This is a genomic window from Anaerolentibacter hominis, assembly GCF_032380675.1.
Taxonomy (GTDB): Bacteria; Bacillota; Clostridia; order Lachnospirales; family Lachnospiraceae; genus Anaerolentibacter; species Anaerolentibacter hominis.
Window position 1 is genome coordinate 1,095,760 of the sequence record NZ_JAWDIX010000001.1, and the last position, 57,671, is coordinate 1,153,430.

Annotated in this window: 50 protein-coding genes, 7 tRNA genes and 1 pseudogene (2 of these 58 only partly in view); 50 read left to right on the forward strand and 8 right to left on the reverse strand. The window is 47.6% G+C overall.

Annotated features, from left to right (window positions below; translation table 11 throughout):
- The 7 genes from ABCW47_RS05085 to ABCW47_RS05115 all read left to right on the forward strand — a co-directional run.
- Window positions 1–320: the end of an aspartate/glutamate racemase family protein gene (locus ABCW47_RS05085; protein ID WP_343208776.1), read on the forward strand. It extends 370 nt beyond the left edge of the window; only the last 320 of its 690 coding nucleotides appear in the window; its start codon lies beyond the left edge, outside the window; the stop codon is at window positions 318–320.
- A gap of 307 nt (window positions 321–627) precedes the next feature.
- A complete protein-coding gene (locus ABCW47_RS05090) occupies window positions 628–1,560 on the forward strand; it encodes a sugar phosphate isomerase/epimerase family protein (protein ID WP_343208777.1) in 933 nt (310 codons plus the stop codon).
- Window position 1,561: 1 nt separating this feature from the next.
- Window positions 1,562–2,491, forward strand: a complete 930-nt coding sequence (locus ABCW47_RS05095; protein WP_343208778.1) for a ribokinase — start codon at window positions 1,562–1,564, stop codon at window positions 2,489–2,491.
- Window positions 2,492–2,494: 3 nt separating this feature from the next.
- Window positions 2,495–3,190: a DeoR/GlpR family DNA-binding transcription regulator gene (locus ABCW47_RS05100; protein WP_343208779.1), complete on the forward strand. Its 696-nt coding sequence runs from the start codon at window positions 2,495–2,497 to the stop codon at window positions 3,188–3,190.
- 122 nt (window positions 3,191–3,312) lie between these two features.
- Window positions 3,313–4,095 (forward strand): polysaccharide deacetylase family protein, encoded by a 783-nt coding sequence (locus ABCW47_RS05105; protein ID WP_343208780.1) that lies wholly within the window; start codon window positions 3,313–3,315, stop codon window positions 4,093–4,095.
- 70 nt (window positions 4,096–4,165) lie between these two features.
- Window positions 4,166–4,555, forward strand: coding sequence for a hypothetical protein (locus tag ABCW47_RS05110; RefSeq protein WP_343208781.1), 390 nt, complete (start codon window positions 4,166–4,168; stop codon window positions 4,553–4,555).
- Between the two features lie 247 nt (window positions 4,556–4,802).
- Window positions 4,803–5,993 carry a DUF5050 domain-containing protein gene (locus ABCW47_RS05115; RefSeq protein WP_343208782.1) on the forward strand — a complete coding sequence of 397 codons (1,191 nt, stop codon included), beginning with the start codon at window positions 4,803–4,805 and terminating at the stop codon, window positions 5,991–5,993.
- Between the two features lie 97 nt (window positions 5,994–6,090).
- On the opposite strand, the gene putP is transcribed toward ABCW47_RS05115, so the two are convergent.
- On the reverse strand, window positions 6,091–7,644 hold the full coding sequence (gene putP, locus ABCW47_RS05120) for a sodium/proline symporter PutP (protein ID WP_343208783.1): 1,554 nt from the start codon (window positions 7,642–7,644) through the stop codon (window positions 6,091–6,093).
- A gap of 227 nt (window positions 7,645–7,871) precedes the next feature.
- Between putP and ABCW47_RS05125 the strand changes: the two genes are divergently transcribed.
- Both ABCW47_RS05125 and ABCW47_RS05130 read left to right on the forward strand, forming a co-directional pair.
- Window positions 7,872–8,342 (forward strand): DUF1700 domain-containing protein, encoded by a 471-nt coding sequence (locus ABCW47_RS05125; RefSeq protein ID WP_343208784.1) that lies wholly within the window; start codon window positions 7,872–7,874, stop codon window positions 8,340–8,342.
- Between the two features lie 734 nt (window positions 8,343–9,076).
- Window positions 9,077–10,249: a THUMP domain-containing class I SAM-dependent RNA methyltransferase gene (locus ABCW47_RS05130; RefSeq protein ID WP_343208785.1), complete on the forward strand. Its 1,173-nt coding sequence runs from the start codon at window positions 9,077–9,079 to the stop codon at window positions 10,247–10,249.
- Here the strand turns inward: ABCW47_RS05130 and ABCW47_RS05135 are convergent.
- Window positions 10,233–11,150, reverse strand: a complete 918-nt coding sequence (locus ABCW47_RS05135) for an alpha/beta fold hydrolase (protein WP_343208786.1) — start codon at window positions 11,148–11,150, stop codon at window positions 10,233–10,235. The two genes, ABCW47_RS05130 and ABCW47_RS05135, sit on opposite strands and share 17 nt — an antisense overlap.
- Before the next feature lie 188 nt (window positions 11,151–11,338).
- Here ABCW47_RS05135 and ABCW47_RS05140 point away from each other — a divergent pair, with 188 nt between their 5' ends.
- The 14 genes and pseudogenes from ABCW47_RS05140 to ABCW47_RS05205 form a co-directional block, all read left to right on the forward strand.
- Complete coding sequence (locus ABCW47_RS05140) at window positions 11,339–11,773, forward strand: cupin domain-containing protein (protein WP_343208787.1); 435 nt, start codon at window positions 11,339–11,341, stop codon at window positions 11,771–11,773.
- 317 nt (window positions 11,774–12,090) lie between these two features.
- A complete protein-coding gene (locus ABCW47_RS05145; RefSeq protein ID WP_343208788.1) occupies window positions 12,091–13,383 on the forward strand; it encodes an MFS transporter in 1,293 nt (430 codons plus the stop codon).
- Window positions 13,384–13,924: 541 nt separating this feature from the next.
- Entirely contained in the window at window positions 13,925–14,527 is a 603-nt protein-coding gene (locus tag ABCW47_RS05150) for an XTP/dITP diphosphatase (RefSeq protein ID WP_343208789.1), read from the forward strand.
- 13 nt (window positions 14,528–14,540) lie between these two features.
- Window positions 14,541–15,032: a metallophosphoesterase family protein gene (locus ABCW47_RS05155; RefSeq protein WP_425516055.1), complete on the forward strand. Its 492-nt coding sequence runs from the start codon at window positions 14,541–14,543 to the stop codon at window positions 15,030–15,032.
- Between the two features lie 130 nt (window positions 15,033–15,162).
- Window positions 15,163–15,237: transfer RNA gene (locus ABCW47_RS05160), tRNA-Pro, on the forward strand.
- A gap of 6 nt (window positions 15,238–15,243) precedes the next feature.
- Window positions 15,244–15,314: transfer RNA gene (locus ABCW47_RS05165), tRNA-Gly, on the forward strand.
- Between the two features lie 29 nt (window positions 15,315–15,343).
- Window positions 15,344–15,417 (forward strand) — tRNA-Arg (locus tag ABCW47_RS05170).
- Between the two features lie 113 nt (window positions 15,418–15,530).
- Window positions 15,531–15,604 (forward strand) — tRNA-His (locus tag ABCW47_RS05175).
- A gap of 24 nt (window positions 15,605–15,628) precedes the next feature.
- Window positions 15,629–15,700: transfer RNA gene (locus ABCW47_RS05180), tRNA-Gln, on the forward strand.
- Between the two features lie 68 nt (window positions 15,701–15,768).
- Window positions 15,769–15,841: transfer RNA gene (locus ABCW47_RS05185), tRNA-Lys, on the forward strand.
- 133 nt (window positions 15,842–15,974) lie between these two features.
- A tRNA-Leu gene (locus tag ABCW47_RS05190) sits at window positions 15,975–16,054 on the forward strand.
- Between the two features lie 124 nt (window positions 16,055–16,178).
- Window positions 16,179–17,081 carry a hypothetical protein gene (locus tag ABCW47_RS05195; RefSeq protein ID WP_343208791.1) on the forward strand — a complete coding sequence of 301 codons (903 nt, stop codon included), beginning with the start codon at window positions 16,179–16,181 and terminating at the stop codon, window positions 17,079–17,081.
- A 192-nt stretch (window positions 17,082–17,273) separates the two neighbouring features.
- Complete coding sequence (locus ABCW47_RS05200) at window positions 17,274–17,444, forward strand: helix-turn-helix domain-containing protein (protein WP_343208792.1); 171 nt, start codon at window positions 17,274–17,276, stop codon at window positions 17,442–17,444.
- A 344-nt stretch (window positions 17,445–17,788) separates the two neighbouring features.
- Window positions 17,789–18,838: pseudogene (locus tag ABCW47_RS05205) on the forward strand (M56 family metallopeptidase); the annotation flags it as partial.
- 490 nt (window positions 18,839–19,328) lie between these two features.
- On the opposite strand, the gene ABCW47_RS05210 reads toward ABCW47_RS05205, so the two are convergent.
- Window positions 19,329–19,805 carry a hypothetical protein gene (locus ABCW47_RS05210; protein ID WP_343208793.1) on the reverse strand — a complete coding sequence of 159 codons (477 nt, stop codon included), beginning with the start codon at window positions 19,803–19,805 and terminating at the stop codon, window positions 19,329–19,331.
- A 215-nt stretch (window positions 19,806–20,020) separates the two neighbouring features.
- Here ABCW47_RS05210 and ABCW47_RS05215 point away from each other — a divergent pair, with 215 nt between their 5' ends.
- The 12 genes from ABCW47_RS05215 to ABCW47_RS05270 all read left to right on the forward strand — a co-directional run bounded on the left by ABCW47_RS05215 (window position 20,021) and on the right by ABCW47_RS05270 (window position 32,168).
- Window positions 20,021–20,581 carry a PadR family transcriptional regulator gene (locus ABCW47_RS05215; RefSeq protein ID WP_343208794.1) on the forward strand — a complete coding sequence of 187 codons (561 nt, stop codon included), beginning with the start codon at window positions 20,021–20,023 and terminating at the stop codon, window positions 20,579–20,581.
- Window positions 20,559–21,209 carry a class I SAM-dependent methyltransferase gene (locus ABCW47_RS05220; RefSeq protein WP_343208795.1) on the forward strand — a complete coding sequence of 217 codons (651 nt, stop codon included), beginning with the start codon at window positions 20,559–20,561 and terminating at the stop codon, window positions 21,207–21,209. Before ABCW47_RS05215 ends, ABCW47_RS05220 begins: the two co-directional genes overlap by 23 nt.
- A gap of 44 nt (window positions 21,210–21,253) precedes the next feature.
- Window positions 21,254–21,748, forward strand: a complete 495-nt coding sequence (locus ABCW47_RS05225) for a pyridoxamine 5'-phosphate oxidase family protein (RefSeq protein WP_343208796.1) — start codon at window positions 21,254–21,256, stop codon at window positions 21,746–21,748.
- Window positions 21,749–21,900: 152 nt separating this feature from the next.
- A complete protein-coding gene (locus ABCW47_RS05230; protein ID WP_343208797.1) occupies window positions 21,901–22,758 on the forward strand; it encodes an SIR2 family NAD-dependent protein deacylase in 858 nt (285 codons plus the stop codon).
- A 174-nt stretch (window positions 22,759–22,932) separates the two neighbouring features.
- Complete coding sequence (locus ABCW47_RS05235; RefSeq protein WP_343208798.1) at window positions 22,933–23,919, forward strand: helix-turn-helix transcriptional regulator; 987 nt, start codon at window positions 22,933–22,935, stop codon at window positions 23,917–23,919.
- Window positions 23,920–24,066: 147 nt separating this feature from the next.
- Window positions 24,067–24,648 carry an MptD family putative ECF transporter S component gene (locus ABCW47_RS05240; RefSeq protein WP_343208799.1) on the forward strand — a complete coding sequence of 194 codons (582 nt, stop codon included), beginning with the start codon at window positions 24,067–24,069 and terminating at the stop codon, window positions 24,646–24,648.
- Entirely contained in the window at window positions 24,648–25,385 is a 738-nt protein-coding gene (locus tag ABCW47_RS05245) for an energy-coupling factor transporter transmembrane component T (RefSeq protein WP_343208800.1), read from the forward strand. The genes ABCW47_RS05240 and ABCW47_RS05245 overlap by 1 nt, the downstream gene beginning before the upstream one ends.
- A gap of 8 nt (window positions 25,386–25,393) precedes the next feature.
- Window positions 25,394–26,932: an ABC transporter ATP-binding protein gene (locus tag ABCW47_RS05250; RefSeq protein WP_343208801.1), complete on the forward strand. Its 1,539-nt coding sequence runs from the start codon at window positions 25,394–25,396 to the stop codon at window positions 26,930–26,932.
- Window positions 26,933–26,955: 23 nt separating this feature from the next.
- Complete coding sequence (locus tag ABCW47_RS05255; RefSeq protein ID WP_343208802.1) at window positions 26,956–28,731, forward strand: ABC transporter ATP-binding protein; 1,776 nt, start codon at window positions 26,956–26,958, stop codon at window positions 28,729–28,731.
- Window positions 28,724–30,457 (forward strand): ABC transporter ATP-binding protein, encoded by a 1,734-nt coding sequence (locus ABCW47_RS05260; protein ID WP_343208803.1) that lies wholly within the window; start codon window positions 28,724–28,726, stop codon window positions 30,455–30,457. The genes ABCW47_RS05255 and ABCW47_RS05260 overlap by 8 nt, the downstream gene beginning before the upstream one ends.
- 78 nt (window positions 30,458–30,535) lie before the next feature.
- Window positions 30,536–31,363 carry a DUF1835 domain-containing protein gene (locus ABCW47_RS05265; RefSeq protein WP_343208804.1) on the forward strand — a complete coding sequence of 276 codons (828 nt, stop codon included), beginning with the start codon at window positions 30,536–30,538 and terminating at the stop codon, window positions 31,361–31,363.
- Window positions 31,350–32,168 (forward strand): DNA-3-methyladenine glycosylase family protein, encoded by an 819-nt coding sequence (locus tag ABCW47_RS05270; RefSeq protein WP_343208805.1) that lies wholly within the window; start codon window positions 31,350–31,352, stop codon window positions 32,166–32,168. Before ABCW47_RS05265 ends, ABCW47_RS05270 begins: the two co-directional genes overlap by 14 nt.
- 191 nt (window positions 32,169–32,359) lie before the next feature.
- Here the strand turns inward: ABCW47_RS05270 and ABCW47_RS05275 are convergent, their stop codons facing one another.
- Window positions 32,360–35,626, reverse strand: coding sequence for a UvrD-helicase domain-containing protein (locus ABCW47_RS05275; RefSeq protein WP_343208806.1), 3,267 nt, complete (start codon window positions 35,624–35,626; stop codon window positions 32,360–32,362).
- Window positions 35,627–35,881: 255 nt separating this feature from the next.
- Between ABCW47_RS05275 and ABCW47_RS05280 the strand changes: the two genes are divergently transcribed.
- From ABCW47_RS05280 to ABCW47_RS05290, 3 genes are read left to right on the forward strand one after another with little or no spacing between them, the layout of a single operon-like run.
- Complete coding sequence (locus ABCW47_RS05280; RefSeq protein ID WP_343208807.1) at window positions 35,882–36,751, forward strand: ABC transporter ATP-binding protein; 870 nt, start codon at window positions 35,882–35,884, stop codon at window positions 36,749–36,751.
- Window positions 36,726–37,451, forward strand: coding sequence for a hypothetical protein (locus tag ABCW47_RS05285; RefSeq protein ID WP_343208808.1), 726 nt, complete (start codon window positions 36,726–36,728; stop codon window positions 37,449–37,451). The genes ABCW47_RS05280 and ABCW47_RS05285 overlap by 26 nt, the downstream gene beginning before the upstream one ends.
- Before the next feature lie 14 nt (window positions 37,452–37,465).
- The gene (locus ABCW47_RS05290; RefSeq protein WP_343208809.1) at window positions 37,466–37,957 is read left to right on the forward strand and encodes a flavodoxin family protein; all 492 of its coding nucleotides are present in this window, start codon (window positions 37,466–37,468) and stop codon (window positions 37,955–37,957) included.
- 36 nt (window positions 37,958–37,993) lie between these two features.
- On the opposite strand, the gene yeiL is transcribed toward ABCW47_RS05290, so the two are convergent.
- Window positions 37,994–38,653, reverse strand: coding sequence for a transcriptional regulator YeiL (yeiL, locus tag ABCW47_RS05295; protein ID WP_343208810.1), 660 nt, complete (start codon window positions 38,651–38,653; stop codon window positions 37,994–37,996).
- 97 nt (window positions 38,654–38,750) lie between these two features.
- On the opposite strand from yeiL, the gene ABCW47_RS05300 reads away from it, so the two are divergent.
- Window positions 38,751–39,386, forward strand: a complete 636-nt coding sequence (locus ABCW47_RS05300; RefSeq protein WP_343208811.1) for a class I SAM-dependent methyltransferase — start codon at window positions 38,751–38,753, stop codon at window positions 39,384–39,386.
- A 38-nt stretch (window positions 39,387–39,424) separates the two neighbouring features.
- Here the strand turns inward: ABCW47_RS05300 and ABCW47_RS05305 are convergent, their stop codons facing one another.
- Together ABCW47_RS05305 and ABCW47_RS05310 are read right to left on the reverse strand one after the other, a co-directional pair.
- Window positions 39,425–40,303 carry a methionyl aminopeptidase gene (locus ABCW47_RS05305; RefSeq protein WP_343208812.1) on the reverse strand — a complete coding sequence of 293 codons (879 nt, stop codon included), beginning with the start codon at window positions 40,301–40,303 and terminating at the stop codon, window positions 39,425–39,427.
- 196 nt (window positions 40,304–40,499) lie between these two features.
- A complete protein-coding gene (locus ABCW47_RS05310) occupies window positions 40,500–41,261 on the reverse strand; it encodes a LytR/AlgR family response regulator transcription factor (protein ID WP_343208813.1) in 762 nt (253 codons plus the stop codon).
- Window positions 41,262–41,504: 243 nt separating this feature from the next.
- Between ABCW47_RS05310 and ABCW47_RS05315 the strand changes: the two genes are divergently transcribed.
- The 11 genes from ABCW47_RS05315 (at window position 41,505) to ABCW47_RS05365 (ending at window position 56,621) form a co-directional block, all read left to right on the forward strand.
- Window positions 41,505–43,751, forward strand: coding sequence for a diguanylate cyclase domain-containing protein (locus ABCW47_RS05315; protein WP_425516056.1), 2,247 nt, complete (start codon window positions 41,505–41,507; stop codon window positions 43,749–43,751).
- Between the two features lie 178 nt (window positions 43,752–43,929).
- Complete coding sequence (locus ABCW47_RS05320) at window positions 43,930–46,017, forward strand: PTS sugar transporter subunit IIC/EAL domain-containing protein (RefSeq protein WP_343208815.1); 2,088 nt, start codon at window positions 43,930–43,932, stop codon at window positions 46,015–46,017.
- 16 nt (window positions 46,018–46,033) lie between these two features.
- A complete protein-coding gene (locus ABCW47_RS05325) occupies window positions 46,034–46,963 on the forward strand; it encodes an MORN repeat-containing protein (RefSeq protein ID WP_343208816.1) in 930 nt (309 codons plus the stop codon).
- 41 nt (window positions 46,964–47,004) lie between these two features.
- Entirely contained in the window at window positions 47,005–48,309 is a 1,305-nt protein-coding gene (locus ABCW47_RS05330; RefSeq protein ID WP_343208817.1) for an alpha-amylase family glycosyl hydrolase, read from the forward strand.
- A gap of 125 nt (window positions 48,310–48,434) precedes the next feature.
- Complete coding sequence (locus ABCW47_RS05335; protein WP_343208818.1) at window positions 48,435–49,136, forward strand: response regulator transcription factor; 702 nt, start codon at window positions 48,435–48,437, stop codon at window positions 49,134–49,136.
- Entirely contained in the window at window positions 49,129–50,493 is a 1,365-nt protein-coding gene (locus ABCW47_RS05340; protein ID WP_343208819.1) for a sensor histidine kinase, read from the forward strand. Before ABCW47_RS05335 ends, ABCW47_RS05340 begins: the two co-directional genes overlap by 8 nt.
- A gap of 192 nt (window positions 50,494–50,685) precedes the next feature.
- Window positions 50,686–51,573 (forward strand): helix-turn-helix domain-containing protein, encoded by an 888-nt coding sequence (locus tag ABCW47_RS05345; RefSeq protein WP_343208820.1) that lies wholly within the window; start codon window positions 50,686–50,688, stop codon window positions 51,571–51,573.
- A 225-nt stretch (window positions 51,574–51,798) separates the two neighbouring features.
- A complete protein-coding gene (locus ABCW47_RS05350) occupies window positions 51,799–51,960 on the forward strand; it encodes a hypothetical protein (protein WP_343208821.1) in 162 nt (53 codons plus the stop codon).
- Window positions 51,947–53,362, forward strand: a complete 1,416-nt coding sequence (locus ABCW47_RS05355; RefSeq protein WP_343208822.1) for an ABC transporter permease — start codon at window positions 51,947–51,949, stop codon at window positions 53,360–53,362. The genes ABCW47_RS05350 and ABCW47_RS05355 overlap by 14 nt, the downstream gene beginning before the upstream one ends.
- Before the next feature lie 192 nt (window positions 53,363–53,554).
- A complete protein-coding gene (locus tag ABCW47_RS05360; RefSeq protein WP_343208823.1) occupies window positions 53,555–54,265 on the forward strand; it encodes a response regulator transcription factor in 711 nt (236 codons plus the stop codon).
- Window positions 54,228–56,621: a sensor histidine kinase gene (locus ABCW47_RS05365; RefSeq protein WP_343208824.1), complete on the forward strand. Its 2,394-nt coding sequence runs from the start codon at window positions 54,228–54,230 to the stop codon at window positions 56,619–56,621. The genes ABCW47_RS05360 and ABCW47_RS05365 overlap by 38 nt, the downstream gene beginning before the upstream one ends.
- 99 nt (window positions 56,622–56,720) lie before the next feature.
- On the opposite strand, the gene thrS is transcribed toward ABCW47_RS05365, so the two are convergent.
- Window positions 56,721–57,671: the 3' end of a threonine--tRNA ligase gene (thrS, locus tag ABCW47_RS05370; RefSeq protein WP_343208825.1), read on the reverse strand. It continues 951 nt past the right edge of the window; the window shows 951 of its 1,902 coding nt (coding positions 952–1,902); its start codon lies off the right edge, out of view — the gene reads right to left on this strand; it ends in the stop codon at window positions 56,721–56,723.

Consider the following 57,671-nt stretch of genomic DNA (forward strand, 5'->3'; position numbering starts at 1 on the left):
GTACGAAGTATACGATGGAGCAGGATTTTTATAAGGAAAAACTCATTGAACGGGGCATTGAAGTGGTTGTGCCGGAGGAAGCAGACCGGACGATTGTAAACGATACGATATATCAGGAACTGTGCCTGGGAATTATTAAGGAAGAGTCCAGAGAGAAATTTCTGGCCATCATAGAGAAGCTTAAGAAAAACGGAGCCCAGGGAGTGATCCTTGGCTGTACCGAAATCGGCATGCTGGTAAAGCAGGAAGATACCGATACGCCGCTGTTTGACACGACATTGATTCATGCCAGAAGAGCGGCGCTCTATGCGATAGACTAAAATCAGGAAAATATAATAGCTGCAGGCTTATCCATTTATTTGAGATGGGTAAGCCTGTTTTTTTATCATGGAAGTAGATAGCGTCGGCTAAGATGACTACGCTCGCGCAAAGTGTGAAATATCCTGAAAAATATTGAAAAGTTTTTTCATCTGCTCTATAATAATAGCATTAGACTTACATAAAACAGTTGTTCCGGACCAACGCCGCGAATCCGCCCGGCAGACATCCGGTTAAGATGTCTTTAAGGTCAGGGCGGTTCTTACTTATGCGCGGGAAGCCTGTGAACGGGAAAGGCAGGGCAGAGCAGTGAAATACGCAACCAGAATAAATTCCTTTTTAGGTGCTGGAGATACGATATCCGGGGCGCTGGAAAAGATCGGCAGAATTTCCGGAATTGAGTATGTGGACTTAAATTATCCGGAACATTTTCAGGAATTGCCGAAGGAGCAGATGAAAGAAAAACTGGCGGAAAATAACCTGAAAGTCAGTGCGGTCAATCTCCGGTTCCGGAAGAAATTCAGAGACGGTGAATTTGGTAATATTGATGAAGAAATTTCAAGAGATGCTGTCAAATTGTGCCGGGAGGCAATCCAGGTCTGTGAGTATCTGGAGGGGACTCAGATTATTATATGGCTGGGATACGACGGCTACGATTACTCCTTCCAGATTCAATATGAAGAGGTGTGGGATAAGCTGGTTGCAGCATTCCGGGAGATCTGTGCGGCAACCAGTCTGCCTGTCAGCATTGAATACAAACCATACGAAGAACGTGTCCATGCCTATCTGGACAGCTATGGCACTACCCGGCTGATGGTACAGGAGGTGGGCAAACAGAACCTGGGGATGACGCTTGATTTCTGCCATATGCTGATGAAGGGAGAGAACCCGGCGTTTGCCGCCGCGATGCTGCTGCGGGACGGGAAGCTCTTTACTGTTCATTTGAACGACGGCGAGGGAAATACCGACGACGGGCTGATCGTGGGCAGCGTTCACCTCTGGAAGACGGTGGAGCTGTTCTATTACCTGAAAAAATATGAGTATGACGGAATTATTTATTTTGATACTTTTCCTAAAATTCAGCATACGGAGGAAGAGTGCAGGGCCAATGTGGACATGTGCAGGAGAATCGAGGAAATGATCGGCCGTGTGGGACTGGATTATATCGCTGATGTGATCAGGCAGAACAGCGTGCCGGCGATTGCAGCCATGATGAGCCGTATGCTGGCCGGGGAGGTATAGGATGGAGAGAACTAAAGTGACTGTGATCGGCAGTCTGAACTTTGATATTATTTTTAAGCAGAAGCGGCTGCCCGTGACAGGCGAGACCTTTCCTGCCGATTCAGTCAGTTTCTGCAGCGGAGGAAAAGGCGCCAACCAGGCGGTGCAGTGCGCGAAGCTGGGGCTTCCTGTCTATATGGCCGGCCGCGTGGGAGAAGATACCTTTGGCGATACCCTGCTGGCTGCGATGAAAAAATACGGGGTGGATACGGCAAATGTCCGGCGAAGCCGCAGCAATACCGGGATTGCCGGTGTGAATTCACTGGAAGACGGAACCCTCCACTCCACCCTTGCCGTGGGCGCGAATATGGATGTTACCTGCGGGGAAATAGATCAGCTGGAACCGTTAATTCTAGGAAGCCGTATTCTGATTCTTCAGCTGGAGATCCCCGTTCCTGTGGTGGAGTATGCGATCGAGCTGGCTGCGCGAAGCGGAGTGTACGTTATTCTCAATGCGGCGCCTGCACGTGACATAAGCGCAGAGGCATTAAAGAAGGTGAACTGCCTGGTGGTCAATGAGGCGGAGGCTTCATTCTATGCGGGAAGGACCATTGAATCGGTAGAAGAGGCCATGCAATACGGGCCGGAACTGCTGGCACGGATCGGAGAAACATTGATTATTACACTGGGAGCGCAGGGCGCCGTCCTGTTTAACCGGAATGGCGCAAGGCACTATCCCCCGGTTAACACAGATATCGTGGTGGAGACGACAGGGGCCGGAGACAGCTTCGTGGGAGGCTTCGCCTATGGAAAGTACCATGGGCAGCCGGATGAGGAAGCGTGTATTCTGGCGGGTAAGGCATCGGCCGTAACGATCCGGTCAATCGGGGCACAGGATGCCATGCCAGAGCTTAAAGAGCTCCTTACAGATGAAGAGAAGGGGGACGAATAAAGGATGATTCCATATGTGAGACGGGAACAGATTCTGTCGCTGATTGATAACAGAGAGGTTGTTTATATGGAGGAACTGGCGGAGAAGCTGAATGTTTCAGTATCTACCGTCCGACGGGATCTGCTGCTGATGGCGGAGGAGGGGCAGGTGGTGGTGCTCCGGGGCGGTGCCGTCAGGAGGCTTACCGAGAATCAGGATATGCCGGTGATCCATAAGAAGAAAATACAGGTGGATGCCAAGCGCAGGATAGCGGAGAAGGCGGCATCTCTGGTAAAAGATGGTGAAGTCATTTATCTGGATTCCGGTACCACTACAGTAGAGATGTTTAACTATTTGCAGGATAAAAAGGTGATGGTAGTGACATCGGCGGTGCCGGACTGTAAGAAAATGGCCCAGTACGAGCAGATGAAGGTGATATTTCTGGGCGGTGAGCTGATTGCAGGGCTGGAGTCGGTGGTGGGTTCCATCACGGAGAAACTGATCACCAGCATGTATTTTGACAAGGCATTTTTGGGCTGCAGCGGCTATGGAAGAGAGATCGGCATCTGCACCTATGATACAAGGGAGGCCAGGAAGAAAGAACTGGTGAATAAACAGGCCAAAGAGGTATTCATACTGGCCGATACTTCCAAGGAGAATAAGAAGTGCTTCTGCAAGGTGTTTGAGTGGGAGGACTGTAAGATTATTAATGAAAGGTAGCAAGGGGATATCCCCTGTTCGCCTGCACCGATCAGGCCTGCCTGCCGGCTGTCTTGTTTTGAGAGGGGTATTTCCCTGTGCTTCTGCATATATATGAATTAATATTTCATGCGGAGCTTTCTATGGATGTGAAAAGAGAAAAGGAAAAGATACTCTCCTTTGTGAAGACCGGCCTTCTGGTATTGTCCCTCATCGCGGTTGCTGGGATAGGTATGAAGGTGGTACCGGCCGCGGTAACCGTAACAAACCAGAGCAATGGCAAAGAGCTGCCAATCTACTGTGTGGACACGGAAGAAAAGAAGGTGGCCTTGTCTTTTGATGCGGCCTGGGGAGATGAGGACACAGAAGCCATTTTAAAAATTCTGGACGATTTTGATATAAAGGTAACCTTTTTTATGACCGGCGGCTGGGTAGAAAAATATCCGGATGACGTGAAAGCGATCGCGGCGGCCGGGCATGATCTGGGCAATCACAGTGAAACACATAAGCAGATGTCCGCCCTGTCAAAGGAAGAGTGCCTGGAGGAAATAAAGAAACCCCATGAGAAGGTAAAGGCGCTGACCGGTATCGAGATGAATCTGTTCCGGCCGCCCTACGGGGATTACAATAATACGCTGGTAAACAGCGTAAAAGAAAGCGGCTATCATTGTATCCAGTGGTCTGTGGACAGTCTGGACTGGAAGGATTATGGAACCGACAATATCATTAGCACGGTTCTGGATCATAAGGCTCTGGATAACGGGGCGATCATTCTGATGCACAATGGGGCAAGATATACAAGGGAAGCGCTTCCGGCCATCATCAAGGGGCTGCAGGATAAAGGCTATGAGATTGTACCGATTTCCCAGCTTATCCATACAGGCGACTATTATATGGATAATACCGGAAAACAATTTGCCAAATAGCAAAGTACTGTGATAAAATAGTATCTGTTGGATTTGTGACTTATACGATTTTACGAAATGAGGAAGGTTCATGAGAGAACGTTTTAGAGCGTGGATTGCCCGCGCAATGGATGGAAGAAATGGGATTGACCCCCTGGGGTGGTTTCTGGTTGCACTCTATGTCATTCTCCTGTTTGTGGCGAACTTTACAATATCCTGGACTCCCCTGATCCTCTGTCTGGGTGTTATAGTACTGAGCTTTTACCGGGCGTTTTCAAAAAACCTGAAAAGACGTCAGGCAGAAAATGAATTTTTTGTGGGTATCTTCCGGCCGATTGGAAGACTGTTCGGCAAAGCGTCCGGAAAAAAGAAAGAAAAGAAATTCCGGAATGTGAAGTGTTCCAACTGCGGTACGAGATACAAAGTGCCGAACCGGCCCGGCTATCGGGGCGAGTGTCCGAATTGTCACCGGAGAGAGTAGCTGTGGTATACGGAAATAAATAGAGTCAGAAATAGATACTGTAAAAGGCACAGTCCGAAGGGGCTGTGCCTTTTTGCCATATAGGAAACATGAACCTTCAACTCCTTATATGCAGGTTCCGATCCGCCTGACGGGAGGAAAATACTGGATTGGCACTTAAGCGCATCTTAAGATTTATAACATATTTTTGACCTGAGAAAGAGATACTTTTAGGATGTAACCATACATAGGGAAGAGAGGAATGAAAATGAAAAATAATAGGAGAAGAAAGGCCGGGCTGATGACCGCCGTCCTGCTTTTTGCCATTGTGGGAAGCTCACTTCCCGCCGGCGGAACGGAAACAGGAGCGCCAATTCCTGCTTTTGGTGTTATGACGGCCGAGGCGGCAAGCAAATCGGAACGGGTTCTTAAGGCACAGACGCAGGTTAAGTCCGGAAAATATACTTATTATTATGATGGAAACGGCATCATGCGGGAGAAGACCGGTAAGAAAGCCCAAAAATTGAGCAAAAAAATACAGGGTAACTTCTACATATCCGGCGATTATATTTATTTTGTGTCCGCCGCCAATTCAAATTGCCTCTATCGGATGAAAAAAGACGGCAGCGGCAAGAAGCTTCTTAGAAAATATGCCAGGTCGATTGTCAGGATAGAGGATAACTATATCTATTATCGGAACACATCCCAGGCTATTGCCAGAGTAAAAACAAATGGCGAGAACTACAAGAAAATATTAAGTCCCTACAAGACGTATGAATATGCTTTTTACAGCGGGCGTCTGTACTATGGAGGGAGTATTTCAACCTCAGAAGGATTTACGACCCATTATACGGTGGAAAGCGTGAAGATGGACGGTACGGATAAGAAGACCCACCAGAAGGATACGGTAGAGAATGGCAGCTTTGCCTTGATGAACGGCAGCAGCGGAGTCGTCAGTATGAACCAGCAGGGAATCAACCGCATTACTTCATCGGGAGGGAAAATCTCAGTTAGCCTGATCAAAGATCTGAGCGGCAAAGGGGATTCTGAATACGCGGAGCTGCTCTGTGTGGATCAGGATTTGATTTATTATTTTATCACGGAAAGAGGCAGCTCTTATGACAGCGGTATGATCTACAGGATGGACGGTGCGGGTGAGGTGTCCGAATACCTGCCGCTGAACAGAATACCATTCCGAAATCCCAACTTTTTTACGATGTACAGAAGCGGAGACTATATGGTTTTAGATGTGGCAGGTGACGATGCGCCGGGGCAGGTGTTTGTATTTAATCTGGACGGAACGCAGGGTATGGAGATTTCACAGGATAACTTAAAGGGTATGAATCCGGATGCCAGCCGTGTCGTGATCCGCGGTCATACGGGCTATATCAGATACAGCGACGAAAACGGCTATGATGAATACAAAATTATAAACGTCATACTAAGAGAGTTATATTAATAGAAAAATACGAACAAAACGGGTTGATCCGCGCATAAGAAAAGGAGCCACATATGTGGCTCCTTTTCTTAAGTTAAATGGTACACTGTTTTGGATTTTAATCTCTCATGGCTAAAGCGTCCTGGAACTCCTGCTCCATCGCTGAATCCGGTTTTTTGGTAGCAAGGCTGACAACAATCATGAGTACCAGACCCACGGCAAAGCCAACCACCAGGGAATATAATCCAGTAGCCGCAGCAGGCGTCTGCCCGCCGATAATCGGAATATAGTCCCAGAGAATGACAGTGAGGCCGCCGCCCAGCATACCAGCTACGGCACCCGGAAGATTACTGCGCTTCCAGTAGAGGGAGAGCAGAACGACCGGCCCGAATGTGGCGCCGAAACCGGCCCATGCATTGGATACCAGTCCCATGATACTATTATTTGGATTCAGGGCGATAATATAGGCAATAGCAGCCACAATCACAACTGTGATTTTGCTGACCAGCAATGTCTTCTTTTCGCTGCTGTCTTTTTTGATAATTCCCTTGTACAGATCCTGGGAAACAGAGGATGCGGTGACCAGCAGCTGGGAATCAGCCGTGGACATAATCGCGGCCAGGATACCGCAGAGGAAAATACCTCCGATAAATGGTATCGCAATATCTGTTGTAAACAGTTTGGTAATTAACTGAATAAATACATTTTCAGTAGAGCCGGCCCCTTCTGCGCCCAGAACGGTCGGAAAGAGGTAAGCACGGCCGATTACGCCTACAAAACAAGCAAAACCTAAAGAAAGAGCACACCAGATAATTCCTACATAACGGGACTTTTTCAGCTCTTTTTCATTCTTTATCGCCATGAAACGGGTCAGGATATGGGGCATTCCGCAGTAACCAAGACCCCATCCAAGCTGAGAGATAATACTGACAGCGCTTAGATTCTGTCCGTCACTCTGCATCAGGTTCAGGAAGGATGGCGTACCTCCTGCCACACCGCTGGCATCCAGAAGCTGGCCCACAGAATCCCCATGGCCCAGAATCATGAAATAGGCAATGACAGGAACAGCCAGAAGTCCAACTAACATCAGCAGACCCTGTATAAAGTCGGTAACACATACGGCCATAAATCCGCCCATGGTAGTGTAGGCCAAGATGACGACAGCCCCAATAGTAAGCGCGATTTTATAGTCGATTCCGAATACAACATTGAATAATTTTCCTCCGGCTGCCAGTGCGGAAGCCGTATAAACCAGAAAGAAAATGACAATAAAAATAGAAGAGATCGCTAACAGCCATTTTGACTTATCGTGGAAACGATTCTCGAAGTACTCCGGCAGAGTCAGGGAATCGTTGGCACGGATGGTATATCTCCTCAGACGGGCCGAGATAAAGACCCAGTTAAAAACTGTACCGATAAACAGACCGATGGCAATCCAGAACTGACCGGTACCGCTTGCGTAAATAGCGCCCGGCAGACCCATTAAAAGCCATCCGCTCATATCGGAAGCCTGAGCGGAGAGTGCGGCAACCCAGCCTCCCAGACCACGTCCGCCCAGAAAATAGTCCGAGCTGTTTTTGGTACGCTTCATGTACCTTGCGCCGATTACAATCATAACCAGCAGATAAAATACAAAAGCGACCAGAACCCAAATTATTGATGTTTTATCCATTTTGATATCTCCCTCTTATTCCGTTCTATGTAAAAGCCTGTCACAAACTGCTTTTACGATATGTATAAAAATACAACGTACCACACTATCTTATAAAAATTTAATAAAAAAATCAAGTTTTAACCGTTGTGAAATGCATAAAATAATGATACCATCAATTGACAAGGGTATTATTTTGACTGTTGATGCGAGATTATGATGACTTATGACACGAAGGGAGAAATCGAATGTCAGAATTTGAATTTTTGTCTATCCTGAGGGAAGCACTGACCGGGACCGTACCGGACATGGAAATAGAAAATAATTTAAACTACTACAGAGATTATATAGAAAGAGAGCTGGCAGCCGGCAAAAGCGAACAACAGATATTTGAAGAATTGGGCGATCCCAGACTGATTGCGAAAACTTTAGCTGATACCTATGGCAGAAACAATAAAATGAACGGAACCGCCAATTATACCATCGATGAGGACGGGGCGGCTTCCTCAGAAAGCAGCGGCTATACCGGAGGATATGAGCAGCGTAATCGCAGAAAAGACAGCCTTCTGCACCGTATTTTATCTATGCTGCTTATGATTTTTGTCCTTGTCATCGTTTTTTATGTGGGCGGCTTTGCTATCAGCTTTCTGCTGCGTTTTATCCTTCCTTTCGGACTCATTGTCTATGTGATTTACTCGCTTGTGAGAAGCAGAAAGTAAATTTTTCCAGTTAATGATTCAATGCATGAAGCAGCTGCAAGATGCTCATATTAAGAGTGTAGTTAAAAACATCTTTCTAGGAGGTCTTGCAATTATGGCAAACAACTATAGTGATTATTCACAGAATAACTCTCAGAATTCATCTAAAAATGCATCCAAGAATTCTTCTCAGAACAGTTCCAAAAATTCTTCACAGAATAGCTCCAAGAACTCTTCTCAGAATAGCTCACAGAATTCTTCCCAGAACAGTTCCCAGAACTCTTCTCAGAATAGTTCTCAGAACGGATACAGAAATTCTTCTCAGGATTGCAACAGATAGTTCTGAACAAGACAAAAAAAGGAATGCGGTTATGATCTGCATTCCTTTTTTGATACATAGGTAAATTCTCCAAACTTTATGAATTTGATCCGTTTTATGGTATATGAGGCGAAGACGCTTGCTGCAATAAGCCAAAGGCGGTTGCTGTAATAAGAAAGCCTTGACAAAGAAAGAGTAAGACCGTCATAATGAAGCAAGATTATATGGTTATCATGGAAGTAGATAAGACTCCCACCTTTATAGGTGGTGAGTAAATAACAAATTCGTCATGGTGGGAGCGCAGTCTCCTTCCAAGATAAAGCCTCCGGCGGATTGCAGAGCCGCACAGATGTATTATGTCATGCAAAGCATGACGTGCGGCTCGCAGCAAGTACGCCGAGGCGTACTTGAATAAAGAAGGGAAAGAAAATTACATATGAAGGAATATGAATATATTGCTCCCTGCCATTTCGGTATGGAGGCAGTCTTAAAAAGGGAAATACAGGATCTGGGTTATGAAATCAGCCAGGTAGAAGATGGAAAGGTTTATTTCCGGGGCGATGCATCGGCCATCTGCCGGGCTAATTTGTTTTTGCGGACAGCAGAGAGGGTGCTGATAAAGGTCGGCAGCTTCCATGCGGAAACCTTCGATGAGTTGTTTGAGGGAACGAAAGCGCTTCCATGGGAGGAGTTCGTGCCGAAGGATGGTAAATTCTGGGTGACGAAAGCTACTTCCATAAAAAGTAAGCTATTCAGTCCCTCCGATATTCAGTCCATCATGAAAAAGGCAATGGTAGAGAGACTTAAGAACAAATATCATACGGAGTGGTTTTCGGAGGACGGCAGTTCCTACGCCCTGCGCGTGACAATCTTAAAGGATGAGGTGACGGTTGGGCTGGATACATCGGGAGTATCCCTGCATAAAAGAGGATACCGGAAGCTGACCAGCAAAGCGCCGGTGACCGAGACTTTAGCCGCGGCTATTATTTTACTTTCTCCCTGGAGAAGGGACCGTATACTGGTGGACCCGTTCTGCGGCTGCGGGACAATACCGATTGAGGCTGCCCTGATCGGCGCGAATATAGCACCTGGCCTGCACCGTTCTTTTGCGGCGGAGAACTGGAAAAACCTGATCGTGAAATCAGATTGGTATAAGGCTGTGGAGGAGGCAAATGACGGGATCGACGATACGTTTGATATGAATATCCAGGGATATGATATTGACGGGGATATCGTGAAGGCAGCCAGAGAAAATGCAAGGCTGGCCGGGGTGGATCACCGGATTCATTTCCAGCAGAGGGAGATAAAAGATCTGAGCAATCCTAAAAAATATGGTTTTGTCATTACCAATCCTCCTTATGGGGAGCGGCTGGAGGATAAGGCTGCTATGCCGGAACTGTACAGAGAAATGGGAACAGCCTTCCGCAATATGGATTCCTGGTCCTTCTTCCTTCTCTCAGGCTATGAGGACGCAGAAAAATATATCGGGCGGAAGGCTGATAAAAACAGAAAGATTTATAATGGCATGCTAAAGACGTACCTGTATCAGTTTATGGGGCCGAGACCGCCAAAGCCAAGGCCGGACATACCAGCTAAACGTAAAGCTTGATCCAGCTGAGGATATCGCTCATCACATCGTTCCGGTCGATTTCATTGAGCAGTTCATGACGGTCATTGCGGTACAGTTTCAGAGCCACTTCCTGAAATCCCATGGTTTGGAATGTGGCGACGAGGGTACTAACATCCTTGCCGTAACCGCCAACAGGATCATGGTCGCCGGCAATAAAGAGTAAAGGCAGGTCTCTTCGGGTTCTCCCGATCAGATCTGCTTTTTTGCCGAACAGGGACAGGGAAAGCAGATCATGGAAGAAGCTGACCGTGCAGGTGAAGCCGCACAGCGGGCTGTCAACATATTCCTGAACGATCTCTTTATCCTTTGTCAGCCAGTCAAACGAGGTGTCCTTGCAGAGGGACTTATACTCTTTTCCGCCGAACGACATATGGTCAACAAAGGCGGAAATATAGCGCGGTCCCTTAAACAGGCTGATCAGAGAGGTCAGAAGTAGACCGGCGTAAATCTTCGGATAGGATGGATTAGCCGTGCCGCAGATGATTGCACCGTCAAAATCATCCTTGTGCTGCAGAACATTTCTGGCAACAATGGAACCGAAGCTGTGGCCCATGAGAAGCAGATGGGAACTGCGGTTTATTTCCTGAACCTTCTCCGCAGCCATGACGGCATCTTTTACAATCAGGTTGTGGCCGCTTCTTTCCCCTGAAAAGCCAAGGAGTCCGGTCTGGTTATCACTTCCATGTCCCCGGTGATTATAGGTATAAAAATCATAGCCGTGTTTGGTCAGATAAGCGGCAAATGGCTCATAGCGCTCACAGTATTCCGCCATCCCGTGCAGAAGTAAAATGGAAGCTTTCGGATTTTTATCTGTTTTATAATGATACAGGGTTGTTTCATAGCCGTCCTTCTGGATGACCGCATAAGATGTTTTATACATGTACAATCTCCCTTTCTATCAATCGTGTCAATACTATTTATCGCACAGTTTTCTTATATTATACAATAAAATGAGACAGAACAATAGAAAGCTTTCGTTCATTTATAAAAAATAGTGTAATAACGTCTGTTCATCACGATATAATTCTTTCTACATATATTGAAATAGAATTATGACAAGGAGCTTATATGGAACAGTATAATAAGTACACACACACCCGGGTTGATTATGGCCCGGAACCTTTTGTCGTCAACATTGCCTGTGCGGCGATTCAGAATTCCTTCTACCGCAGAGTATTATGGACCGGCTGCAATCTGCAGCTTACCGTGATGTGTATTCCTCCATGCGGAGAAATTGGTTTGGAGATGCACTCTCAAACAGATCAATTTATTCGGTTAGAAGAGGGGCAGGGGGTTGTCATGATGGGAAACTGCGAGGATTACCTTGATTTTCAGGAGCCCGTTTGTCAGGATGAAGCGGTTTTTGTACCAGCTGGTATTTGGCATAATATCGTCAACACTGGCTGTACCCCTCTGAAACTCTACACAATCTATGCGCCGCCCCATCATCCGCACGGCACCATACATTACACAAAAGCAGAGTCTGATGCAAGCGAAGACTGAACCAGACAGAGAATATAAGGACGGCGTTCACCTGGCTGTGAACGCCGTCCTTCTTTTATCCGGCAGCAATAGAGTGGAAAACAGGAACGAAATATGATACATTTATTTTGAACATTGAATCATATAGTTGTTGTTCAGAAGGAGGAGGTAAAAATGAAACTTTGTATTGCTGCCGCTCCATGCAAGGTCTGATGAGGACGAACCACATGGAGCAATAAAGACAATTTCGTCCCAAAAGACTTTGCATTTTAATTCATGACTGACACCCGGACGGCCGGGACGTCTTGTAAAATGAGATTAAAAGGAGCAAAGTCGATATGAATTCATTAAAAATACAGATCAGAGAGCTGCGCAGCTTTCTGATTCTATGGTCTACCCAGTCTTTGTCCGCTCTGGGCAGCGCAATGACGAGTTATGCACTGATTATATGGTCCTATCAGCAGCAGGGTTCTGCACTTACCACCGCTCTGCTTTCCGTCTGTTCTTATACACCGTACATTGTAATGAGTATATTTGCCGGTGCTTTGAGTGATAAGTGGAATAAAAAAGTAACGATGCTTGTAAGCGATAGTTTTGCGGCATTGTGTACGCTGGTCCTATTCCTGCTGATGCGGGCGGGAAAACTGGAAATCTGGCACTTGTACTGCCTGAACGCACTGAACGGCCTGATGAATACCATTCAGCAGCCGGCTGCGGATGTGACGATCAGCCTACTGGTAAAAAAGAAGTATTATCAAAAGGTCAGCGGAATGCGTTCTTTCTCTAATTCACTGGTAAGTATTCTAACGCCTGTCATTGCAACCGCTGTTTTCACTATGTTCAATATGCAGGCCGTCTTTGTGTTTGACCTGCTCAGTTTTCTGGCGGCATTTTTTTCACTTCTCCTATTTATTAAAATACCGGATGTACCGGAGGAGAGCGGTGAGAATCATAATGTGCTTGAATCGGTCAAGTCGGGCCTTCAGTATTTAAAACATAATCGAGGGATTTTGGATCTGATTCTGTTTCTGTCCGCGATCAATCTGGTGGCATCGGTGTATAATGCCGCACTTCCGGCCATGCTGCTTTCGAGAGAGGGAGGCGGCAACACAGCGCTTGGTATCCTGAATGCAGTATCAGGGACGGCAATGCTGATCGGCAGTATCCTGACCTCTGTACTTCCTGCACCCAGGAGCCGGGTCAGGGTGATATGCAACACCTTGCTGATGTCCATGTGCACCGAAAATTTCTTCCTTGCCATTGGCCGTTCCGTTCCGATATGGTGTGTCGGCGCCATTTTGGGCTGGATCTGTATTCCATTTATGAATGCAAACATGGATGTGCTGTTTCGCAGCCGTATTCCCATCGGCATGCAGGGACGGATTTATTCGGTCCGGAATACACTCCAGTTTTTTACGATTCCGGTTGGCTACCTGCTGGGAGGACTCATGGTAGATAATGTGTTTGAGCCATTTATGGCTTCCCGGTCTGCCGGAAGTTTTCTGACTGCATTGTTCGGATCGGGAAAAGGTTCGGGCGCGGCATTCTTATTTTTTATGATTGCTGTGGCCGGCGTCATTATCTGCCTTATCTTTCGCAAGGACCCCCATATCTGGAAATTAGACGAATAAATAGATCATGTTTATCATGGAAGTAGATAAGAGTCCCACCTCAATAGGAGGTGAGTAAATAACAAATTCGTCATGGTGGGAGCCCAGTCTCCTTCCAAGATAAAGCCTCCGGCGGATTGCAGAGCCGCACAGATGTATTATGTCATGCAAAGCATGACGTGCGGCTCGCACCAAGTACGCCGAGGCGTACTTGAAGATAAAGGCAGGAGTGCTGCATATATAAATTACAGCATCTCCTGCCTGTTTTAAGCTTATCACATTTTACATATCTGAATTCTGTTTGCGGAGTGCAGGGATGTGTAGTATAATGCGGTCATGGAGCGTAAGATTTATCATGGAAGTAGATAAGACTCCCCCTCAATAGGTGGTGAGTAAATAACAAATTCGTGTTGGTGGGAGCCTAGTCTCCTTCCAAGATAAAGCCTCCGGCGGCTCGCTTCAAGTACGCCGAGGCGTACTTGAATTGGGGATGAGAGGTATGGAGAAATTCTGTACCTGTATCCGCTGAAAAAGACGCTCAGGAAGGACAGGCGCAGGCAGAATGAAAAAGAGGATAATATTTGCCACAGGCAACGAGGGTAAAATGAAGGAAATCCGGATGATACTTAAGGACTTAAACTGTGAAGTTGTGTCCATGAAGGAAGCCGGTATTGATATGGATATAGAGGAGAACGGGACAACCTTTGAGGAAAATGCCATGATTAAGGCCAACGCCATTCATGCGGTCACCAACGATATCGTGTTGGCGGATGATTCCGGCCTGGAAGTGGATTATATGGACAAAGCGCCCGGTGTATATTCCGCCCGCTTTATGGGGGAAAATACTCCCTATACGGTGAAAAATCAGTATATTATTGACCAGCTGAAAGAAGCTGAGGGCAAAGAGCGGAGTGCGCGGTTTGTCTGCGCAATTGCCTGCGCGTCGCCGAACAGAGAAACCTTTACGACCAGAGCTGCGGTAGAAGGTGAAATTGGGTTTGAGGCAAGAGGGGAGAATGGGTTTGGTTATGACCCGATTTTCTTTCTTCCTGAATTCGGCTGTTCCACGGCAGAACTTTCGCCGGAACAGAAAAATAAGATCAGCCACAGAGGAAAAGCGCTGGAGGCGATGAAACCTGCGCTGAAAGAGCTGCTCGCAGAATGACACAGATGAAAAGGTGATCCAATTGAAAATACTAATTGTCAGCGATACCCACGGGAGGTTGGGAAACCTAACCAGGGTGTTAAGTAAAGTAAAGCCCATCGATATGCTTTGGCATCTGGGGGATGTGGAAGGGGACGAAGAGCAGATACGGGCGATGGCAGGCTGTGAAGTACGTTTTGTTAAGGGAAACAATGACTCCTTCTCTGATTTGCCCCGGGAGGAACTGTTTGAACTGGGGGCTTATACGGTTTATATGACACATGGGCATCGGAATTATGTCCACTGGGGGCTGGATAAGCTGATGGAGCGGACGATGGAGATGGGCGCCGATATCGCTCTGTTTGGTCATACCCATGTGCCGCTGATCCAGAAACAGTACGGGATTACCCTTGTGAATCCGGGGAGCCTGGAGAGGCCCCGCCAGGAAGGTCATAAGCCCACATTCATTGTCGCAGAGCTGGACCGGATGGGAGAAATTCATTTTACATTAAATATTTTAAATTAAGGTGTTGACAATAAAATATTTATATAATATAATTAATCGTGCGTTCGGCGGAAATGGTTAAATAAGCCAGCCGGCACAGCGCAGACATCCCAGATTGTCTGGGCCACGTCGAAACGAAACAGAATATTATCGGGGTGTGGCTCAGCTTGGCTAGAGTGCTTGATTTGGGATCAAGAGGTCGCAGGTTCAAATCCTGTCACCCCGATCACTTGCGGGTGTAGTTCAATGGTAGAACACTAGCCTTCCAAGCTAGATACGTGGGTTCGATTCCCATCACCCGCTTGCATTTTGCCTTCGGGTAACTTGTATGTGTGCTAGTAGCTCAGTTGGATAGAGCAACGGCCTTCTAAGCCGTGTGTCGGGGGTTCGAATCCCTTCTGGCACGTTGCCCAAAATTTCATAATGAATATGGACAAGCAGTTCCATTTCAATCAGCTGGCCCGCATAGCGAGACAGCGTTTGTATATCCTGATTTAAATGGAACCGATTGGGAGCATGGTGGGTATAGCACAGTTGGTTAGCGCGTCAGATTGTGGCTCTGAAGGTCCAGGGTTCGAATCCCTGTATCCACCCTTATTACTTTTTAGTGATAGTTTTGGGCTATCGCCAAGCGGTAAGGCACAGGACTTTGACTCCTGCATTCGCTGGTTCGAATCCAGCTAGCCCAGTTAGGAGTTATGGTTCAGGCCGAGCAGTTGTAAGAAAGCATTCTGCAGAGGATGCTCCTATTGTTTATGGGATATTAGCTCAGTTGGTAGAGCACTTGACTTTTAATCAAGTTGTCCGGGGTTCGAATCCCCGATGTCTCATGTAGATGCCGATCTGAAGAAATCTTCTGATCGGCGTTCTTTTTATCATAAAACGGTGCAGAACTTGCATTTCAAATCCGAATGATTTGTATATGGACTGCCTGTTTTAATGAGATCAATCAAATAGTTTTAAGCGGATATGGCGGAATTGGCAGACGCGCCAGATTTAGGTTCTGGTGGGAGACCGTGCAGGTTCAAGTCCTGTTATCCGCAGTACAAAACCCCTGTGTTTACAGGGGTTTTTCGTTTTCGTGTTGCATTTCATGTTGCTATAATAAAAAGAAAGAGATCCATTTGTTTGGTTAATTAATATATATTGGAAAACAGGAGGAGCAAAATGAGAATTTTTCAGAATAATGATAACATTAGCTACACAAAAATTGAAGTGATTCTATCACTGGAGGAATGTCCTTCTGACTGGGAAAATAATTTCTACTTTATTGATGTTGCAGTTGATGCATTCAGCCAGCAGGATTGTTATATCAGAGAACAAAAGGTGGAAGAAATACATATCAGGCGTGTGGAAAATTATAGTAAAGAAGAAATGAAAGCCCCCCAATGGCGGGTCGAATTGATTGTTACAGAATTTAAAACAGAAGAACAGACAATACAAATCGTGGAAGACCTATGTGAAATTCTGTCGGCCAACTGTGCAATGGAGGATTCTTTCTATCAGCAACGGGGAATGTATGGCTTTTCCTATCAATCTATGGATATAAAACGAAGCTACGCAGGGCCGGAGATGATTTTTAATGAAGTCGACATAAATGGATATGGCAGCATTGAAATGACATGTATCAGCACGATCAAAGAAAATATATTTAAACTGCCGGACATACCGATCGTACAATCAACATTATCGCAAAGACTGAAAAAAGCCTTTCTAGCTGGTATAAAAAGCAAAGATGTTGTCTCACGCTATATTCTTTTGTACTATCTGTTTGAAATAATGTTTGACACTCCGGAATATCAAGCATTGAAAATGACATATTCAAGCAGTAAAAAGAGGGACGTGATATTATATGAGTATCTGACTCAAAAATTTGGAGAATTAAAATATACTGTTCGGGGACAGGAGTTTGTTTTAGACGCAGATATTTTATCCAGAATAATCAAAGCACGTAATGACCTGACGCACAGGGCAGATCTATCCAATGTTCATGAACTGATGTACGGTCATTTAATACCCGTTCTTCAGGTAATCATAAAAAAGTGTGAGTATGCAAAAACTAAAGCGTGATTAATACATGATTATTGAAGGCCTCTCCATCATCGAAACTAATAATGGGAGAGGCCCTACATATCCGAAATTGAATATAGTTTTCTGTTTATTTTAGCGCATGTTATGGAGCTAAGTGCAGAAAAAATTACAAAATGAAATAGTTTATGTATCTAGCTGATCATATAATGTCTTATTCAAGGGAGATAATGTATGGACTATCATGACAGAATGAGGGCGCTGAGAGAAGATATGGATTTAACCCAGAAAGACTTGGGGAAATTATTAGGAGTAAATCAGGAGACGTATTCTAAATATGAAAATGGAAAGCTAAAACTTGCAATCGAAGACTTAATCAGGTTGGCACAATATACCAGTGTCTAAACGATCTTTTTACAGAGTATTTAGAAGAATTCTATAACTCTTGTTGATAAGAATAACAGTTGCGTTTCCAAAAGGCAAAGCGGAAAAAATTACCACTAAACACATCAGTTATGTGTTCTAAAGAATTTTCCCATAGTTTATAGTAATTTACCGTATCTCCTATAATCATTATTCCCCTAGATTTAAAGGCCTTATTGATACTATGCAAAAACGCTTTGGCTTGGCGGTATTTTATCCATATTTATTCGAAGCGTTGTCCTGTTTATAAAACTTCATCGCAGACTCATTGGTGCAGTACCTCTGAGGAATAATATTTTCCTTGCCGACCATATAGCAACCCCCTTTGTTTTGGGACTGTTTCGACCGAAAATTATATTCCATCTTTGCTCTCCGAAACAGAGCAGACTTTTATCGTCCAGCATGAACAGCACCATATCAGGCGGGGCGACCATATTACCAGAATATTAGCGTTTGTAGCGTTGTGCATCCATTGGTTTAACCCGCTTGTCTGGATCGCCTTTGCCCTATCCAGCAAGGATATGGAAATGTCTTGTGACGAGGCGGTGATGCGAGAAACTACAGATGACATTCGCGCTGAATACTCGGCCTCTCTTTTGCAATTCTCTACAGGGCATAAGGCTACAGTCGGTACTCCACTGGCCTTTGGTGAGGGCGATATAAAAAGCCGGATTAAGAATGTCATGTATTATAAAAAACCTCGGTTGAGGCAAACGGTTTTTGCACTTACTATTATTTCTGTCGTAACGATCAGTCTTGCGACAAATCCAATTATGAAAGGATTAACCGTCATGTCAACAATTTTTGAAAACTATAAGCAACTTTCTCTTAATTGTGGCCTTATATGCTTGGAGCCTGGAGAAATAACTGTACCTTACTTTTGCTATCCTGTTAATGCAGAGCCTGTCGGGTTTGAAGAAGCTATTTTGTATTGTTTTATTCCTGAATATGGCGAGATGGTTTTTGCGTCAAATCCAGAAAGTTGTGCAGATATAAATGTTTATCCGGTGGCAAATAACTTTTCGGATTTTATTAGGTTAGTATTGGCTTGTGGTTCAGCAAATCCGATTGAACAATGTATTTGGATGAATAAGGAACAATTTGATCAGCTAATACAAGAACAAAGAGGAAATCAGACTGCCCAACAAAAAGAAGTGCTTGCGTTGCTCAGCCGTGAATTTAATCTTGATCCAATGGAGAATCCGTTTGAATATATTAAAGCAGTACAAGCAAATTTTGATGACAGTAAAATAAAATATAGTGATGAATATTATGACACATTAGGACTGATCCGACCTGATGGGACAAAAGAAGAGAATACTGTTGAGCTTGAACCAGTAACTTTCTCATTTCAAAAAGGGCGCAAAGATGATTGATTAAACTGACGTCCAGCGTGGATTCACTGGTAATATCTGTGCTTGACATCTCCAGTATGATATTATCAGGCGCAGTCAGGCGAACCGGCAGTTCGGGTTCGCCGCTTGGCAGTTTTAAAAGAAGTAAAAGTCCTATAGCAAACAGCAAAAGAAAATTTAGGATAGTAACGGGGTGTTTTTTAGATGTATATTTGATATGTATCACCTGCCTTGAAGAAGAACGGATCTTAACGGATTTTACTATTTAGACTTATTGCTTTGCCTATTTATCCTCTTTGTTCGTATTTTTCCAGATCCTATACCCTAAATATAGCGTAGAGGCCTGCATGGAAATAATAAATAGAACTAAATACAATAAAAGGTGAAACTCATTTTTGACAGTGAGCACTGAGATATAAAGTACTACAAAATATGTAACCATAAAAATCAGAATTAAAACAGCTATCATAGTATTTCCCCCTCTTCTTTCATTTCTTCTTTTTACAATAAATTATTCAAATTCAAATGTAACCTTTTGCGTGGGCATACCTAAACGATGGTAAAGACGAAGCAGGCTTTGATTATGCGAATAACGTACATGATATATCCCCTTATTTTCCAGATCAATGCTGTTCCATGACACCAGACGATAATATTCAACGTGTTTGTCCTTAAAATGTATGTGGAATGAAAGGACATTCCCTCCCGGCGCAGGTTCGCTTCCCCGTAAAATGTCAGGATAGCAGACGTACATGGAATTCCATGACTGAATAAAATCATTTATATCACTGGAGTCCGTTATTATTTTTGCTATACCGCTGTTGCTTTGTGCGTCATAAGAAGTTACAATGCGGATTTCTTCAATGTCATCAGGCGTACAATTCAGCTTTGGCAGATGGATATCCTTATAAAACAATGGAAGAATCAGGTTTCCGGCGATAAGAAGGAGTGTCAGTGCCAGGAGAGGATACAAAATCTTTTTTTTCATAGGTTTACTTTCGCCTCATTTGCAGAAATTACTGTTTATTAAATTATAATAATGCAATTGTGTGACAAATTTGAGGTAGAGTGTATAATACATAGCAAAATAGCGTAAGAATATCTGCGATTATTTCCTGGAAGCTTTATATAAATGCTTGACATATACTCAGTGCTGAGTATAATTATAGTCAGTACTGAGTAATGAGGGGAGGAAAGACAGATATGATACCTTTGTATATTTTGGGATTTTTGTTTCGCTTCGGGCCGCAGCATGGTTATCAGATCAAGAAACTACTGGCGGAACAGGCGGCGGACTTTACGGACATTAAGCTGCCAACAATTTACTATCATCTTGAAAAAATGGAGTCTTCCGGGCTGATTACCGCACAGAATGTGAAGGAAGGAGTACGGCCGGAAAAGAGGGTTTACTGTATCAGCGAGCAGGGGAAGGAACGATTTCATCAGCTGCTTTGCAGCACACTGGATATAAAGTACCGGCCTACCTTTGAGACCGATGCCCTGTTGTTCTTTTCTGATTATATGGAGAAATCGGAACTGATACAGGCTCTGGAAAATCATAAGGCTAATTTAAAAGGATCACTTGAACGAATAGGGGCACATAAAAACCAGGTGATTCCCTGGCTTCCGGAGGAGATGAAAGCGTATGCCGGCTTGATTTTTTCTCATCATGAGCATCACTATCAGGCGGAACTGAAATGGGCGGAGGAAGCAGTTGTAACGATAAAGGAGGGGAAGAGCGATGGCGAAGACCAGAATCATTGAGACGAATGAAGGAATCCAGAGCGAAGTGACGGCGGAAGTGTTTGACCAATTTGCACGGTGGATGAGAGATAAGGGCTGGAACGATGTGGATGATATGATTGCCTCCGGGCTGCACGGAGGTGCGGTGCTGGAGATCGGGCCGGGGCCGGGCTATGTGGGGCTGGAGCTGGCGAAGAAAATGAACCCCAAATCCCTGACCGGATGTGAGATTAGTCCGGCTATGATCCAGATTGCCAAGAAAAATGCAAAGGAATACGGTATCGCTGCCCGGTATGTTCTGGGAAACGCGATGGAGATGCCCTTTTCGGAGAAACATTTTGACACCGTAATATCCAGTGGTTCGCTCCATGAGTGGGAGGACCCGGTCCGGGTATTTGATGAGATTTACCGGGTGCTTCGTCCGGGCGGACGTTACTGCATTACAGACCTCAGAAGAGACAGCGCGAGGTGGAAGAAGTGGATCGTGTATCTGTCCACCCATCCGAGAGCTATGCGCCCTGGCCTTGTTTCCTCCCTGAATGCCGCCTATACACTGCCGGAGATCACCGAACTGCTCCAAAAGTCCAGGCTGAACGCAGCTTCTGTAAAAAAGGACTTTTTTGGTCTGTGTATCTGGGGCAGCAGATAAATATATCTTGCAGAGAAACTATGTCAGAAAGAAAGGAAGGAACGATGATTCGAAATATGAGGCGGTTCAGACAGCAGCTTACAGAGGAAGAATGCATTTTGATGCTGGAGCGGGGAACGTCAGGCGTCCTCTCTGTTCTGGGGGATGACGGATATCCCTATGGGGTACCGCTCAGCTATGTGTACCACGATGGAACGATTATATTTCATTGTGCAAAGAGCGGGCATAAAATTGATGCGATGACACGGAATGACAAAGTGTCTTTCTGTGTGATTGACCAGGATCATATCGTGCCGGAAGAATTTACCACCTATTTCAGAAGTGTCATTGTTTTTGGAAGGGCGCGGATTCTGGAGGGGGATGCACAGAAGAGAAGCGCGATTGAAAAGCTGGCAAAGAAATATTCTCCGACGGATGAAGAGGGGCGGATGCAGGAGATAGAACGGGAGTTTCATCTGCTCTGCATGGTAGAACTCACCATTGAACATATGACCGGAAAAGAAGCGATTGAGCTGGTGCGGATGAACAACGGCAATTGAGTCCATGGTATCCTGACGGTAACTATCCCACTTTTAAGTATCCTCTTTACATAGCCGCAGCTCAAAACTATGATTAAGTCAGAGCACAGGAAGCGAATGCCGGATGGATTCTGAAAAAGAGGTGCAAAACCAGCACCGGCAAGGAGGTAAGAATGAAAGCAGCAGTACCGGAGCAAGAGGAAGGAAAGAGCCGTATAAAACGATTAAACGAGATGGTTCGAGAGGCGGATACTGTTATCATTGGAGCGGGAGCGGGGCTTTCTGCCTCCGCAGGCTTTTCTTATACCGGAGAACGCTTTACGAGGTATTTTGAAGATTTTATTGAAAAGTACGGTTTCTATGATATGTACTCCGGCGGTTTTTATCCTTTTGGCTCTCTGGAAGAATATTGGGCTTACTGGAGCAGGTATATTTATATTAACCGCTATATGGATGCACCAGAACCGGTGTATGAGGATCTGCTTGCGCTGGTCGGGAAGAAGGATTATTTTGTGCTGACCACGAATGTGGACCATTGTTTTCAGAAGGCGGGATTTGATAAAAACCGGCTGTTCTATACGCAGGGAGACTATGGTCTGTGGCAGTGCTCTGTCCCCTGCCACAATAAGACCTACGATAACAAAGAGTCTGTGCTGCGGATGGTAACTGAGCAGAAGGATGGGAAAATCCCCGTTGAACTGATCCCGTACTGTCCCGTATGCGGGAAACCAATGAGCATGAATCTGCGCATGGATGCTTCTTTTGTGGAGGACGAGGGCTGGCATCGGGCGGGGGAGCGGTACGCACAATTTCTTCGCGGCCATCAGAACAATAAAACATTATTTTTCGATCTGGGAACGGGTTTTAATACTCCGGGAATTATTAAATACAGCTTCTGGCAGATGGCTCATGAATGGAAAAATGCGGTATATGTCTGCATTAATGCTGGAGAGGCCTGTGCACCGAAGGAAATCAAAGAGCGTTCCATCTGCATTGATGGGGACATTGGGGACGTGCTAAAGCAAGTATAAAACTGCAGATTCAATGGCTGTCTGCGCGGAACCCCCAGGCATAAAAACACATTGACACATTTCGCCGGAAGTGTTAGCATAACATGATGTTAGAAGTGACTAACCAATAAATGGAATGAAGCACTCCCCGCCGCAGAGCGGTATGGCTGCATGCGGGGGTCCGGGGATAAACATATGGCGGCGACACAGCGTGAGAAAAATATTTATGGGAAAGATGTTCAGATCATATCCAGAAAAGATGACTGCACTGTCTATCGTCTTTCAGACGAAACAGGGGAAGTCATTATGACCAGTTATATGGTCTTTCCTGGAATTGAACTGATTTATAACGATGTACATATTCAACACTGCGGAATCGAAAACACGGTGCTTGGAAACATACTGGAAATCAACCATTGCCGTGAAGGCAGGATTGAGTGTGAATTTAAGGATGAATTTTGTTATCTGGCACCAGGGGACATGGTTATCGCCAAAAAGGAGGACGCCGGACACAGCTCCTATTTTCCCCTCAGTCACTATCACGGTATTACAATAACGATCGACATGGACCGGGCGCCGGCCTGCCTTTCCTGCATATTAGATGACGTTAATGTAAGACCTTCTGCATTGATCCGTAAATTTTGCAGTGAAGGCAGTTGCTTCGTCGCGCGGTCAAAACCCTGTCTGGAACATATTTTCTCTGAATTGTATTCTGTGAGAGAGGAAATACGGCGTGGTTATTTTAAAATCAAGGTTTTGGAACTTCTGCTTTTCTTAAGTGGTATGGAGATTGAAAAGGAGAAGCAGAAGAAGCCTTGTTATTCTGCTGCACAGGTTACCATTGCTAAAAGTGTATGCAGATATCTGACGGAGCATATGGAGAACAAAATTACCCTGGAGCAGCTGGCGGAACGATTTCATGTCTCCGGAAGCCAGATAAAAAATAGCTTCCGGGGAGTATACGGAGTATCGGTGTATTCTTATATCCGTACGCAGAAAATGCAGGCGGCCGGTCTTATGCTCACTCACGGCGACGGTACAATTCTGGAAATTGCAGGACGTTTCGGTTATGACAACGGCAGCAAATTTGCAAGTGCCTTTAAAGATGTGATGGGTGTGACCCCCAGTGAATACAGAGCCCTATGGGACGGGAAGATGAAGGAGGATGTTCACCGGAACTAATGTCTTTTTGGAACGTTTTTCTATCCGTTTGGAGCGGAAGCGGCTTATTAGACAATCATATAATGAATCAGTAAAACGCTGTAGAGGCGTTTCTTTTAAAAACAAAAGTTAGCCAAAGCTAACTAAATAAATGGGAGGAGAATAGAAATGAAAAGTGAAAAACTGAAAGGTAAGGATCTGATCAATGTGGGTATCTTTACCGCAATTTACTTTGTTGTCATATTTGCGGTGGCGATGCTGGGATACATACCGATTCTTATGGCGCTGCTCTGTGTGATCGTTCCTGTAATCGGAGGAATTCCATTCATGCTGTTTCTGACGAAGGTGAATAAGTTTGGGATGATCTGGATCATGAGTATATTAATGGGGATCCTGATGCTGATGACCGGCATGGGCTATTATGCTATTCTTGTGGGCACGGTTACCGGATTAGCTGCCGAATTAATTTACCGCAGCGGAGATTATAAAAGCAAAAGTAAAGCCGTGCTTACCTGTGGAGTTTTCAGTATGTGGGTATGGGGTAATTTTGTTCCTCTGTTTATTAATATTGAAGCGTATTTTTCCACTCGTCAGGAATTTGGGCAGGAATACATTGATACCATGACGAAACTGTTCCCGATGTGGATGTGTCCGGTACTTCTGATAGCCGCCTTTGTCAGCGGAATAATTGGAGGCCTGATTGGGACATCGCTTCTTAAGAAGCATTTCTATAAAGCGGGGATAGCCTGATGACGCGAGGAATTCTACAGGCGGATGTGCAGAACCGGGGTCTGATTTTTGATCCAAGGACAAAGCTTATTATGCTGTTTACTATGGCACTCTTTGTGCTTGGAGGCATGGGGAATGAGAAAACTGCCTTTCTATCTCCGTGTCTCTGCGTTATGCCCTTATTCCTTCTTGTAAGCGGAAAGAAATACCGACAAGCCGCTGTTTATGTTGTCATGTATCTGTCCATATATATGCTGTATGCACTGCTGGGCCCGATCACAGAAGGAGCAGTACATTTTATGCTGCTGGGCACGGCGGGAATTGCTACACGATTTGTTCCCAGCATTATGATGGGAATGTATGTGGTATCCACTACTACCGTCAGCGAGTTCACGGCAGCCATGCAGCGCATCCACCTGAGTGAAAAACTAATTATTCCCCTGTCGGTTATGTTTCGTTTTTTTCCCACAGTGGCCGATGAGTTCTCATCCATCAACGCCGCCATGAAAATGAGAGGCATATCGCTGGGCGGCAAAAACGCAGGAAAAATGCTGGAATATAGAATGATACCGCTTTTATCCTGTTCGGTAAAAATAGGAGATGAACTATCCGCAGCGGCACTTACCCGGGGGTTGGGCGGAAGCGTGAAGAGAACAAATGTCTGCCAAATCGGTTTTCATATACAGGATGTGGCTGCTATTTTAATCTGTGTAGTACCGCCTGCCTGCTGTCTGGCTGCGAGTGTCGGGATTTTGTGAGGTGTCTGATGATAGAAATTAGAAATGTTAGCTTTCAATATGCCAATGCCGATGGGGAAGTGTTAAAGGAACTTTCCCTTTCGATTCGCAGTGGGGAATGTGTGTTGCTGTGCGGAGAATCAGGCTGTGGAAAAACAACAATTACACGTCTCATCAATGGCCTGATTCCTCACTATTATGAAGGAGAACTGTCGGGTAGAACGCTGGTTTGCGGCTGCGACGTGTCCGAGAGGGAACTTTATGAAACAGCCGGGCATGTAGGAAGTGTATTTCAAAATCCCCGCAGCCAGTTTTTCTGTGTGGATACTACGAGTGAGCTGGCATTCGGCTGTGAAAATCTAGGTCTATCTGAGAATGCGGTGCGGGAACGGATACAGGAGGCTTCGGAGGAATTGAATATGACCCATCTGCTTGGAAAAAATATTTTTGAGCTTTCCGGCGGTGAAAAGCAGAAGGTGGCCTGCGCTTCTGTATCTGCGATGCGCCCGGAAGTGCTGGTGCTGGATGAACCTACCTCCAATCTGGATATGAGTGCAATTGAGAATCTGAAGGAAACACTGCGTTATTGGAAATCCAGAGGGAAAACGATTGTTATTGCGGAACACCGTCTATATTGGCTGAAAGATATCTGTGACCGGGTGATTTACCTGAAAGACGGACGGATCGGTTTTGACATTCCCATGACAGAACTGTGCACATATCCGCGGGAGAAAATTTGTGATCTTGGTCTGCGGACTCTGTCGATGAAAGACCTGCCGCTGAACGATATGGATTATCGGGGGACGGGAGAACTGAATCTGAGAAATTATTATTTTTCTTATGGGGGGAACCAGGTACTGGATATCCCGGCACTTTCTGTTCCGGCTGGAGGCGTCATAGCCCTGATTGGACATAACGGCGCTGGGAAATCCACCTTTTCCCGCTGTCTTTGTGGTCTTGAAAAGCAGTTTAAGGGCAGAACCAGACTGGACGGGAAGGATTACGGACGAAGGAATATGCTGAAGAAATGTTATATGGTTATGCAGGATGTGAATCACCAGCTATTCTGTGAATCTGTGAAGGATGAGGTCCTGCTTGGCATGCAGGACGAGATTAAGGAGAAGGCGGAAGCAGTTCTTGCTGCCCTGGATCTGGATACAGTTTGTGAACGGCATCCCATGTCCCTTTCCGGAGGGCAGAAACAGCGGGTGGCAGTAGCTTCCGCTCTGCTTGCAGATAAGAGCATTTTGCTGTTTGACGAGCCGACCAGCGGCCTGGACTTTCATCATATGGAACAGACGGCGCAATTGCTTCGTTCCATAAGCGGCGGCAGAACGGTATTTGTAGTCACCCATGACCCGGAATTAATTGTGCGCTGCTGCACCCATATTTTACAGTTGGAGAACGGAAGGGCAGCGGCCTGTTATCCGTTGAATGAAGAAAATCGGTCAAGACTCTTTGACTTTTTTGCAGCGGGGAGCCTACAGCAAAAATATCGGGATGGTGCAAAAAAATGCTTAAAAGCCGCTGAATTTAGCAGAGAGATAATCTATGATACGGTTCATTAATTATAAAAGAGGAGGTTATAAAATTGAAGAAGCAGTCTGATTTGTCGAAGCTTTTCGATTATGCCGGATCATACAGGATATTGACTATATTATCCTGGATTCTGTCGGCAGTCAGCGCACTGACAGCGCTTGTTCCGTTTGTGTACATATGGCAGATTATCAGTGCGGTACTGGATGCGGCCCCGGATTTTGGGAACGCACAGAACCTTGCGCACTATGGGTGGATAGCAGTGTTTTTTTCTGTTTTGTCTATGATAATTTATATTGCTGCACTGATGTGTTCTCATATAGCAGCGTTTCGCGTGCAAGCGAATATACGCTCCAGGGCCATGCATCACATTGCCTCATTGCCTATGGGATTTGCAGATGGTATCGGCAGCGGCAGGCTGCGCAAGATTGTCAATGAATCCAGTGCTGCCACCGAAACATATCTTGCCCATCAGCTGCCGGACATGTGGGGAGCATATGTAACTCCTGTCGGGCTTTTGGGACTTTTGCTTGTGTTTGACTGGCGGCTGGGGCTGTTGTCTCTCATTCCGGTGGTTATCGCATTTCTGATTATGTCCGCTATGACCGGAAAAAAGATGCAGGATAAGATGGCCGAGTACCAGAATTCTCTGGAACAGATGTCGAATGAGGCAGTGGAATATGTCCGAGGAATTCCGGTGGTTAAGACATTTGGACAGTCAGTGTTTTCCTTCAAACGGTTTAAGGCTGCGATAGATAATTATGAAAAGTGGGTAATTTCTTATACAAAGGATCTGAGAGTGCCTATGACCTGTTATACTACGGCAATCAATGCGGTATTTGCTGTGCTGATTGCAGCGGGCCTGATTTTTACTGCAGATGGAGTAACCGGGGAATTTCTATTAAACCTGCTGTTTTATATAATCATTACACCAATTATATCGGTTACCCTGAATAAAATTATGTTTTCCAGTGAAAACAAAATGATCGTTGCAGATGCTATGCAGAGAATCGACAGCATCATGAAGATGCAGCCGCTGCCTGAACCTTTCGCCCCAGGGCATCCACAGGATAATTCTGTCACTCTTACAGATGTCAGCTTCCGGTACGGGGAGGCGGCTCAAAATGCCCTGAATGGGATCACTCTTTCTGTGAATCCGGGGGAACATATAGCTCTGGTGGGACCTTCCGGCGGCGGTAAGACGACGTTAGCCTCCATTATTGCCCGATTCTGGGATGTAAATAAGGGGGAAGTGAAAATCGGCGGCGTGAATGTCAGGGATATCGATAGCAGAGAATTGATGAACACGGTTTCGTTTGTCTTTCAGGATTCAAAACTGCTTAAGGCCTCTATTTTTGAAAACGTGCGTATGGCCAGGCCAAATGCAGGACGGGATGAGGTCATGAAAGCGCTTTACAGCGCACAATGCAGTGATATTATTGAGAAACTGCCGAATGGCATTGATACAGTCGTAGGAGAAAAGGGAGTCTACCTCTCAGGAGGAGAACAGCAGCGTATTTCCATTGCCCGGGTGATGTTAAAGAATTCCCCGATTCTGATTCTGGACGAGGCCACGGCATTTGCCGATCCGGACAACGAAGCGAGGGTTCAGACAGCTTTTACGGAGCTGTCTAAGGGAAAAACAGTAATTATGATCGCTCACCGGCTTTCCACGGTTACGGGAGCGGACAGAATCTTTGTCGTGAAGGAAGGAAGAGTTGAAGAAAGCGGTACTCATGACGAACTGACGGCAAAGAATGGACTTTATGCACACATGTGGAGAGAATACAACCGCAGTGCCAGGTGGAAGGTAGGTGTTCAGAATGCTTAAATATTTGCAGCATCGCTTTGCTCTCTCTGAAAAAGGAGCAAAGGATATGGTAAAGGCCTTTGTGGCCTGTACAGCATACAATCTCGCCCTGATGTTTCCTGTTACCCTTCTTTATTCCATGATATCTGATTTCATGGAAGAGGGGACAGCGAACGGCAGATCCGCTTTTTATCTTGGAGGGATTATTGTCTGCATTGTCTTGATTGCCATTACCACTTACATTCAGTATAATGCCACATATTTTGCCACTTATATCGAGAGCGGTGTCCGGCGTATTACACTGGCGGAGCGACTCCGGCTTCTTCCATTGTCCTTCTTTGATAAAAAGAACTTGTCTGATCTGACAAGCACTATAATGGCAGACTGTGCAACGCTGGAAACTGCCTCATCCCACTGGATACCGGAGTTGGTAGCCTCGCTTGTATCCACACTGCTGATAGCCGTAGGCCTGCTGTTTATTGACTGGAGGATGGCTCTTGCAGCCCTGTGGGTGCTGCCGGTTGCCTTCCTTATCGTGGTATTTTCGTCCAAAGTACAGCATGCGCTTGGAAGAAAACAGATGGCTGTCAAGATGGCATGCGCCGACGGAATTCAGGAATGTCTGGAGTCGGTGCGGGATTTGAAGGCAAACAATGCACAGGAACAGTATCTTGCCGGTCTGGACAACAAGATCAGGGCTGTGGAAAAACGGGCAATTATCACCGAACTTGGGACAGCGCTCTTTGTCGTCTCGTCACAGATGATTTTGAAACTAGGCATTGCAACGGTAGCTCTTGTGGGAGGGTTCCTGCTTGTCCAGGGTACCTTAAACGTCCTGACTTACTTTATGTTTCTGCTTCTGGTATCCCGTCTGTATGACCCGATGCAGATGGCCCTTCAAAATCTGGCGGCAATTATTGCTACCAATGTACAGTGTGAGCGTATGGATGAAATTCTGTCATATCCGGTGCAGACCGGTACAGAGACATTGACCAACCGGGGGTGCGATATCGTGTTCGATCAGGTGGGTTTTGCCTACAATAAAAATGAGCAGGTACTGCGCAATGTATCATTCACGGCAAAACAGGGAGAAGTCACTGCACTGATCGGCCCATCTGGCGGCGGAAAGACGACTGTTTCCCGCCTTGCCGCCAGATTCTGGGATATAACCGGCGGCAAAATAACCGTTGGTGGCATGGACATATCAAAAGTGGATCCGGAAGCACTGATGAGTCTGTATTCCATCGTGTTTCAGGATGTCACCTTATTCAATAATTCTGTACTGGAGAATATCCGTATCGGACGGAAGAACGCTACGGATGCGGAAGTCATCCAGGCTGCCAGACTGGCTCACTGCGATGAGTTTGCTGAAAAGCTGCCGAACGGCTGGAATACACTTATCGGTGAGAATGGTTCCGAACTTTCAGGCGGAGAGCGGCAGCGTATTTCCATTGCACGGGCTTTTCTAAAGGATACACCGATTATCCTTCTGGATGAGGCCACCGCATCCCTTGATGTGGAGAACGAAACAATGATTCAGGAATCATTATCAAGGCTGATTCAAAATAAAACAGTATTGATTATTGCGCACCGTATGAGAACGGTCTCCGGGGTTGATAAAATCGTAGTACTCTCCAACGGAGTTGTGGAACAGTGCGGAAGCCCTGAAGAACTGATGAACCAGGAGGGGCTCTGTAAAAATATGATTCAGCTCCAGAATCAGACACAGAAATGGAAAATGGCATAATATTATGCTGCGGACGGGACTACCAAAGGAGAATAATTTGATTTATAATATTGTCTGTGCAGGAGGTAGAACCGAAAGATGTATGAGATCGGATTAAATGACAGCGCAGCCGGTGGGATCAAGATGGCCCTGCGCCGGCTGGGACAGGCAGACAGTACCGTGGGCGCATTTACCCTGGCGCTGGATATCGGCAGTCTGGCGGATATAAACAGCGAAAGAAATGACGTGCTCAAGCTGCTGTTTGATGAGTTTCCCGGAGTGGCGGAGGAACTTGCCAGGACAAACAAAGAGACTTTGCTTCATATCGAAGCCGCAAAGCAGTCGGGAGAACCGGTGTGTGTCTGGCACTGCGCCGCCAGCCCGGAGGAAGAGTGTGCCTTTTATTACATCTGCTATTTGATGGAACAGACGGAAAATCAGTTGTATGAGGTGCGGGTTCCTGCGTTCATAGAGAAAGAGGACAGCGCAGCAAGGCCCCGGCATACCGGCGAGCTTTCGATAGAAGAGATAAAAGCCTTAGCTGGAACCAGGCAGCCGGTCAGCAGGGTCAGTTGCAGGGCAAACGGATTATACTGGCGGGAACTGGTACAGGAAAATGCGCCGCTGCGGGCTATTATAAATGGCCGGGTGACAGGTGTGCCGGAAGATTTCTACGACTTTGCCCTCCGGGCCAATATGCCGGAGGGAGAATTTAAAATGGCGCAGCTGATCGGGAAAACATTGGGAGCGATGCCGGGAGTGGGAGGTCGGTGGCTGTATCTGAGAATCCTCGCTATGATACAAAGCGGGGAGCTGATAGAAGTCCGGACGCCTTCCGGGGATCAACCCTATTCCGGAATTCTGACCAAGGGCGACCGGTGTCCTCAGGTAGGAAGAAACAGGGAGAAACGATATGGTGATACGTAAGATACCGGATCTTAATCTGGAACAGATCGCGGATTCCGGTCAATGCTTTTACTGGGACAAGACTGGTGAGAACCGGTATGTGATCACATCAGGCTGCCACTGTATGGAAGTGGAGCAAAGGGAACAACAATTTCATTTTTCCTGCGGCGAGGCGGAATTTACACAGTTCTGGTCCGGCTATTTTGATTTGAATACCGATTACGGGAAACTAAAACGGTCTGTGGACCCGAACGATGAGTATCTCCAGAGAGCCGTTGAGTTTGGAGCCGGTATCAGAATTTTAAGACAGGATCTCTGGGAGGTAATGGTAAGCTTTTTGATTTCTCAGAATAATAATATCGCCAGAATCCGAAACAGCGTCAGACAGCTGGGAGAAAAATACGGCGAGTGCTGCGGTGTAATCCGGGGAAAAGAATATTATTCCTTCCCTTCCCCGGACCGTCTCTCCGGTGTGACGGAGGGAGAGTACGAGGCTCTCGGCCTGGGCTACCGGGCAAAATACATGAAACGGCTGGTGGATCGGTTTCGAAACGGAAAATGGGAGGAATTTGCCCGGGCGCTGAACGGCAAAACGGGGGAAGAAATGCAGAAGGAGCTGTTGGAATTATATGGAATAGGGGAAAAGGTTGCCAACTGCATCTGCTTATTTGGCTTATATCAGATCAATGCATTTCCTATTGACACCCATATCCGCAGCATTCTGAACGAACATTATCCCGCAGGCTTTCCCTTCCTGCGCTATGAGGGATACCTGGGAATTATCCAGCAGTATTTATTTTACTATGATCTGAAATTTAAGAAATAAAGTGGATAGGGCAGCCGGGAGATAGAAACTCTCCGCTGGCTGCCCTGTTTATTTATGTAAGATTGCTGGCGGTTTACAATTTTTTGCACAGACAAAAAGGATGTCCGGCAGGATCAAACATCGTCACAATCTATCATCACATTTCCAAGGATTACTTCTTCGTTCATTTCCTATACTCCCTTCTGTATCCATTACATCAGATCAAACAGACTCAGCTGTTCTGCCTCAGGAAGGGCTTTGCGCCTGTGAGTAATATCTCTGTAGAACCGTTCTTCCGGAATGTCATTCAGAAAAACGGAGGGCTCCGGTGAGGTCATCAGGATCAGTTCCTCCTTTGCTCTGGTGATTCCCACATAGAACAGGCGTCTTTCTTCCTCTGCGTCTGCCGGGTGGTGATCCGACTCATATGGAATGGTCCCTTTCTTTACACCGGCTATAAATACAACGGGAAATTCCAGCCCTTTCGAGCCATGCAGTGTCATAAGGGACACCGCATCGGAGGAATAGGTACGGTCTGGGCTGCGGGACAGATCGTTTTCTTCGCCCAGCAGGAGCGTATTCAAAAAGTCTTCCATTGTACTATGAAATATAACAGTGTTTAAAAGTTTTTCCACAGATTTTCGAAGCGGAGTGCCATGGAGCGCGAACCAGTGTTCCAGTAATTTGCGCGGCTCCGTCTTTTGGATTTCCGGAAGGAAATCTGCCATAACACCAGTAAAACTCTGGATGAAGCCCCGGAGGGCCAGCTGCTCGGAAATCTGTGAGAGATATTCAGAGGACAAGACGGCAGGAGCTTCCCCTAAAAGCTCCATAAAAGCCAGAACCGCTTCCTCTGAGGCCTTCCAGATCAGTCTCAGACAGGTGACAGCGGCAGCCCGGTCTTCCGGATGGAGCAGGAAGCGGAAGAAACTTAAGGTTCCGCGAACGGTCTCATCAGACAGATAATCCTCCCGGCCGGTTACCACGTATGGAATCCCTTCTTTGGAAAGACAGCGTTCAATCAATTCTGCCTGATGATGGGTACGGTAAAGTACCGCAATCTCTGAAAAGCCTCTGGGCTGCTCTCTCTCCATATGAGGCAGCATATCCTGGGCATCCAGCATATCAATTCCGCCAATCATCCGGTTAATTTCTTTCGCAATAAATATTGCCTCAGAAAGATCGCTCTCGGAGGTCATCAGACTGACCAGAGGTCCGCTTTTCTGCTGCGGACGCAGTTCTCTGGCGTAATTCCCATTGGGATAAATCGCCGGCAGAGCACAGCTGAGGATCTCCGGGGTTGATCGGTAATTATTTATAAGGCGGATCAGGCACATTTCTTCGTTGTCCCTGGCCAGATTGCTGAAACATTCCGGGTTAGAACCACGAAAACCATAGATAGACTGATCCGGATCTCCGATTACGAAAAGATTTTTCCCGCAGGACTGCCAGAGTGCCACAAGCTGATACTGGAGATCATCAATATCCTGGAATTCATCCACCAGCAGATAGGTAAAGCGGGAGCGGACACGGTCCCTTTTCTCCTTGTCCTCCTGCATGCAGGAGATCACGCGCAGCAGCAGATCGTCAAAATCCATCAGCCGGAGGTCTGTCAGCGTCTCGCAGTACCGGGCGCAGGCCCTGTTCCACTCAGGATCGTCAGGTACTTCGCCGGATCTGGTCTTGAAGGCGGATACCTGGGATAAAAAGGCCTGCGGCTTGAGGTTCAGACCGCACTCCTGCAGGATGTTTCCGGCGATCTCGCCCCGTTCCTGCTCGTCGGCCAGAATATACGGGTCATTCCAGGAGGTCAGCAGGTTCAGGCAGATCGAGTGAAACGTACCTATCGTCATGGGGCGTACCGCCCGTTTTCCATGAAGTTCTTTCTCCAAACGCTCACGTAATTGGGCTGCCGCCTTATTTGTGAAGGTCACCGCAGTGATTTCAGAAGGTTTAACCTGACGCTCTGAGATAAGATTGACGATACGGGAAACTAAAGTCTTGGTTTTGCCGGTTCCGGGGCCGGCTATGACGGCGATGACAGAGTCATCTGCCAGGACAGCCCTGCGCTGCTCCGTATTCAGGCCTGCGAGGGGTCCCTCTTCCAGAATCTCTTTACAGGAATCTTCCGGAATTTCCTCCGGGAGAACGGCAGGAAGATCTGGTTCTTCGGCTGCCGCCGCGGCTTCCATCTGAGCTGTCTCAGTCGCACTAAACAGGCTGAGCTGGCCATACAGGGAGTCAATTTCATATTTGCTGATCAGCTGAATGGTACCGTATTCTCCGTCATAGCCGGGTACCCGGCTGACCTCGCCTCTCCGGAGCCTGTGAATACCCTCCGCCACGCAGGGCCCGGCGATACGTCGTATCTCATCCACCGGCACGTTTCTCAGAATAGGAAATTCCGGTCCCAGTTCCCGCAGCAGGGCATAGTAGGTTTCCTGCACTTTCGCGCTGGCCGGCGTCCTGCCGGTGGAGCCCGCGATCACCTCAGGCAGAGGCACCAGACTTTCAAAGGGGTTCCTGTGAGCGGGCAGATACCCTTCCGCCCGGTCGGCCAGCTCTTCCACCCGGTGCAGCACACCGATGGTGATTTTCCGGCCGCAGACCGGACAGCGGCCGTTATATTTGACCGTATCGGACGGATTCAGACAGAGATTGCATTTCCGATGTCCGTCCAGATGGTATTTTCCCTCTTCCGGAAAGAATTCGATGGTGCCGGCAAAGCCGCTGCCGCCCTGTATTGCCCTGGCAAGATTGGGATAGGACGGCTCAATATCCAGAAGGTTGGCCTCCCTGCCCAGCTTGGCGGGAGAGTGGGCGTCAGAATTGGAAATTAAATTATAGGAATCCAGGGCGGACAGCCTCCAGTTCATGGGAGGGTCCGAAGAAAGGCCGGTCTCCAATGCATGGATGTGAGGCGTCAGCTCCTCAAAACATTCTTCTATGGTGTCGAAACCGGAAAAAGCTCCGAACAGGGAGAAATGGGGCGTCCAGATATGGGCCGGGATAAAAACGGCCTCCGGGCATACATCCAGGGTAATCTCCAGCAGATCGTGGCTGTCAAGACCCAGGATCGGACGGCCGTCGGAATGGATATTTCCGATCGCCTCCAGTCTGTGGGAGAGTGCCTCCGCCTGCGCGAGACCGGGGAGCAGAATCAGGTTATGAACCTTGCGGACCCTGCCGTTTTTCTTGTAGATGGAACTGATTTCACCGGTAACAACAAAGCGGGGCGTGAGGTCAGCCCGGGTAAAATCATCCTCCAGGCGATATTTTTTCTTTAATATATAGAGACCCTCCTCGGCGGGCTCCAGTTTTTCCGTCAATTCTTCCCGCCAGAGCGGATGGGTAAAATCTCCGGTTCCCAGCAGATCTATCCCCTTGCGTCTGGCCCAGAGATCCAGATACTCGGGCACTCCGTCTTTGCTGGTTGCACGGGAATATCTGGAATGAATGTGCAGGTCGGCTATCAGCATTTCTTCCTCCGTTCTGAAGCACTTGTGATGTAGAATCACTGCATTCTTTTGTATACAAATCTTGCGGCCCGTGCCGCGTATGGGAAATAATGTCATACTATCTATTATAAATCGAATTGGAACTTGCTGCAAGAAAGGCATGGGAAAGAGAAAAAGCTTAAGGATTCGTAAATTGAATCTTCCCATGGGGGATGTTATAATGGCAGAAGCTTAACACATTGCAGATGGTATGAACACCGGGGAGATTACAGGAAAATGGACAAGGGAATACGGCTGGCGGCCAGACAAATAGCAAAGACTTACGGCAGGAAAGCGGTACTGACCGGGATTAATCTGGAGGTGAGTCCGGGCCAGACGGTTGCGCTGGTTGGGGCAAACGGCTGCGGAAAGAGCACTCTTATTAAGATTCTGGCCGGTCTGACCAGACCGGATACCGGTACAGTGAAAGCAGAACCTTCTGTCCGGAAAGCGATGATAACGGACCGCTATGATAAAACAAATTTCACGATTCCGAAGTTTATGAGCTATATTCTGCAGATGGAAGATAAGGAGCATATCGCTTTGTCTCCGGAAGAACTCTACGGCATGTTTTCTCTGGAAAATATGCTGAATACTCCTATGAAATATCTCTCAAAAGGGACACTGCAGAAGGTTGCCGTTTTGCAGGCCCTGATCGGAAAGAGAGATCTTATGTTTATGGATGAACCTTTGTCCGGACAGGATTATATGTCCCGCAGCAATTTCATAAAGGAGATAAAACGGCGCACAAATATGGGTATGTCGGTGGTGATGGCCTGCCACGAGCCGGAACTAATCGATGCGCTGGCAGATACCGTTTACCAGATTAAGAACACAAGACTGGAGGATGGGAGCAGCTATTTCAGGAGAGGAGCCGAAGCGGACGGATATGTGATCGCGGAGGATGGACCGGCGTTAAGAGATGTCCTGAACCGGTTTAAAAATAACGATAAGAGACTTGGGGTATCCCGGCAGGGAAATTATATCCGGATTGGGACAGATGCGGTAACCGCGGGAGAACTGCTCGTTGAGCTGATGCAGCAGGGTACTCATGTGGTGAAATTTGAGGAGGTGGGCGGACATGATGCGGGCATTGATACGGTTTGAACGGGATATGATATTACACAGCAGTAAGTGGATCGTGCCTCTGGCCTGCTTCCTTGGTTATCTGGGAATGGCTTATTCGGCAGGACCACAGATGCTGCTGAGCAGTTTCAGCGTCTGCGCGCTGTTCCTGTTTCTGATGATGCTGGCGGTAGGGTGCAGCTGCGCAGAGATGGATGACCGCATGATCGAACAGACTATTTTGATCCGCTGTTCCGGACAGTCCGCCTATTACCTTGGCAAAGTATTTTGCATATTTCGGATTGGCGCAGCTGTTTCTGTCCTGGCGGTTCTCTATCCGGCGCTTGTGCATCTGCGTTCCGGGTTCACATTTTTTGAGCGTGCAATGACGCCGGCGGACGTTGTCTCCGGCTTCCTTTTGTTCTGGACTGTGTCTGCCTGCGGCGGAATAACAGGCCTGTTTTTTAACCGAAGGATATGGAGGAAGAGGAATGAAGCGGTGCTGCTGTGCCTTGTCTTCGGACTTCTGACTATGGTAAAGGGAGGGATAACAGAACAGTTTAACTGGTCCCGGTTCCTGCTGTGGGCCGTTCCGCCGGTATACGATCTGAGCGCCGTGTTCGGACGGGAGAGTGTTTTCTCCTGGAGCAGCTGCGGACCGGTTTTTTTATGGATGGCAGGATATATCGCGCTGGAGATTGTGTTGTACACATGGCTGATGAAACGAAAAGGAATAGAATAAAAGGAGGATTTGAAATGAAACTTTCAGTTGTTTACTACAGTAAGACAGGAAAAACTAAGGAGATGGCGGAGGTGATTGCCGCCGGAATGGAAAAGATTGCAGGGATTGAAACGGGCGTTTTTGATATTTCCCACATGGATGAAGCGTTTATCGGGGAAAGCAGAGCGGTAATCGTGGGAACGCCGACCTGGCATGCCAATCCATGCTGGCAGATCAAAAAATTTCTGGATGGATCGGGCAAATTAAAATTAAAAGGAAAAATCGGAGGGGCCTTTGCCACAGCGGACCATGCCCAGGGAGGCGCGGACATGGCAATTTCCGTTATTTTAACCCACCTGATGGTGGACGGGATGCTGGTTTATTCCGGCGGTTCCGCCTTAGGCCAGCCCTTTATTCACCTGGGGCCGGTTGCATTAAAGGAAAACTTTGAGAAGAGCAGGGACATGTTTGAGATCTTTGGGACCCGTATTGCCGAAAAGGCAAAGGAACTGTTCCCGGAAGAATAATGGAAGTATCAGTGAATGGCGGATATTGGGGCAGGGCTATTCCATCGCGCCGGCATATTCTGTAAGAAGGTCCCGCCTCAGAATGAGATACCCTATCTTTTTTCTCAGCAGGATGCCCTCTTGACAGAACTGTGTCAGCACATAGAGCAGATGCCGGTAGGTAACACCCAGATATTCGGCGGCTTCCGTGTGCTTCTCACGATATAAATTGGTATGGGAGGCGGTGAGAATAAAGCGGGCAAGCCTGTTTTTCAGCGGCCAGGCTTGATTGCGGATAAAATGGTCCGTGTTCTGCAGGGCCCTTCTGCCGAGAAACAGGCTCAGACAGCGCAGAAAACGGTTATCATTCAACAGCCGGTCCCGGCATCCGTATAGCTGCAGCGCCAGACAGGTACAGGGAAAGAGGGCCTGAATGCCGTTGGTGCAGGACTGAGCCCCCAGTAGTTCCATTTCTCCCAGAAAACAGGGCGCGTCCAGGAAATTAACCAGCGAAACCTTACCATTTTTCTGTGTCAGATAGAGTTTTGCCCGGCCTTCTATGAGATAGTAGAGTGTGGTTACTTCGTCCCCTTCATGAAATATTGTTTCGCCGCTCTCAAACTGAACCAATTTAGTGAAGGGCAGGACGTCAAAGGAGAATAGTTCGGAGAGCAGACCGGGACTTAGGACAGAATCGGTTACAGATAATTCTTTCATAGGGGACTCCTTTCTGCAGGGTCAGCAGTATGAGATTTCTCATATCATTATAGATGGTATCTGTTTATACTGCAAGAAAAGGCAGGAGGTAACGGATATGAATCAAAGAGAGTACTGGGATAAGGCGGCGGGAGAGAAAGAGTTTACGGTCACCTTTCCCTTCGAAGCCTGGGAAGGCTATATAGACAGGAACAGCCGGATACTGGACGTGGGCTGCGGTTATGGAAGGACACTTAATGAACTGTATCAGAAGGGGTATCACAACCTGACCGGAATGGATTTTTCCGGAGAAATGATCCGGAGAGGGAAGAGACAGTTTCCTTGTCTGGATCTGCGGATCATGGAAGAAGGCATCCTTGACCTGCCGGATGAGAGTGTAGATGCCGTTCTCTTATTTGCGGTTTTAACCTGTATTCGGGAAAATGAGAAACAGCATGGACTGCTAAAGGAAATACGGCGTGTCGTAAAGCCGGGAGGAGTGATTTTGATCAGTGATTTTCTGATGAACTCAGATGAACGGAATAGAGCCCGTTATCAGCGCGATGAAGAGAAGTTCGGCATGTACGGTGTGTTTGAACTCCCGGAGGGAGCGGTGGTCCGGCACCATACCAAAGAGTGGATCAGGGAACTGACCGGAGAATGGAGGGAAGTGCTGTTTCAGGAGACGGTGCACAGAACCATGAACGGGCACACCTCCAACGGCGTCTGCTATATCGGGCAGAAGCCGCTTTGATAAAATTTCAATGGGATGCTGTATTACGGCATCCCATTTTAATATGCCAGAACTTCGTGGCCGGTTTCGGTAACCAGAACCATGATTTCCCACTGGGCGGAGGGCATACCATCGTCCGTATAGACTGTCCACTCATTCCTGCTGTCTACGAAGATACGGCTTTTGCCCATATTTACCATCGGTTCTATAGTGAAGATCATTCCAGGAACCAGAAGCATCCCAGTGCCTCTTCTGGAGACATAGCTGACCCAGGGGTCCTCATGGAATGAAAGACCCACCCCATGGCCGCCGATCTCCCGGACAACGGTATAGCCGTTTTCTCTGGCATGATCGTGGACCGCCTGGCCCATATCCCCAAGAAATCCCCAGGGTTTTACCTGTTCAAGGCCCAGTTCGACACATTCTTTTACGACCTGTACCAGTTTCTGTTTTTCCGGAGATACATTTCCCAGACAGAACATCCTGGAGGAGTCAGAGTAGTATCCTTTATAAATCGTGGAAACATCCACGTTGATAATATCTCCGTCGGACAAGATGCAGTTTGGGGAAGGTATGCCGTGGCAGACCTGATCGTTCACGGAGGTACACACACTTTTCGGAAAACCCTCAAACCCCAGGGGTGCAGGGACTGCGCCCATCTCTTTTGTTTTCGTATATACGAGACGGTCAATTTCTTCTGTCGTCATTCCGATTTTGATGTGCTGCGCTACATAATCCAGAACCGCTATATTAATTGCAGCACTTTCCCGGATTCCGGCTATTTGTTCCGGAGTCTTAAGCAGTTTACGGGAAGGGACAAGATGCCCTTCCCTGGCTGCCTGACGGACCCGTACGTCTGTTTCCATATGACACTGTTTATATTTTTTTCCGCTGCCGCACCAGCAGGGATCATTTCGGTCTAATTGTTTTCCGGACATAAAGTGCCTCCTGTTCTATATCTGTTGATGTAATGAATACGAGAGTATTACAGATGATATTCCAGTATAACACAATTGGAGAAAATACAGAAATGATGAAGTATATTCTTTCCGTTGTAATTCCATACGGCAGGTATTATAATGCGTTTAACAAAGACTTGAATAACAGGCCCGGCCTTAAGCGGGCAAAATACAGTTATTGTCCCGGCAGATCCGCGGTGACTTTGTTTTCTCCCAGCAGAAAATCAAGATAGTTCTGCTTTACACGAGTATACAATTTCCTGGAAACCGGCAGGCATGTGCCGTCGGACAGCACCAGATTACGTTTGTTAAAAGCTGTGACACAGTTCAGGTTGATCAGATAGGAGGCAGTTATCTTAACAAAGCGGTTATCCCGGAGCAGCGGCTCTAAGATGACGTCAAAGGACTGGCGCAGCGTTACGCTTTTTATGACTGTTCCATCGGTTAGATGATAGTGGACCCGATGGTTTTGATACTCCGCATAACAGATGAGATGAAGCCGGAGGGCATAGAGACCGTCGGCGGTTTTGACTGCAATGGAACGGCTGTTTAGATCGGCAAGCGCCTGAACGATTTTATTCAGGACCGGGAACAGAATATCACTTGTAACGGGTTTCATTAAATATTGATATGCGTATACGGAAAATGCACGGACGGCATAATCGGGGTATGCGGTAAGATAAAGAATAAAGGCAGAATCGTCTTTCTGTCTTATCCGTTCTCCCAGCTCGATGCCGTCGATGGAGGGCATCAGAATATCCAGAATATAGACGGAATAGCCGTCTGTTTCGTTCAGCTGTTCGGCCAGGTCCAGAGATGAAGTAAAGCAGGAAACACTCAGATCAATCCTCTCATTGGCTTCAGCATATTTGTCCAGTAAGCTGACGATCTGCTTCTGTTCTCTTATATCATCATCACATACCGCAATTTTTATCATGTTGTCTCCTCCTGACGATCCTATGTGTTTATTATATCGGAATTCAGCCCGCAGGAAAAGAATAAAGAAAAGGCAATATGAGTGAAAAAAGGAGCAAATAACGTGCGGATCTTTCATTGAAGGAGCAAATCAGATAAAATAAATAAAGTATATTCTAAAAAGGAGAATCAAACAGTGCCGCAGGAACAGGAAGCAATAAAATTTATAAGACATCTTCAAAAACTATACTTTGAAGATAGAAATATGAGCGCTCTGCTGGAACTGCTGGGTGAGAATATATCCTGGATAGGCTCCGGAGCGGAGGAAGTGTGCTTTAACCTTGAGGAAGCGCGAAGAACGCTGGAATGGGAGAAAATTGAGTATCCCATGGGATTTAAAATAGAAGAAGAGCAGTATCAGGCTGTCAGCCTGACAGACAGAATATGCGTTGTATACGGATATGTGCGGGCCGCCTCCCAGGCGGCGGATCTGGCCGATATCAATGACCGGGTTACAGCCGTGTGCGAGATAAGCAGAGAGGGCATGAAACTGCTGCACCTGCATCTATCCAGCGCTGACGATAACCAGGCCCAGGGGGAGAGCTATGTGAAGAAGAGCAGTCTGGAAGAAAAGCTGAATCTGGAGAACCGGATGGAGCAGACGAAAAGGCAGCTCAGCCGACGGACGCAGGAGTTGGAAATGCTCTTTGAAAATATACCCGGCGGGGTCCACCAATGCAAAAACGATCCCTGCTTTACCCTGATTAATATGAGCAGAGGCTGCTGCAGTCTGTTCGGATACACCAGAGAAGAAGTAAGGGCAATATTTCAGGACCAGTTTATTCAAATGATTTATCCCGGAGACCGGGCGGAGGTGCTTCGCTGCTGCAGAGAACGGCTCAGACAGGACAGTACGCTGGAACTGGAATACCGAGTGGTTCACAAGAGCGGAAGACACATCTGGGTACTGGATAAGGCTAAGCTGGTCACCGATCCGGACGGTAATCAGAGCATTTTCTGCATGCTGGTGGAGATTACGGAGAGAAAGAAGACAGAAGAAAATTTAAGACTGAGTCTGGAGCGCCATCAGGTGATCATGGATCAGGCTAATGATATTATTTTTGAATGGGACATCAATCAAGATACGCTGGATTTCTCCGCGAACTGGAAGAAAAAGTTTGGCTATGAAGCGATTTCCTGTGAGATAAGCAGCCGGATTCCCAGGTCGCTTAACATCCACCCGAACGATATGGCGGCTTTCATAAAAATCATGAAGGATACGGCAGCCGGCGTACCTTATTCCGAGACCGAATTCCGGATCAGAAGCAGAGACGGCAGCTATGCATGGTGCAGAATCCGAGCAACAACCCAATACGACAGTGAGGCACGTCCGATTAAGGCGGTGGGTGTTATCGTGGATATAGATCAGGATAAGAAACAGAAGGATAAGCTGATTGAACAGGCTCAGAAGGATGCACTCACCGGACTTCTCAATAAATCTGCCGTGAGGGAGCAGGTGGAGCGGTATCTGTGCGGAACGGGCAGAAGAGGGGCGCATGCGCTCTTTCTGATTGATCTGGATAATTTTAAGACAGTGAATGACAGGTATGGACATCTGGCGGGAGATGCTGTTTTATCAGAGCTGGGGGTGAGCCTGAAAAAACTGTTCCGCGCCACTGACCTGATCGGCCGGATCGGCGGGGACGAATTCCTGGTATTCCTGCCCGGTGTGAGCGACAGCAGAATCGTGGAGAAGAGAGCAGCAGAAATACTGCAGGAAGTGGATGGCATCAGTGCGAAAGAACAGCTAAAGATGCAGCTGTCCTGCAGTATTGGAATAGCATTTTGTCCGGACGACGCAAAAGATTATGAAAATCTCTGCCGTTGTGCCGATAAAGCCCTGTACTATGTGAAAAACCTGGATAAGGGGAATTATGCCTTTTATGATCTGCTCAGGCCGGGCAGTCATAGCCCGGAGGAGACGACGATCAATGAAACAATTGATTCCGATATTGGAAATATAGATGAAACTCTGGCCCGCTATACATTCCGCATGCTCCACACCGCGGCCGACATACCGTCTGCGGTCTGTCAGCTGCTGGGGATTATAGGAAGGGCTTATGGCGCCGACCGTGTTTACATTTATGAGGCGGATCGGGAGAAGAACTGTTATGTGAAATCCTTTGAATGGTGTGAGGACGGTATTCACCACGGCGCGGATATGTCTGCGGCCGCCTCCGGCCTGACGGTGGAAGCTCACAGGAAGCTTTTTGACAGCGATGGAATACTCTGTATCCGGAATATACAGACGGAGGAGCCCTCTCCTGTTTTATCTATCCTCCAGTGTGCGCTGACGGATCGGGGAGAACATAAAGGGTTTCTGGGATTTGATGACTGCAGAAGAAGCAGGCTGTGGACAAGAGAACAGCTGCGGTCGGTCTCTCTGATTACGGATGTGATCGGCACGTTTTTGTGTAAGTACCGTGCAGAAGAAACAATTGGAAACAGATAAGAAGGCAGCTCCCGGCTAACGGACGGTTTGCAGACAAGCAGGGGGCCGGGCTGCAGTAGAAAAAGACAGGTATGCCGGCGGGCTGCTTGTCTTTTTTATGTCTTTCGGGTAAAATAAAAAGGAATATGTGTACAGAGCCTTTTAATGTGAAAAACAGTGGAATGACAGAGGTAAACAGGTGAATTATAAATTACTTAAGGGTGTCTACAGGCTGGACGGCAGCCGGATCTTATCGGCGGTGCGAAGGGGCTTTGTGCTGGTAATCCCGGTTGTGTTAACCGGATCGCTGGCGCTGCTGATCCGGAGCTTTCCAATTCCCCAGGTACAGGTTTTTCTGGAACAGTTTGCCGGCGGGATCTTGATGCGGTTTCTGGATACGGTTTTTGATACTACGATCGGATTTTTATCTGCTTATCTGGTATTGGGAATCAGCTATTATTATTCCGCATATTATACGAAGGATGGAAGGATGGTTCAGGTTACGGCCATGATCACGGCCATGGCCTGTTTTATTGCGTCCTTTGGGGCTGCAGGCGGTTCGCTTACGCTGGATTGCTTTGGGACAATCGGGGTGTTTACCGCCATGCTCAGCGCTATTGCGGCGACCCGGCTGTTTTTTTGCCTCTACTCATTTCTGAGAAAGCATCTGCATGCAGCGTCCGCCGGAAATGACAGTTATTACCGGACGTCACTCACCGCACTGCTTCCCTTTCTGGGCTGTGTGGCGGTGTTCACCTGTGCCAATCTGTTTCTGGTACACGTTGTGCATGTGAATAACTTTAATGATTTTATATCGAATGGTCTTACGGAGCTGTTTCACAACGTGCGGAGCGAGCCTGCAAATGGGATATTATATACCATCATGCTGAATCTGCTCTGGGTGTTTGGTATCCATGGCGGGAATGCGCTGGACCCGGTTGGCAACCTGATGTTTGCCACTTCTGCGCAGACGCAGACGATTATATCCAAATCCTTTATGGACAATTTTGCTCAGCTGGGAGGCTGCGGCGCCACGGTGTGCCTGGTGCTTGCCATGCTGCTGGTTTCCAGATCCAGAAGCAGCCGGAAGCTGGCCTATTCTTCCGTACCGCTGACTTTGTTTAATATTAATGAGATACTGGTGTTTGGCCTGCCCATTGTGTTAAACCCCATTTTGCTTCTGCCCTTTATCCTGGTCCCGCTCTGTTCCCTGTTAATCGGCTACGGCGCCGTCATTACAGGATTCATGCCTGCGGTGACAAATCAGGTAGTTTGGACCACACCGGTGTTTTTCAGCGGCTACCTGGCTACCGGATCGATGCGGGGAGCTCTGGTTCAGCTGATTATTATCATCGCAGGCACAGCAATCTATATTCCTTTTATCCGTCTGTATGAAAAGACAAGAGAGAATCGGGAACAATTTATGATACAGGAGCTGGTGAAGAAGTTTTGCCGGGACGAAAAGCTGGGAGTTTCAGGAACTTATTTAAACCGCAATGACAGCATCGGAATCGCGGCGAAAACTCTGGCGGATCAATTGCAGGCGGATATTGCCCGGAATGAGGTGCCGGTCTACTATCAGCCCCAGGTAAATGAAGGAGAGCAGGTAATCGGTGCAGAGGCTCTGCTGCGCTGGAGCTATGGCGGGAAGACTGTATATCCGCCGCTGGTAATCGCGCTGGCCAGAGAGGCCGGCTGTCTGGAAGAGCTTACGGTCCATATTTTTAATTCGGTGTGCAGGGATATCTGCATTATGAAAGAAGCTGTGGGAAATGAGATGCATATATCTGCCAATATGACGTCGGAACAACTGGACGACACTGTTTTGGTTGACCGGATTATTGAAATGGTCAGAGAGTACCATGTGGAAGGTATGTTTGGCCTGGAGGTTACAGAAGAAGCTTCGCTAAACGAGCTGGAGCATGTAACGGAGAATATTGATAAACTGAGGAAAAATAATATTGCTATGGCTATTGATGATTTCAGCATGGGACAGACCTCGCTGAACTATCTGAAAACGAATAATTTCCGCTTTGTAAAACTGGACGGAGGCCTGGTGAGACAGGCCGAGGATAATGTCAGATGCCGGGAGATTATCAGTTCAATCGCGGCACTGGGTGTGAATCTGGATTTTCAGGTGATAGCAGAACAGGTGGAGACACAGAACGTAAAAGAAATACTGCTTGGACTTGGCTGCCGCTGCTATCAGGGATTTTTATACAGCCGGGCGGTCCCGCTGTATTCATTTATTGAATACTGCAGGGAGCATCCGGAACAGAACCGATAAGGGAAGGAAACATCAGATGAGGAAAAATACGAAGCCGGCAGTGATCTGCCTCTGTCTTATACTCCTGTGTATGGCCGGGCCCGCAAAGTGCTATGCGGCACAGGACAGTACCAGTGAAATTATACCGGGTCTGGAAGTAGGGATAAATCCCGTGCTTCAGGAGAGAGCCGGGGCGCGCCTGCAGCGTATTCTTAAGACGGAACAGGTGGTATCCAAACGGATGACCCTGGCTTTCTCCTTCGGAAAGCGAGAAGGGTATTATTCAGGCGCTCTGTCCGGCGGAATACCTCAGGGAGCGGGAAGCTTTACCGCCTTTAACGAGGACGGTACCTGCTGGACCTACACCGGGAATTTTGAAGACGGGCATATGTCCGGAAATGGTATAACACGCTGGAACACCGGTCTGTGGGAGAGCGGACTCTATGAGGCGGACAATATTAAGACAGGCGTTTGCGGTACCGGAAGTGCCGTCATATACCAGGGAGATTTCTGCGGCGGAGCGTATTCAGGAGAAGGGACCACCTATGATGAACAGGGGAATTTAATTTATTCGGGTCGGTTCCAGAACGGATTCCTGTGTGAGACAGAAGCAGAGCGGACCAGGCGGGGCGAGGCGGTCCGGCTGCGATGCGAAGAATTTGGCCCGGAGCAGTACCGAAGCTGCCTGGCAGATCCAGCCCTTTATATCGGCAGAATGATCGGGCTGAGCGGGGATGTGGCGTACAGCTGGTTTGCGGAGGAAGACGCCTACAATGAGCTTCTTCTTGAACTGCCTGGTTCCGGAGATATGGAAGCGATTGTATATTACCGGTATGGTTTGGAAGAAAAAAAGGCGGACCGGCCGGACCGGATAACGGTTTACGGGATTATTACCGGTGTTCATGAGTATGAGGATGGAAACAAGGTGCCGCTGGTTGAGGCGCATTATATTGATATAGTACCATGACCGGACAGATTGACTTGATCCGGAAGTAGGAGGAAGAGACCATGTGGTGGGAAAACAGTGTATTTTATCAGATATATCCTCTGGGGTTTAGCGGAGCGCCCGGAGAAAATGACGGCGCGCAGGCGCCCAGGATTCGTAAAATGCTTTCCTGGAGCGGATACCTGAAAGAGCTGGGGGTGGATACCGTATTATTCAATCCGGTTTTTCAGTCGGATCACCATGGATATGATACCAGAAGCTTTGGCGAGGTGGATGCAAGACTTGGTACAAATGAAGATTTCAGAGACGTGTGCCTGGATTTGAAGGACCATGGCTTGAAGGTTGTGCTTGACGGCGTGTTCAATCATGTGGGAAGAGGCTTCTGGGCGTTTCAGGATGTACTTAAGAACAGGGAGGATTCCCCCTACAAAGACTGGTTTTATATCCGGTTTGACCAGGATAACGGCTACCGGGACGGACTTTCCTATGAAGGATGGGAGGGCCACTTCGAACTGGTCAAATTAAACCTTACGAATCCGCAGGTGGTTTCCCATCTGTTCGAGAGTATCCGTATGTGGACAGAAGAATTTGACATTGACGGGCTGCGTCTGGACGTGGCCTACTGCCTGGACAGGGATTTTTTAAAACAGCTTCACCATTTCTGCAGGGGACTTAAGGATGATTTTCTGCTGATCGGGGAAGTGCTGTTCGGGGATCACAATCAGATCGTTAATGATGAAATGCTTGACAGCTGTACAAATTATGAGTGCTACAAAGGCCTGTATTCCAGCTTTAACAGCATGAATATGTTCGAAATCTCCTATTCCCTGAACCGGCAGTTCGGCCCGGAGCCCTGGACCATTTACCGGGGCAGGCATCTGATGACCTTCGCGGATAATCACGATGTTACAAGGGCGGCCAGTATAGTAACAGAGCCCGCTCATCTGCCCCTGCTCTATGGAGTCCTCTTTGGGATGCCGGGTATTCCATGCCTGTATTATGGAAGCGAGTGGGGAGAAAAGGGACGAAAAGAAGACGGGGATGACGCTCTGCGGCCCTGCCCGGAAGGCCAGACTGTGAATGGACTGACGGAACTGATCCGGACGCTGATTGGCATACGCAGGGGGAGTGAGGCCTTATGCCGGGGCGGATATAAAAATATAATGGTGACAAACCAGCAGCTGGTATTTGAGCGGGAGACGGAGAACGAGAGAATCCGGGTCGGTATTAACGCGGCGCCGGAGCCGTGGGAGTGTTCCCTGCCGGATATGCCGGAAACAGTGACAGAGCTTCTCTCCGGGGAAGAGCTGTCTGGTCAAAATACTGTGATTCCCGGATATGGAATGAAATTCTGGAAAATTCGATAGGAAAGACGTTTCTTAACGGCGATTTGAGACGGACGGCAAATCTTAAGAATTCTGAAATCCCTTCCTGGCTTCTGGTATTACAGGAACCGCTACGATAAAATACAGTTAAACAGCGAGGTGGTTCGATGGAGACAGCAAAAACAAAGATTTTGTTTGCGGATGACGACCCGGAGATCCGGGAAGTGATCAGAATATTACTGGAGAGTGAAGGTTTTCGGGTTTATCTGGCCGTCAATGGGGATGAGGCGATAGAAAAAGCCCAGCCGGATATAGATCTGATTATACTGGATGTGATGATGCCGGGCCGTTCCGGTTATTCGGCCTGTGTGGAGATAAGGAAGAAGACCCACGCACCGATTCTATTTCTGACGGCAAAGTCGCAGGATTCGGACAAGGCGGTGGGCTTTTCTGCCGGAGGCGACGACTATCTGGTGAAGCCCTTTTCTTATACGGAACTGATATCCAGGGTAAAGGCCATGCTGCGCCGCTATCATGTCTACTGCGGCAAGGCGGCTGATTCGCCTCATAAGGTGATTGCGGTGGAGGATCTGGAAATAGATGAAGACTCCAGGTGTGTGAAGAAAAACGGCCGGGAGATTCTGCTGACCGATCTGGAGTATCATATTCTGCTTCTATTGGCATCTAACCGAAAGAAGATATTTACCGCCCAGAATATTTACGAGAGCGTGTGGAAGGAACCCTATTTTTATTCATCCAATAATACCGTAATGGTCCATATCCGTAATCTGCGGCGGAAGCTGGAGGAAGATCCGGGCAATCCCAGATATATTAAAAATGTATGGGGCAGGGGGTATCGGATTGAATAGATCATTCTGGAAAAGCCGGCTGGGCCTGCAGCTGATCGCGGATGTACTGATTTCGCTGCTCGTGTGTGTCGGCGTTTTTTTCGCCCTGCGCTGGGCGGCTTTCAGTATTTTGGATGAAAAGACCCAGAATACAGAGTTCTGGGCCAGGCAGGAAGAAAAATGTGCAGCCAGGTTCGAACGGTATGTATCGGATAACAAGGTTGCCCTTACCGACCGGGACGCCCTGGATCAGTGGGTAAAACGGGAACGGTTTATGATGCTTTTCTTATACAGGGACAACATGCTGGTATATGCGTCCACCATTCCGGAAGGAGAAGTTCTGCCGGACTCAACCTATTCATCCGCCGTCTCTACAGAAGACGGCATGTATATCAGCGATGCCGGGGAAGACCAGATCTACACGGTTCAGTTTGAAGACGGACCGGCGATTGCGGAATTTTACTGCTACTATGATCTGATGTACTATACTCTGGCATCCATTGCCTGCGGCTTCCTGGGATTCATTGCTTTTCTGATTGTGTTTACCCATCTGATCCGGAGAAAGTTAAACTATATCAATTTCCTGGAGCGGGAGCTGAAAATCCTGGAGGGCGGCGACTTAAATTATCCGATTACCATTAGGGGGCGCAACGAACTGTCCGATCTTGCCAGAGGGATTGACGATATGAGAAAATCCATCATCCAGCGGCAGGAGGGAGAAGAAAAAGCCAGACGGGCAAACCACGAGCTGATTACGGCCATGTCCCATGACTTAAGGACACCGCTGACTTCCCTTCTGGGCTATCTGGATATTATAGAACTGAAAAAATATTCCGGTGAGGCGGAACTGACGCAGTTTGTCCACAGCAGCCATGAGAAGGCGCTGCAGATCAAACAGCTTTCCGACAAGCTGTTCGAGTATTTTCTGGTCTATGGCAAGGAAGAGGAAGAGACAGAGACCGAATGTATCGACGGCCTTGAATTTATGCAGCAGGTTTTGGTGGAAGCGATCTTTGATATGGAAAGCAGAGGATTCCAGATTGAAAGTGATCTGCCGGAAATCCACTGTTCTCTGGATGTGAATGTGGATCAGATCCGAAGGGTATTTGACAATACGCTGTCCAATCTGGCGAAATATGCGGACCGGGACTGGCCGGTACATATTTCATATACCGCAGCGGATCATAAGCTGAAAGTGGAATTTGAAAATCGGGAGAATACGGACAGCTCTGCGGTGGAAAGCTCCGGGATCGGGGTGAAAACCTGCATAAAAATTATGAAGCTGCACCGGGGGGAATACCGGACGTCAAGAGAGAATGGGATATTTAAGACGACGATTGTTCTGCCTTGCCGACCGGTGATCAGACCTGCGGATTGAGATATGGACATTATGAGTAAAGAGGAGAATGCTGTTTAAACTAAAGCAGCAGACTCTTCTTTATTTTTGTGATACAGGAAATTATATTTTCCGAACTGTGCAAAAAAAGTCGAGTGATTTTCCATGGCCAGGTTTATGATAACAAACGAAGACAAAGAAGAACCGATCAAAAACGGAAAGGGTGAGGTGCTTATGAAAGAGAGGACGTGGGAGAAAATAGAGGCGGTCCAGAACATGCAGGATTATATGGAGGCTCATTTTAATGAAACGGTAACGCCTGGGGCGCTGTCAAGGATATCCCACTATTCGCCCTGGTACGCCTGCCGCCTATTTACGTCATATGTGGGATTATCGCCTGCCGAATACCAGCGCAGGCTCCGTCTGTCCAAATCCGCGCTGAAGCTGAGGGATCAGGACTGCCGGATCACAGATGTGGCTCTGGAAATGGGCTTTGGAAGCGTAGATGGTTATCAGCGGGCCTTTTACCGCGAATTTGGCTGTAATCCCGGTGAATATGCCGCCCATCCGGTTCCTCTTTACCTTTTTACACCTTATGGAGTGAAATTCAGAGAAATGGAAAGGAGACCAGTCATGGAAAATCTAAGAAATGTATTCATTCAGGTAATTGAAAAACCGGCCAGGAAAGTAATCATTAAACGCGGGATAAAAGCGGAGGACTATTTCACCTACTGCGAGGAGGTGGGCTGTGATGTATGGGGCCTGCTCCAGAGTATTCGTTCCCTCGGCAAAGAGCCTGTCTGCCTCTGGCTGCCGGCGCGGTACAGAAAGCCGGATACCTCCGAATATGTACAGGGTGTGGAGGTAGAGACGGATTATGCCGGGGAGGTGCCGGAGGGCTTTGATATGATTGAACTGCCGGAGGCGAAGTATCTGATGTTCCAGGGCGAACCCTTTGAGGAAGAATACTATTGCCAGGCGATCGAGGAAGTATGGGATGCCATCAAAAAATATGATCCGTCTGTCATCGGACTGAGCTGGGATAAGAGCAATCCCCGTATTCAGCTGGAACCGGTGGGAACAAGAGGATATATTGAACTGATTCCGGTAAGTAAAAAGTAACACAATGAAACTATAAGTACATCTGTGAGGCTGCTGTAAAAGGAAACTTTGACAGCAGCCTCAGTGTATATTTGCGCAATTCCGGTTTCTCTCATAAGCCATGTACGCTCCTAAGATTTCTTAAGAATTATATCCCCTGTTTTTTCAGAGTTTCCCATTATTCTGGTTACAGACAATAAACACCAGAATATGGGAAAAACCCGGAAATAAAGGAGGAGAGAGCCGATGATAAATCTGATGATTATAATCGGAATCGCAGTGTTATTGATACTTTTATTTTATGTCATTTGCACACAGGTAAAATTATATAGGATGGAAGAACAGTATTATTTTGATTTGAAAAAGGAGCTGGAAGCGAAAGGATGGAATCTCAATGAAAAAAAGTGATATGTGTATTCTGGCCGGACGAAATCTGTCCCGGAGCAAGGGGAGAACGATTTTAACGATCCTGGGTGTGGTGATCGGCTGCTGTGCCATTATCATTACTGTTTCGCTGGGAATCGCCATGTCGCAAAACCAGAGGAAAATGCTGGAACAGATGGGAGATTTGACGGAGATTACTATATATAACTATGGATCGGTATCCTCCGACGGCAGAAAACTAAAATTAACACAGAGAGAACTGGACCAGATCAGCCAGATGCCAGATGTGGATGCGGTATCACCTCTGAAAACAAGCAGTCAGTTTGACTTTAAGGTCACGAGCCAGAAGAAGAAAAAATACGAGATTCCATCCCTCAGTTTTAAAGCCATGGATGTCTCTCTGCTTTCCGCCCTGAAATATGAGCTGACACAAGGAGCTCCGCCGCCGGTGGTAAAACGGATCGGCAAGACAATTCCGGTGCTTGTGGGGGAAGAGTTTGCTTATGAATTTCAGGACAAGACAAAAAAGAACCATAACATGGTCAGCGCCTACGATACAGGCTTTGCCTACAGCGGGGATATGCTGCCGGGCGGAACCGGACAGGGCGGCTCAGACGCCGGACGGAGGAAGCCGCCTTACATAGATATCAAGAAGAACAGGCTTTATCTGACCGTTTCCTCAACCGATAAAAACGGGAAAGAAAAGATTTACCGGAAAGAGCTGCAGATAGTCGGTACACTGAAAGCAAATATGAATAAAGGTTATGAGACCCAGGCCGGAATCATCATGGATATCCGTGCTCTGGAAGACTTTGAGAGAGCCGCGGCAAGGGCCCTGAGCGCAAAACAGGAAAGAAACCAGGGTTATACCCAGGCGGTTGTAAAAGTCAATGATATTAAAAATGTGGAGGAAGTCCAGAAAGCCATTAAGGCCATGGGATTTGAGTGCAGCAGTATGGAAGAGATCCGCCAGTCGATGGAAAAGGAAGTCAGGCAGAGGCAGAAAACCTTCGGCGGGCTGGGAGCCATCAGCCTGCTGGTTGCGGCGATGGGAATTGCCAACACCATGCTGATGTCGGTAAATGAAAGAAAAAAGGAGATCGGTGTGATGAAGGTACTGGGATGCGAGATAAAGGACATTCTGACTATGTTCCTGCTGGAGGCCGGGATCATCGGCCTGCTGGGCGGTGTCTGCGGTGTAGGAATCAGTTATATCATTTCTTTTATCATGAATACCATGGGCTCCGGAGGGGAAGAGATGGGAATGGAGATGATCGAAGGCGGCAGGCTGGCAGTCTCGGTCATTCCGGCGTGGCTGGTTGTATTTGCCCTGCTCTTTGCTCTGGGGGTCGGCCTGCTCTCCGGCGCCTATCCCTCCAGGAAAGCTGTAAAGATATCCGCTCTGGAGGCAATGAAAAGCGACTGAGAAGGCCGGAGATTGTTCAGTGGTTTTCTTTCCCCGGAATCACTTGATGTGTGCTATAATGAAATAACAAAAGGCGCTGCAAAATTCTGCATTTTGCGGTGCCTTCTTTTGTAAGAATTTCGTAAGATTTCTGTCGAAGTGTTTGTAAGAATCTTTTTATACGATAGATGCAAGCTTAAGGGAGGAGTTCAAATGAATGAATGTGTGCTGGTGGTCGACGACGACCGGGAAATCGTGAAGGCGATTGCCATTTTACTGGAGAAAGAAGGATATCAGGTGCTCCGGGCCTATGATGGAATGGAGGCGCTGGAACTGGTTACAGAGCGGGGCGTTCAGCTGATCATTATTGATGTTATGATGCCGAAGCTAGACGGCCTGTCGGCGATGATCAAGATCAGGGAGCGGCGGAATATCCCCATAATCGTTTTGAGTGCGAAAAGTGAGGATACCGACAAAATCCTGGGTCTTTCCATGGGAGCCGACGATTATGTGACAAAACCTTTTAATCCCCAGGAACTGGCGGCCCGTGTGCGGAGCCAGCTGCGGCGCTACAAAATCCTGGGTGATATCAACGCCCCTATGTGGAGCAAGGTAATCCATAATGGACGGCTGAGCTATCAGGCGGAAGAGCGGGTACTCTATGCCGACGGCGAACCGGTCAGGCTGACAGCAACGGAGACGAAGATTGTGGATCTGCTGATGCGGAATCTGGGAAGGATATTCCCTGCAGAGGAAATCTATCAGCGGGTATGGGAGGAAGAAGCCTTTGCCCCTGAAAATACCGTGATGGTTCATATCCGGCGCATTCGTGAAAAAATAGAACTCAATCCAAAAGAGCCAGAATATTTGAAGGTGGTGTGGGGAATTGGCTACAAAATCGAAAAAATGGAAAGCAGCCGTTAGTTTTCTGGCATTCTTTCTGGGTGCCAGCCTGTTCATAAGCGGAACGTGCCGTGTGCTGGGGATGTTTGCCGGAGGCACGGGAAGTTATGTCAAAGACGCTTTTGCGTCAGATTTTCAGGATACGTCCGAGTTTCGGGAAACCGTGACCGGATATCTGGAAGAATTCCTTGGAATGGCGGTGGAAGGCCCCGTCAGCTGGAGTTCTTATGAAGGGGACTACTACAATTATGGAAGTAATAATTGGTTTGGCAGCAGTGTAACAAATGTGGTAAGCGATACCGGAACCGTTGAGGCGCTTTCTGGCCTGGACTGGGACAATATGTCGGAGGAAGAGCGCAGGGAGGTGGAGGAAGAGATCTGGCGTAATAATGCGGGTGAAGTTACTGCTTATCAGCCGGATTACAAAAAGGCAGCAAAGCGGCTTCACGAGAGCCTGAAGAATGACAAAAATGTCCTCTATATTATTTCCTGGAATGGGAGTGAGAAGTTTGCCAACGCGGATGATGCGTATTTTGATCTGAAGCAGGGGAAGCTTCCGGACGGGTATAACTTCCTCCTGGAATATGCAGACGGAAAGGTCTCGATCCAAAAAGACGGGCATGATGTAGATGTCTATGGCGACGGCTACTATGAAGATGGACGGGACTGGTATGTGCCCGGTTACCGGAATTTCCAGGCGGACGAAAAGACGCAGAAAGCCCATGTAACCATGGCGGTGACCTCTCACCCCATGCCGTACGTGCGGGGAAATTACTCGACTTCCGGCAGTGAATATCAAAATAATGGGTTGTACTGGGCGTACCAGAGGCTGGCGAACCAGAAGGACCGGTGTGTCAGTGCCGGAATCAGCGCCTTTGCCGGCCTTGTACTTCTGATCTTCTCTTTCGTATGGCATGAAGACAAGAAAAGAGGGGACCGCTTCCTGGCCCGGATCACCGGAAAAGTCTGGTTTGAACTGAAAGCGCTGCTTGCGGCGGCAGGTATTGGAAGTGTGCTTTTGTTCCTGATCTATTTCGTTGTGTACTATTATCGTATGGAGGGAATGATTGCTGTCAGTGAAATAGTCATTGAATGGGGATGGCGGCTGCAGTACGGAGGTACATTCTTCCTTCTTCTGCTGGTGTGGACGGCTTACCTGTTAATCAATGACGCCAGATATAACGGAAAACCTTGGAAGAACAGTCTGACCGGGAGAATCGCGGGAAAGATACAGAGTCAGGATATGAGACTGCCTTTCCAGAAAAGAATGAACCGGCGTTTCTTTCGAATGATGGCAGGTATTCTGTCGCTGACTGCCCTGGTTTTGATTGTTATGACGCTGATCGGATATGAATACTCTTCCTATGGGAGTCACTTTCTTGCATTTCAGCTTATCTTGTCCATTGTTCTCCTGGGAGGTTTAGCGCTGATCCTGCTGCTGTTCGGAGGCAGGGAGAGAAGAGCGCTTCGGGATATGGGCGATCTGATACAGCAGGTGGACGCTGTCCGGGCAGGAAATCTGGAGACGAATCTGAACCTGCCGGAGGATTCCGATATGCAGGAAACCGCAGAAGCCTTAAATGATATTCAGCGGGGAATGAATGAAGCTCTGAAAGAGCAGATGCAGAGTGAGAGGATGAAGGTGGAACTGATCACCAACGTGTCCCATGACATCAAGACCCCGCTTACCTCTATCATCAGCTATGCGGAGCTGCTCAGCGAGGAAGACGGGCTTCCGGACCATGTAAAGGATTACATCAATATCTTAAACAGCAAGTCCCAGAGGCTGAAAACCATTGTACAGGATGTATTTGAGGTCAGTAAGGCGGCATCAGGCCAGCTTCCGGTGAAGAGAGAAGAGATCGATCTTGGTAAGCTGCTTCGCCAGACGATGGCGGATATGCAGGAACAGATTAATACAAGCTCTGTGACGATCAAGTCCCAGGTACCGGAAGAACCGGTGATGATCCTGGCAGACGGGCAGAGATTATACCGTGTTTTCCAGAACCTGCTGGGAAATGCTCTGAAATATTCGCTGGACGGGTCCCGTGTCTATGTAACACTAAAGGCCAATGGATTTGCCGCGGTGACCAGTGTACAGAACACTTCAAAAAGTGAGCTTACGGATGATGTCAATTTTGCAGAGCGGTTTGTGCGGGGAGATGAAAGCCGTACCGACGGCGGAAGCGGACTGGGATTATCCATTGCGCAGAGCTTCACGGAGGCCTGCGGCGGAAGCTTTAAGATAGAGACGATTGCCGATCTCTTTGTGGTGACGGTTGGATTTGAACAGATTGGGCCAAAGGAAACGGAACAGGAAGTAAGAAATGTAAAAAAGATCTGTCTGCCTCAGAGCGCAGAGACAGATCCGGAATAGTAAATAGAACTAGAGCACGTGCCTGAATGGCGGCACGTGCTCTTTCTTACATTAAGACGGTTCGCGAAGCATGCCGCCGTTTGCTGTTTATACAAGTATCTATTTCTTCTCCTGTATCTCTGTCAGGATCATATCCGCAAAGGCTTCCGGTGTCATAACAACTGTCTCGCCGGTATCTCTGCTGCGGACTGAGATGGTCTGATCCTCTGCCTCCCTTGCCCCGGCAACCAGCATGTAAGGGATTTTTTCTAACTGGGCTTCCCTTATTTTATAGCCGATTTTTTCCGGACGGTCATCCAGCTCACACCGGATATTCTTTTCTTTCAGCAGGCGGCAGACCTTTTGGGCATAATCAGCTGTTTTATCGGATATCGGCAGCAGCTTGACCTGAACAGGAGCGAGCCATACCGGAAATTTGCCGGCATAGTGCTCGATCAGGATACCGATAAAGCGCTCAATCGAACCGAAGACGACGCGGTGGATCATAATAGGCCGGTGCTTTTCCCCGTCCGCGCCGGTATATTCTGCCTCAAACCGCAGAGGAAGCTGGAAGTCCAGCTGGATGGTACCGCACTGCCAGGTCCTGCCGATCGAGTCTTCCAGATGGAAATCAATCTTGGGACCATAGAAAGCGCCGTCACCTTCATTTACCACATAGTCAAGGCCCATTTCCTTCAGAGCCTTTGCCAGACCGTTTGTGGCGACCTCCCAGTCCTCGTCACTTCCGATGGAATTTTCCGGGCGGGTAGAAAGCTCTACATGATATTGAAAGCCAAACAGGCTGTATACTTCATCTATCAGACGGACCACACCTTTGATTTCTTCCGTGATCTGTTCCTTGGTCATAAAGATGTGTGCATCATCCTGGGTAAAGCAGCGGACCCGCATCAGGCCGTGGAGCGCCCCTGATTTTTCATGGCGGTGTACCAGCCCCAGCTCTCCCATGCGGATGGGAAGATCCCTGTAAGAATGAGGGGTCATTTTATAGACCAGCATACCGCCGGGGCAGTTCATTGGCTTAACTGCAAAATCGGTATCGTCAATTACGGT

Excerpts from the sequence above, each read along its gene's own strand:
- ABCW47_RS05095 (WP_343208778.1), top strand. The coding sequence starts at position 1,562 with ATGGAGAGAACTAAAGTGACTGTGATCGGCAGTCTGAACTTTGATATT.
- ABCW47_RS05100 (WP_343208779.1), top strand. The coding sequence starts at position 2,495 with ATGATTCCATATGTGAGACGGGAACAGATTCTGTCGCTGATTGATAAC.
- ABCW47_RS05105 (WP_343208780.1), top strand. The coding sequence starts at position 3,313 with ATGGATGTGAAAAGAGAAAAGGAAAAGATACTCTCCTTTGTGAAGACC.
- ABCW47_RS05110 (WP_343208781.1), top strand. The coding sequence starts at position 4,166 with ATGAGAGAACGTTTTAGAGCGTGGATTGCCCGCGCAATGGATGGAAGA.
- ABCW47_RS05115 (WP_343208782.1), top strand. The coding sequence starts at position 4,803 with ATGAAAAATAATAGGAGAAGAAAGGCCGGGCTGATGACCGCCGTCCTG.
- putP (WP_343208783.1), bottom strand. The coding sequence starts at position 7,644 with ATGGATAAAACATCAATAATTTGGGTTCTGGTCGCTTTTGTATTTTAT.
- ABCW47_RS05125 (WP_343208784.1), top strand. The coding sequence starts at position 7,872 with ATGTCAGAATTTGAATTTTTGTCTATCCTGAGGGAAGCACTGACCGGG.
- ABCW47_RS05130 (WP_343208785.1), top strand. The coding sequence starts at position 9,077 with ATGAAGGAATATGAATATATTGCTCCCTGCCATTTCGGTATGGAGGCA.
- ABCW47_RS05135 (WP_343208786.1), bottom strand. The coding sequence starts at position 11,150 with ATGTATAAAACATCTTATGCGGTCATCCAGAAGGACGGCTATGAAACA.
- ABCW47_RS05140 (WP_343208787.1), top strand. The coding sequence starts at position 11,339 with ATGGAACAGTATAATAAGTACACACACACCCGGGTTGATTATGGCCCG.
- ABCW47_RS05145 (WP_343208788.1), top strand. The coding sequence starts at position 12,091 with ATGAATTCATTAAAAATACAGATCAGAGAGCTGCGCAGCTTTCTGATT.
- ABCW47_RS05150 (WP_343208789.1), top strand. The coding sequence starts at position 13,925 with ATGAAAAAGAGGATAATATTTGCCACAGGCAACGAGGGTAAAATGAAG.
- ABCW47_RS05195 (WP_343208791.1), top strand. The coding sequence starts at position 16,179 with ATGAGAATTTTTCAGAATAATGATAACATTAGCTACACAAAAATTGAA.
- ABCW47_RS05200 (WP_343208792.1), top strand. The coding sequence starts at position 17,274 with ATGGACTATCATGACAGAATGAGGGCGCTGAGAGAAGATATGGATTTA.
- ABCW47_RS05210 (WP_343208793.1), bottom strand. The coding sequence starts at position 19,805 with ATGAAAAAAAAGATTTTGTATCCTCTCCTGGCACTGACACTCCTTCTT.
- ABCW47_RS05215 (WP_343208794.1), top strand. The coding sequence starts at position 20,021 with ATGATACCTTTGTATATTTTGGGATTTTTGTTTCGCTTCGGGCCGCAG.
- ABCW47_RS05220 (WP_343208795.1), top strand. The coding sequence starts at position 20,559 with ATGGCGAAGACCAGAATCATTGAGACGAATGAAGGAATCCAGAGCGAA.
- ABCW47_RS05225 (WP_343208796.1), top strand. The coding sequence starts at position 21,254 with ATGATTCGAAATATGAGGCGGTTCAGACAGCAGCTTACAGAGGAAGAA.
- ABCW47_RS05230 (WP_343208797.1), top strand. The coding sequence starts at position 21,901 with ATGAAAGCAGCAGTACCGGAGCAAGAGGAAGGAAAGAGCCGTATAAAA.
- ABCW47_RS05235 (WP_343208798.1), top strand. The coding sequence starts at position 22,933 with ATGGCGGCGACACAGCGTGAGAAAAATATTTATGGGAAAGATGTTCAG.
- ABCW47_RS05240 (WP_343208799.1), top strand. The coding sequence starts at position 24,067 with ATGAAAAGTGAAAAACTGAAAGGTAAGGATCTGATCAATGTGGGTATC.
- ABCW47_RS05245 (WP_343208800.1), top strand. The coding sequence starts at position 24,648 with ATGACGCGAGGAATTCTACAGGCGGATGTGCAGAACCGGGGTCTGATT.
- ABCW47_RS05250 (WP_343208801.1), top strand. The coding sequence starts at position 25,394 with ATGATAGAAATTAGAAATGTTAGCTTTCAATATGCCAATGCCGATGGG.
- ABCW47_RS05260 (WP_343208803.1), top strand. The coding sequence starts at position 28,724 with ATGCTTAAATATTTGCAGCATCGCTTTGCTCTCTCTGAAAAAGGAGCA.
- ABCW47_RS05265 (WP_343208804.1), top strand. The coding sequence starts at position 30,536 with ATGTATGAGATCGGATTAAATGACAGCGCAGCCGGTGGGATCAAGATG.
- ABCW47_RS05270 (WP_343208805.1), top strand. The coding sequence starts at position 31,350 with ATGGTGATACGTAAGATACCGGATCTTAATCTGGAACAGATCGCGGAT.
- ABCW47_RS05275 (WP_343208806.1), bottom strand. The coding sequence starts at position 35,626 with ATGCTGATAGCCGACCTGCACATTCATTCCAGATATTCCCGTGCAACC.
- ABCW47_RS05280 (WP_343208807.1), top strand. The coding sequence starts at position 35,882 with ATGGACAAGGGAATACGGCTGGCGGCCAGACAAATAGCAAAGACTTAC.
- ABCW47_RS05285 (WP_343208808.1), top strand. The coding sequence starts at position 36,726 with ATGATGCGGGCATTGATACGGTTTGAACGGGATATGATATTACACAGC.
- ABCW47_RS05290 (WP_343208809.1), top strand. The coding sequence starts at position 37,466 with ATGAAACTTTCAGTTGTTTACTACAGTAAGACAGGAAAAACTAAGGAG.
- yeiL (WP_343208810.1), bottom strand. The coding sequence starts at position 38,653 with ATGAAAGAATTATCTGTAACCGATTCTGTCCTAAGTCCCGGTCTGCTC.
- ABCW47_RS05300 (WP_343208811.1), top strand. The coding sequence starts at position 38,751 with ATGAATCAAAGAGAGTACTGGGATAAGGCGGCGGGAGAGAAAGAGTTT.
- ABCW47_RS05305 (WP_343208812.1), bottom strand. The coding sequence starts at position 40,303 with ATGTCCGGAAAACAATTAGACCGAAATGATCCCTGCTGGTGCGGCAGC.
- ABCW47_RS05310 (WP_343208813.1), bottom strand. The coding sequence starts at position 41,261 with ATGATAAAAATTGCGGTATGTGATGATGATATAAGAGAACAGAAGCAG.
- ABCW47_RS05315 (WP_425516056.1), top strand. The coding sequence starts at position 41,505 with ATGAGCGCTCTGCTGGAACTGCTGGGTGAGAATATATCCTGGATAGGC.
- ABCW47_RS05325 (WP_343208816.1), top strand. The coding sequence starts at position 46,034 with ATGAGGAAAAATACGAAGCCGGCAGTGATCTGCCTCTGTCTTATACTC.
- ABCW47_RS05330 (WP_343208817.1), top strand. The coding sequence starts at position 47,005 with ATGTGGTGGGAAAACAGTGTATTTTATCAGATATATCCTCTGGGGTTT.
- ABCW47_RS05335 (WP_343208818.1), top strand. The coding sequence starts at position 48,435 with ATGGAGACAGCAAAAACAAAGATTTTGTTTGCGGATGACGACCCGGAG.
- ABCW47_RS05345 (WP_343208820.1), top strand. The coding sequence starts at position 50,686 with ATGAAAGAGAGGACGTGGGAGAAAATAGAGGCGGTCCAGAACATGCAG.
- ABCW47_RS05350 (WP_343208821.1), top strand. The coding sequence starts at position 51,799 with ATGATAAATCTGATGATTATAATCGGAATCGCAGTGTTATTGATACTT.
- ABCW47_RS05355 (WP_343208822.1), top strand. The coding sequence starts at position 51,947 with ATGAAAAAAAGTGATATGTGTATTCTGGCCGGACGAAATCTGTCCCGG.
- ABCW47_RS05360 (WP_343208823.1), top strand. The coding sequence starts at position 53,555 with ATGAATGAATGTGTGCTGGTGGTCGACGACGACCGGGAAATCGTGAAG.